63 protein-coding genes and 1 pseudogene (1 of these 64 only partly in view) are annotated in these 57,671 nt (G+C 40.3%); 12 read left to right on the forward strand and 52 right to left on the reverse strand.

The features are described 5' to 3' along the window. Positions 1 to 23: 23 nt before the first annotated feature. The 7 genes from CS562_RS08925 to CS562_RS33895 are packed head-to-tail and all read right to left on the reverse strand — an operon-like array spanning position 24 to position 2,685. Complete coding sequence (locus CS562_RS08925; RefSeq protein ID WP_099855087.1) at positions 24 to 311, reverse strand: SHOCT domain-containing protein; 288 nt, start codon at positions 309 to 311, stop codon at positions 24 to 26. Between the two features lie 12 nt (positions 312 to 323). Next, positions 324 to 701 carry a hypothetical protein gene (locus CS562_RS08930; protein WP_099855089.1) on the reverse strand — a complete coding sequence of 126 codons (378 nt, stop codon included), beginning with the start codon at positions 699 to 701 and terminating at the stop codon, positions 324 to 326. Positions 702 to 741: 40 nt separating this feature from the next. Continuing rightward, entirely contained in the window at positions 742 to 1,605 is an 864-nt protein-coding gene (locus CS562_RS08935; RefSeq protein ID WP_099855090.1) for an imm11 family protein, read from the reverse strand. 35 nt (positions 1,606 to 1,640) lie between these two features. Further along, positions 1,641 to 2,021 carry a hypothetical protein gene (locus tag CS562_RS08940; RefSeq protein ID WP_180287079.1) on the reverse strand — a complete coding sequence of 127 codons (381 nt, stop codon included), beginning with the start codon at positions 2,019 to 2,021 and terminating at the stop codon, positions 1,641 to 1,643. Continuing rightward, a complete protein-coding gene (locus tag CS562_RS08945; protein WP_099855092.1) occupies positions 1,957 to 2,286 on the reverse strand; it encodes an NUDIX domain-containing protein in 330 nt (109 codons plus the stop codon). The genes CS562_RS08940 and CS562_RS08945 overlap by 65 nt, the downstream gene beginning before the upstream one ends. Further along, the gene (locus tag CS562_RS33890) at positions 2,258 to 2,515 is read right to left on the reverse strand and encodes an HAD-IIIA family hydrolase (RefSeq protein ID WP_306553922.1); all 258 of its coding nucleotides are present in this window, start codon (positions 2,513 to 2,515) and stop codon (positions 2,258 to 2,260) included. Before CS562_RS33890 ends, CS562_RS08945 begins: the two co-directional genes overlap by 29 nt. Beyond that, positions 2,416 to 2,685, reverse strand: coding sequence for a hypothetical protein (locus tag CS562_RS33895; protein ID WP_306553880.1), 270 nt, complete (start codon positions 2,683 to 2,685; stop codon positions 2,416 to 2,418). The genes CS562_RS33890 and CS562_RS33895 overlap by 100 nt, the downstream gene beginning before the upstream one ends. Positions 2,686 to 2,921: 236 nt before the next feature. Between CS562_RS33895 and CS562_RS08955 the strand changes: the two genes are divergently transcribed. Continuing rightward, entirely contained in the window at positions 2,922 to 3,431 is a 510-nt protein-coding gene (locus CS562_RS08955) for an RNA polymerase sigma factor (RefSeq protein WP_099855094.1), read from the forward strand. A 2-nt stretch (positions 3,432 to 3,433) separates the two neighbouring features. Continuing rightward, positions 3,434 to 4,489: an anti sigma factor C-terminal domain-containing protein gene (locus CS562_RS08960; RefSeq protein WP_246318278.1), complete on the forward strand. Its 1,056-nt coding sequence runs from the start codon at positions 3,434 to 3,436 to the stop codon at positions 4,487 to 4,489. Between the two features lie 161 nt (positions 4,490 to 4,650). On the opposite strand, the gene CS562_RS08965 is transcribed toward CS562_RS08960, so the two are convergent. The 3 genes from CS562_RS08965 to CS562_RS08980 all read right to left on the reverse strand — a co-directional run bounded on the left by CS562_RS08965 (position 4,651) and on the right by CS562_RS08980 (position 7,648). Further along, on the reverse strand, positions 4,651 to 5,514 hold the full coding sequence (locus CS562_RS08965) for a DUF4085 family protein (RefSeq protein WP_099855096.1): 864 nt from the start codon (positions 5,512 to 5,514) through the stop codon (positions 4,651 to 4,653). A 526-nt stretch (positions 5,515 to 6,040) separates the two neighbouring features. Next, positions 6,041 to 7,162, reverse strand: coding sequence for a hypothetical protein (locus CS562_RS08975; RefSeq protein ID WP_099855100.1), 1,122 nt, complete (start codon positions 7,160 to 7,162; stop codon positions 6,041 to 6,043). A gap of 168 nt (positions 7,163 to 7,330) precedes the next feature. Further along, on the reverse strand, positions 7,331 to 7,648 hold the full coding sequence (locus CS562_RS08980; protein ID WP_180287085.1) for a winged helix-turn-helix transcriptional regulator: 318 nt from the start codon (positions 7,646 to 7,648) through the stop codon (positions 7,331 to 7,333). A gap of 274 nt (positions 7,649 to 7,922) precedes the next feature. Here CS562_RS08980 and CS562_RS08985 point away from each other — a divergent pair, with 274 nt between their 5' ends. Next, positions 7,923 to 8,570: an NAD(P)H oxidoreductase gene (locus CS562_RS08985; RefSeq protein ID WP_099855104.1), complete on the forward strand. Its 648-nt coding sequence runs from the start codon at positions 7,923 to 7,925 to the stop codon at positions 8,568 to 8,570. Positions 8,571 to 9,390: 820 nt separating this feature from the next. Here the strand turns inward: CS562_RS08985 and CS562_RS08995 are convergent. Both CS562_RS08995 and CS562_RS09000 read right to left on the reverse strand, forming a co-directional pair. Then, positions 9,391 to 10,263: a carbohydrate ABC transporter permease gene (locus CS562_RS08995; protein WP_099855107.1), complete on the reverse strand. Its 873-nt coding sequence runs from the start codon at positions 10,261 to 10,263 to the stop codon at positions 9,391 to 9,393. A 16-nt stretch (positions 10,264 to 10,279) separates the two neighbouring features. Then, positions 10,280 to 11,230: an ABC transporter permease gene (locus CS562_RS09000; protein WP_064639787.1), complete on the reverse strand. Its 951-nt coding sequence runs from the start codon at positions 11,228 to 11,230 to the stop codon at positions 10,280 to 10,282. Positions 11,231 to 11,411: 181 nt separating this feature from the next. On the opposite strand from CS562_RS09000, the gene CS562_RS09005 reads away from it, so the two are divergent. The 3 genes from CS562_RS09005 (at position 11,412) to CS562_RS09015 (ending at position 16,812) form a co-directional block, all read left to right on the forward strand. Beyond that, positions 11,412 to 13,226 carry a sensor histidine kinase gene (locus CS562_RS09005; RefSeq protein ID WP_099855109.1) on the forward strand — a complete coding sequence of 605 codons (1,815 nt, stop codon included), beginning with the start codon at positions 11,412 to 11,414 and terminating at the stop codon, positions 13,224 to 13,226. A gap of 187 nt (positions 13,227 to 13,413) precedes the next feature. Continuing rightward, positions 13,414 to 15,021, forward strand: a complete 1,608-nt coding sequence (locus CS562_RS09010) for a response regulator transcription factor (RefSeq protein ID WP_099855111.1) — start codon at positions 13,414 to 13,416, stop codon at positions 15,019 to 15,021. Between the two features lie 108 nt (positions 15,022 to 15,129). Beyond that, complete coding sequence (locus CS562_RS09015; protein WP_099855114.1) at positions 15,130 to 16,812, forward strand: type 2 periplasmic-binding domain-containing protein; 1,683 nt, start codon at positions 15,130 to 15,132, stop codon at positions 16,810 to 16,812. Between the two features lie 200 nt (positions 16,813 to 17,012). Here CS562_RS09015 and CS562_RS09020 read toward each other — a convergent pair whose 3' ends face one another. Together CS562_RS09020 and CS562_RS09025 are read right to left on the reverse strand one after the other, a co-directional pair. After that, positions 17,013 to 17,237, reverse strand: coding sequence for a hypothetical protein (locus CS562_RS09020; protein ID WP_099855116.1), 225 nt, complete (start codon positions 17,235 to 17,237; stop codon positions 17,013 to 17,015). Positions 17,238 to 17,273: 36 nt separating this feature from the next. Further along, complete coding sequence (locus tag CS562_RS09025; protein WP_099855119.1) at positions 17,274 to 17,459, reverse strand: hypothetical protein; 186 nt, start codon at positions 17,457 to 17,459, stop codon at positions 17,274 to 17,276. Positions 17,460 to 17,622: 163 nt separating this feature from the next. On the opposite strand from CS562_RS09025, the gene CS562_RS09030 reads away from it, so the two are divergent. Further along, a complete protein-coding gene (locus tag CS562_RS09030; protein ID WP_099855121.1) occupies positions 17,623 to 17,871 on the forward strand; it encodes a helix-turn-helix domain-containing protein in 249 nt (82 codons plus the stop codon). Between the two features lie 108 nt (positions 17,872 to 17,979). Here CS562_RS09030 and CS562_RS09035 read toward each other — a convergent pair whose 3' ends face one another. The 10 genes from CS562_RS09035 to CS562_RS09080 form a co-directional block, all read right to left on the reverse strand. Next, positions 17,980 to 18,921, reverse strand: a complete 942-nt coding sequence (locus CS562_RS09035) for a hypothetical protein (RefSeq protein WP_099855123.1) — start codon at positions 18,919 to 18,921, stop codon at positions 17,980 to 17,982. A 118-nt stretch (positions 18,922 to 19,039) separates the two neighbouring features. Continuing rightward, positions 19,040 to 19,660 (reverse strand): hypothetical protein, encoded by a 621-nt coding sequence (locus CS562_RS09040; protein WP_099855125.1) that lies wholly within the window; start codon positions 19,658 to 19,660, stop codon positions 19,040 to 19,042. Between the two features lie 95 nt (positions 19,661 to 19,755). After that, a complete protein-coding gene (locus tag CS562_RS09045; RefSeq protein WP_125477251.1) occupies positions 19,756 to 20,799 on the reverse strand; it encodes a hypothetical protein in 1,044 nt (347 codons plus the stop codon). A gap of 136 nt (positions 20,800 to 20,935) precedes the next feature. Then, positions 20,936 to 21,586, reverse strand: a complete 651-nt coding sequence (locus tag CS562_RS09050; protein WP_099855129.1) for a hypothetical protein — start codon at positions 21,584 to 21,586, stop codon at positions 20,936 to 20,938. 170 nt (positions 21,587 to 21,756) lie between these two features. Then, positions 21,757 to 22,728, reverse strand: coding sequence for a restriction endonuclease (locus CS562_RS09055; protein ID WP_218966729.1), 972 nt, complete (start codon positions 22,726 to 22,728; stop codon positions 21,757 to 21,759). A 289-nt stretch (positions 22,729 to 23,017) separates the two neighbouring features. Beyond that, positions 23,018 to 23,773, reverse strand: coding sequence for a class I SAM-dependent methyltransferase (locus CS562_RS09060; RefSeq protein WP_180287080.1), 756 nt, complete (start codon positions 23,771 to 23,773; stop codon positions 23,018 to 23,020). Then, positions 23,700 to 24,383, reverse strand: coding sequence for a hypothetical protein (locus CS562_RS09065; RefSeq protein WP_125477252.1), 684 nt, complete (start codon positions 24,381 to 24,383; stop codon positions 23,700 to 23,702). The genes CS562_RS09060 and CS562_RS09065 overlap by 74 nt, the downstream gene beginning before the upstream one ends. Before the next feature lie 385 nt (positions 24,384 to 24,768). Continuing rightward, a complete protein-coding gene (locus tag CS562_RS09070; protein WP_099855134.1) occupies positions 24,769 to 25,101 on the reverse strand; it encodes a hypothetical protein in 333 nt (110 codons plus the stop codon). Positions 25,102 to 25,267: 166 nt separating this feature from the next. Next, positions 25,268 to 25,681 carry a hypothetical protein gene (locus CS562_RS09075; protein WP_099855135.1) on the reverse strand — a complete coding sequence of 138 codons (414 nt, stop codon included), beginning with the start codon at positions 25,679 to 25,681 and terminating at the stop codon, positions 25,268 to 25,270. Positions 25,682 to 25,718: 37 nt separating this feature from the next. After that, on the reverse strand, positions 25,719 to 25,964 hold the full coding sequence (locus tag CS562_RS09080) for a hypothetical protein (protein WP_099855136.1): 246 nt from the start codon (positions 25,962 to 25,964) through the stop codon (positions 25,719 to 25,721). A gap of 288 nt (positions 25,965 to 26,252) precedes the next feature. Here CS562_RS09080 and CS562_RS09085 point away from each other — a divergent pair, with 288 nt between their 5' ends. Both CS562_RS09085 and CS562_RS09090 read left to right on the forward strand, forming a co-directional pair. Beyond that, entirely contained in the window at positions 26,253 to 27,086 is an 834-nt protein-coding gene (locus CS562_RS09085; protein ID WP_099855138.1) for a hypothetical protein, read from the forward strand. An 88-nt stretch (positions 27,087 to 27,174) separates the two neighbouring features. Then, positions 27,175 to 27,615, forward strand: coding sequence for a hypothetical protein (locus tag CS562_RS09090; RefSeq protein WP_090808343.1), 441 nt, complete (start codon positions 27,175 to 27,177; stop codon positions 27,613 to 27,615). Positions 27,616 to 27,961: 346 nt separating this feature from the next. Here CS562_RS09090 and CS562_RS33380 read toward each other — a convergent pair whose 3' ends face one another. The 10 genes from CS562_RS33380 to CS562_RS09140 all read right to left on the reverse strand — a co-directional run bounded on the left by CS562_RS33380 (position 27,962) and on the right by CS562_RS09140 (position 36,189). After that, positions 27,962 to 28,078 (reverse strand): tyrosine-type recombinase/integrase, encoded by a 117-nt coding sequence (locus CS562_RS33380; protein WP_257219429.1) that lies wholly within the window; start codon positions 28,076 to 28,078, stop codon positions 27,962 to 27,964. Next, positions 28,033 to 28,671 carry a hypothetical protein gene (locus tag CS562_RS09100; protein ID WP_090808341.1) on the reverse strand — a complete coding sequence of 213 codons (639 nt, stop codon included), beginning with the start codon at positions 28,669 to 28,671 and terminating at the stop codon, positions 28,033 to 28,035. The genes CS562_RS33380 and CS562_RS09100 overlap by 46 nt, the downstream gene beginning before the upstream one ends. Positions 28,672 to 28,708: 37 nt before the next feature. Further along, positions 28,709 to 29,122 carry a hypothetical protein gene (locus CS562_RS09105; RefSeq protein WP_090808340.1) on the reverse strand — a complete coding sequence of 138 codons (414 nt, stop codon included), beginning with the start codon at positions 29,120 to 29,122 and terminating at the stop codon, positions 28,709 to 28,711. 220 nt (positions 29,123 to 29,342) lie between these two features. Further along, positions 29,343 to 29,948 (reverse strand): oxidoreductase, encoded by a 606-nt coding sequence (locus CS562_RS09110; RefSeq protein WP_099855140.1) that lies wholly within the window; start codon positions 29,946 to 29,948, stop codon positions 29,343 to 29,345. A 440-nt stretch (positions 29,949 to 30,388) separates the two neighbouring features. Further along, positions 30,389 to 30,988, reverse strand: a complete 600-nt coding sequence (locus tag CS562_RS09120) for a hypothetical protein (RefSeq protein ID WP_099855142.1) — start codon at positions 30,986 to 30,988, stop codon at positions 30,389 to 30,391. Positions 30,989 to 31,573: 585 nt separating this feature from the next. Then, the gene (gene pyrH / locus CS562_RS09125) at positions 31,574 to 32,311 is read right to left on the reverse strand and encodes a UMP kinase (RefSeq protein ID WP_099855144.1); all 738 of its coding nucleotides are present in this window, start codon (positions 32,309 to 32,311) and stop codon (positions 31,574 to 31,576) included. A gap of 293 nt (positions 32,312 to 32,604) precedes the next feature. After that, on the reverse strand, positions 32,605 to 33,972 hold the full coding sequence (locus CS562_RS09130) for a helix-turn-helix domain-containing protein (protein ID WP_257219430.1): 1,368 nt from the start codon (positions 33,970 to 33,972) through the stop codon (positions 32,605 to 32,607). Continuing rightward, a complete protein-coding gene (locus CS562_RS33385) occupies positions 33,969 to 34,325 on the reverse strand; it encodes a cupin domain-containing protein (protein ID WP_257219431.1) in 357 nt (118 codons plus the stop codon). Before CS562_RS33385 ends, CS562_RS09130 begins: the two co-directional genes overlap by 4 nt. A gap of 45 nt (positions 34,326 to 34,370) precedes the next feature. Continuing rightward, positions 34,371 to 35,147 (reverse strand): (2Fe-2S)-binding protein, encoded by a 777-nt coding sequence (locus CS562_RS09135; protein ID WP_099855146.1) that lies wholly within the window; start codon positions 35,145 to 35,147, stop codon positions 34,371 to 34,373. 1 nt (position 35,148) lies between these two features. Then, entirely contained in the window at positions 35,149 to 36,189 is a 1,041-nt protein-coding gene (locus CS562_RS09140) for an ABC transporter substrate-binding protein (RefSeq protein WP_099855148.1), read from the reverse strand. A 592-nt stretch (positions 36,190 to 36,781) separates the two neighbouring features. Between CS562_RS09140 and CS562_RS09145 the strand changes: the two genes are divergently transcribed. Beyond that, entirely contained in the window at positions 36,782 to 37,153 is a 372-nt protein-coding gene (locus CS562_RS09145; RefSeq protein WP_099855150.1) for a hypothetical protein, read from the forward strand. A gap of 37 nt (positions 37,154 to 37,190) precedes the next feature. On the opposite strand, the gene CS562_RS09150 is transcribed toward CS562_RS09145, so the two are convergent. Next, positions 37,191 to 37,775, reverse strand: a complete 585-nt coding sequence (locus tag CS562_RS09150; protein ID WP_099855152.1) for a chloramphenicol phosphotransferase CPT family protein — start codon at positions 37,773 to 37,775, stop codon at positions 37,191 to 37,193. A 460-nt stretch (positions 37,776 to 38,235) separates the two neighbouring features. Between CS562_RS09150 and CS562_RS09160 the strand changes: the two genes are divergently transcribed. Next, the gene (locus CS562_RS09160; protein ID WP_099855154.1) at positions 38,236 to 38,850 is read left to right on the forward strand and encodes a hypothetical protein; all 615 of its coding nucleotides are present in this window, start codon (positions 38,236 to 38,238) and stop codon (positions 38,848 to 38,850) included. Positions 38,851 to 39,125: 275 nt separating this feature from the next. Here the strand turns inward: CS562_RS09160 and CS562_RS09165 are convergent, their stop codons facing one another. The 4 genes from CS562_RS09165 to CS562_RS09180 all read right to left on the reverse strand — a co-directional run bounded on the left by CS562_RS09165 (position 39,126) and on the right by CS562_RS09180 (position 43,828). Then, positions 39,126 to 39,962, reverse strand: a complete 837-nt coding sequence (locus CS562_RS09165) for a carbohydrate ABC transporter permease (protein ID WP_072734216.1) — start codon at positions 39,960 to 39,962, stop codon at positions 39,126 to 39,128. A 17-nt stretch (positions 39,963 to 39,979) separates the two neighbouring features. After that, positions 39,980 to 40,915 carry a carbohydrate ABC transporter permease gene (locus CS562_RS09170; protein WP_099855156.1) on the reverse strand — a complete coding sequence of 312 codons (936 nt, stop codon included), beginning with the start codon at positions 40,913 to 40,915 and terminating at the stop codon, positions 39,980 to 39,982. A 74-nt stretch (positions 40,916 to 40,989) separates the two neighbouring features. Further along, positions 40,990 to 42,291, reverse strand: a complete 1,302-nt coding sequence (locus CS562_RS09175; protein ID WP_076290109.1) for an ABC transporter substrate-binding protein — start codon at positions 42,289 to 42,291, stop codon at positions 40,990 to 40,992. Positions 42,292 to 42,703: 412 nt separating this feature from the next. Next, positions 42,704 to 43,828, reverse strand: a complete 1,125-nt coding sequence (locus tag CS562_RS09180; RefSeq protein ID WP_099855158.1) for a GntR family transcriptional regulator — start codon at positions 43,826 to 43,828, stop codon at positions 42,704 to 42,706. A 57-nt stretch (positions 43,829 to 43,885) separates the two neighbouring features. Here CS562_RS09180 and CS562_RS09185 point away from each other — a divergent pair. Then, positions 43,886 to 44,063 (forward strand): annotated as a pseudogene (locus tag CS562_RS09185) (transposase); the annotation flags it as partial. Positions 44,064 to 44,148: 85 nt separating this feature from the next. On the opposite strand, the gene CS562_RS09190 reads toward CS562_RS09185, so the two are convergent. The 13 genes from CS562_RS09190 to CS562_RS09255 form a co-directional block, all read right to left on the reverse strand. Beyond that, entirely contained in the window at positions 44,149 to 45,420 is a 1,272-nt protein-coding gene (locus CS562_RS09190; RefSeq protein ID WP_099855160.1) for a Gfo/Idh/MocA family protein, read from the reverse strand. Between the two features lie 43 nt (positions 45,421 to 45,463). Beyond that, positions 45,464 to 47,089, reverse strand: coding sequence for a type 2 periplasmic-binding domain-containing protein (locus CS562_RS09195; protein WP_099855162.1), 1,626 nt, complete (start codon positions 47,087 to 47,089; stop codon positions 45,464 to 45,466). Positions 47,090 to 47,130: 41 nt separating this feature from the next. Continuing rightward, entirely contained in the window at positions 47,131 to 48,015 is an 885-nt protein-coding gene (locus tag CS562_RS09200; RefSeq protein WP_099855164.1) for a carbohydrate ABC transporter permease, read from the reverse strand. 15 nt (positions 48,016 to 48,030) lie between these two features. After that, entirely contained in the window at positions 48,031 to 48,993 is a 963-nt protein-coding gene (locus tag CS562_RS09205; RefSeq protein ID WP_099855166.1) for an ABC transporter permease, read from the reverse strand. A 607-nt stretch (positions 48,994 to 49,600) separates the two neighbouring features. Continuing rightward, entirely contained in the window at positions 49,601 to 50,653 is a 1,053-nt protein-coding gene (locus CS562_RS09210; protein ID WP_099855167.1) for a LacI family DNA-binding transcriptional regulator, read from the reverse strand. Positions 50,654 to 50,912: 259 nt separating this feature from the next. Further along, positions 50,913 to 51,296 carry a RidA family protein gene (locus tag CS562_RS09215; RefSeq protein WP_099855169.1) on the reverse strand — a complete coding sequence of 128 codons (384 nt, stop codon included), beginning with the start codon at positions 51,294 to 51,296 and terminating at the stop codon, positions 50,913 to 50,915. Positions 51,297 to 51,375: 79 nt separating this feature from the next. Further along, on the reverse strand, positions 51,376 to 52,863 hold the full coding sequence (gene nhaC / locus CS562_RS33175; protein ID WP_099855171.1) for a Na+/H+ antiporter NhaC: 1,488 nt from the start codon (positions 52,861 to 52,863) through the stop codon (positions 51,376 to 51,378). 39 nt (positions 52,864 to 52,902) lie between these two features. Beyond that, positions 52,903 to 54,072, reverse strand: coding sequence for a MalY/PatB family protein (locus tag CS562_RS33180; RefSeq protein ID WP_099855173.1), 1,170 nt, complete (start codon positions 54,070 to 54,072; stop codon positions 52,903 to 52,905). Between the two features lie 36 nt (positions 54,073 to 54,108). Further along, positions 54,109 to 54,789: a helix-turn-helix transcriptional regulator gene (locus CS562_RS09230; RefSeq protein ID WP_076290118.1), complete on the reverse strand. Its 681-nt coding sequence runs from the start codon at positions 54,787 to 54,789 to the stop codon at positions 54,109 to 54,111. 224 nt (positions 54,790 to 55,013) lie between these two features. Continuing rightward, positions 55,014 to 55,361, reverse strand: coding sequence for a VOC family protein (locus CS562_RS09235; protein WP_099855174.1), 348 nt, complete (start codon positions 55,359 to 55,361; stop codon positions 55,014 to 55,016). A gap of 403 nt (positions 55,362 to 55,764) precedes the next feature. Further along, complete coding sequence (locus tag CS562_RS09245) at positions 55,765 to 56,274, reverse strand: tetratricopeptide repeat protein (protein WP_076290120.1); 510 nt, start codon at positions 56,272 to 56,274, stop codon at positions 55,765 to 55,767. 57 nt (positions 56,275 to 56,331) lie between these two features. Further along, positions 56,332 to 57,051, reverse strand: a complete 720-nt coding sequence (locus CS562_RS09250; protein WP_099855176.1) for a ferritin-like domain-containing protein — start codon at positions 57,049 to 57,051, stop codon at positions 56,332 to 56,334. 186 nt (positions 57,052 to 57,237) lie between these two features. Then, on the reverse strand, positions 57,238 to 57,671 hold the 3' portion of the coding sequence (locus tag CS562_RS09255; protein ID WP_099855178.1) for a nucleotidyltransferase domain-containing protein. Its footprint extends 334 nt past the window's final position; only the last 434 of its 768 coding nucleotides appear in the window; its start codon lies beyond the right edge, outside the window; it ends in the stop codon at positions 57,238 to 57,240.

Genomic DNA, 57,671 nt, shown 5'->3' on the forward strand with positions numbered 1-57,671 from the left:
ATTTGTATGTAGTTGTCTCTGAACTATTTGATCTTAAAAAGCAGCTTCTCTTTCTTTTGATCAAATTCATATTCCGAGATGATATTCTTTTCTTTTAACTCACCTAGCTGCAAAAGTTGTTCATGGACATTTACAGGTTGTTTTTTCCTCCGAGAAGATACAACCAAAGCAATAATTGAGAAGGGTATGGCGTACAGCATGCTTAAAAGTCCCAAGATTGCTGCGCTATCGGAATCTTCTGGCACTAGCCCGAATATCATTAAAAACGTTAATGTGAATAACACGATACCGATAATTGACAATACTTTCAATTATAATTCCCCCTATATATTAACTTCATCCCAATTCATAATGACATATGCAAGTTGAAATAAAAACATAACTAGATAACTTATATTTACAACGAAACTGAATTTATGATTTTTGGCTAATTTCATATACTCTTCTTTACCTATCCTCCCAGTGTCCAATCTGGATTTAAGTTTCTTGTTCGATATCAATAATAAATACAACTCAATAATCCCAAATAATCCCCATACTAAAGTGAAAACTAATGAGACGGCATTGGCAACCGATAATAGCATAAGGGAACCTTCATCCAATCCCCTTCCATATTTAAAAATAAGATTTATGACCAATGTCATGATAATTAACCCAAAACCAATAAAACTTAAATATGGTGTAAACCTGGAGCTTCTCACGCCACTCCTCCTTCCAGGTAATTCTTAGCTAAATATTTTGTTATTTAAAGCCAACACTCTCTTTCAAACGGCTAAACATCGTTTTACTTCTTTCTGGAATTCCCCACTGAAGTTCCAACAAAATGGGAGGATAATAGATGGGGTTGATCCATGAGTAGCTCCCATCCAATTGAAGGTTCCCTAACCAAATTCGCTTTTCCTTATCTGACTTGATCGCCCACTTACCGGAGTACACCATATGGCCTTTATTTTTACGAGCGAACTTCTTGGCTTTATCAAAATTAAACACTTCTAGCAGGGAGCTATCAATTTCCTGACCCATCCGCTCATGCTTTTCTTCTTTGGCTTTCCAGGAAAATTCCGAATCCCAGATCTCCACCAATTGATAACCCACGATGAATTGACTTAATATTTCTTGCAAAAAATCTGAAACATATATGTACGATAACTCTCTATCCTCGCTTGGTAGTTTAATTCTGAATATGTGTTGTCCTTGTAAAGCTTTTTGATCTAAAACGAGTGAATACTCATCAAATTGAGGAACGTCGTCATAATAAGTCCTTACTTTAGAGTTTTCCGGGTCTATGCAATCGATAACACTCAGCACGTGTAAAATATAGTATTCCTCTTCAGTAGCCGTTGAGAGTGGCAAAAACTCGATATGTTCAATGTGGTTCTGTTCCAATAGTTCTTTCACTTTCCTACTAATGACAAGCGCTCCTGTGTATCTGTTTAAAATATCGGCTGGTTTGCCCACATCATTAAATTCTACGTTAGGTGCAGACCATTCCTGAATAATCGGCTTATTACTGCCTAATGCCTTATAAACTTGATCCAATTCCTCCGAATCGCTAAATTCAATCGTATTATTCGGTGGATAGTAATCTAACAACCATGCTTTCATTCATTTCACTCCTGCTTATAAGATGCGTACTATTGCTAAACAAACCAAAAATGATAAAACTCTTCCGAAAACCAAAACCATATGATTCCTAATATCATCATGATGCAGCCTAATGCTTTTAATATCACTTCTATCAATTTTGGAATATCTCTGTTTGGAGGGTTGTCCTCAAATTCCCAATTTGGTTTGATTCCCCTATATCTCATCAGAACAAAGCATTTATATAAAATATCAGGAAAGAAATAAAATACAATCCCCAAGACAAACACCGGAATGGATAAATAACCAAATGTGCTGGTCGTCCACTCAATATCAATACCATTTGGTTTCTTCCCATATAGATTCATAGAATTATTTAAAATGCGCCCTTTCCTCTTGGTTAGAACTAAAAATATAGTCTGGATACTTGTTTGCAATAGGTGGAAGCTCATGCACGGGGAAAAATTGCAGATCCTTCATCTCTTCATTATCGGATGTCAGTTGTCCAGATTTGATACTGCATTCAAATACGATCGTTAAATATTCAACCTGGTGACAATTACTGTATATAAACCTCTGCTCTTCACCACCATAAATCCCTATCACTTTCTCCGGTTCTATGATAAGTCCTGTCTCTTCCCATGCTTCTCTTATCCTCGCTTGAGCAGGTGTCTCACCGAGCTCGATTGCCGATATAATCAGGTTCGGTCTCTGTCCATTTGTCTCTGAATTTGGTTAATGAGGATTCTCCCCAACCTGTCTTCACCATGATCTTTGTCGCTCCTACTGCATGGGCAGCAAGCATGTCGGTATCCCCCACGTCACCAATAACTACGCATTTTGATAAATCCAGATCGTGTTGCTCTGAAGCATGTAACAACATACCAGGTTTCGGCTTTCTGCAGCTGCATTCTTGTTCATGTGGACATATATAGGACTGATCAAATCCACCTTAATTCCGCTTGTTTTTAAAAGCATGATTGCTTCCTTCGCATTCGGATATAATTCAAAATCTCTAGGATGGATAAAGTGACCTGTCCCACCGATTGTTCCATCTCTATCCATAAAAACAGCTTGTACTTCCAAATTTGATTTGGTCATGGTCTGTTCCTTTCCAAGAGAATTTCACATTGTTAAGCTACACTATGTTTTTCGAGCCCAATTTAAAAGTTTTTTTATATACTTTCTCATTAACGATATGTTTTTCGTTCTCTTACTTATGGTTACTCCTTTTTCTTATTTTAGTTTCCTAAAGAAACCTCCTAAAATTTTTCATTTTTACTGTAACATTATTTGACTTGACCCGTTGTCTAAAGAGAAGGAGGAGGAAACTTGAAATGAGGAGTGATTTATATGCCGAACTATTCAAGCAGTACCAATCCTCCCTGCATCTCTATCTATACCGTATGTGTGGATCTCAGGAGACAGCTGAGGAGTTAGTTCAAGAAACCTTTTACAGAGCCATGGTATCCATGAAAGCAGAGCATGCAAGTTACGCCAGAGCCTGGCTATACAAAGTAGCTCGGCATTTATTTATTGATTGGTATCGTAAATATCGTGGAGAAATTCAAATGAATCGAGAGATGGAGCAGCAAGCGACAGAAAATACATATCGTTCCCCTGAGGAAGTGCTCACAGCTCGTGAACGTACCCTTCGTATTCAACAAGTGATGAAGAAACTTCCCGAACAATATAGAACCATTTTGTTGCTACGAGAAATGAACGAGTTATCTTATAACGAACTTTGCGAGATTCTGGATATGAACATGAACAAGGTCAAGGTCACTCTTTTTCGCGCCAGAGAACGATTCAAAGCAGAGATGCTTCAAATGAAAGGAGACGTTTGAGAATGTCTAAAACACCACATGATGAGGAACGTGTATTTCGGGAAGAAGATTTTGAGTACCAGCGTCCTGAATGGGGCCATAAGCAGTTTAAACGAATGGTTTGGAAAACGAGATGGAAGTTTTTCCTAAATGCAGGAGGAGCTCTTTTTCTAGTATTTATGGTGTATCACATCTATGTATCGTCACTCCATATCTATTTTGATCAGTCAAAGGTGCGTAATGACTTCATTCGTTCGATTGTATCTGTGGTTGAGATGCATGGTGACGGACTTCGGGTAGAGAAGACGAATTATGAACTCTTTGAAGTAACCCCACTCCTAACCCAGAAAGCTAATCTGAAAATATATCGACACGTGGGCTCATGGGAAGTAATCACAGGTGAAATTCAAGCTGCACTCAGTATAACCGGTAAATTCACCTATACGATTACAAATACAGGAGCGTATATGAATGGCAATAACCCAGGCCCTTTCTATCTCCCTTACTCCCTAGTAGATGGTATACCTACTAAAGATAAAGATACCTCTGATGAAAGCAGTAGCTTGAATCGGCTTCGTAAAATTGATGACGGACATGTCGCTGAGATGTCATTATCCTTGAAAAACCTAGCGCCTCCCGATCAACTGATGCAGCTTCTTACAGATTATGATGTTGCAGTAACCGCCATGCCGATCTATTCTGGCGAATTAATAGATCAAGATATCTCTTACTCTCGGTCAGGCATGTTTAACTATAATATTCCTCATTTGAGTCTTAAACCTCTTTCTGAATTTAAAGAGGATGGGGCAAATTGGTATAACTATTTTGTCCCAGACGATATAGGACAGATGCAGGAACAAGTTCAAGCGATGATGTCTGATCTAGAGTGGATGTCAAACCATATTGAGTACAGTGGTGCTGAACTGGATATACAACGTCTTGCCTATTTAAAAAAGAATGGCGTTCAAGTATATGGCGCGGTTGTTACTGGTCCCGTACGAGAGTTAGAGAAACTTACAAAGGTCCCGGAATTCCAACATTTCCATTTGAATCGAGTAGAGATATGGAATTGGGATTAAAATGACTTATCCAGTATCGACATTACGTTTCATATAAGAAAAGAGATGATACCTGTTTAATCAGTGGTATTATCTCTTTTTTTGATTTCTTTTTTTCATAAAATCACCTTGTGTAATATTATTGTTGCGGGAAGCTCAGTTTCTCTACCGCCGCCTCTGCCTCACTCTTCTTCTGCGAGAATATCTTCACAGCGAACGATCAGTTCAGGCATATCTTCTCCATAAAATAAAACATGAAGCTCATATCCGTTATCAATCTGGTACAGCTCTTGATACAGCCAGTAACTGCCTACAATCTCTCCTTCTTGCTTGATGATTTCGGATGCAATCAGCGTAAGTTTATTCATATTAGTGAAGCCTCCACTGGTATCAAAACGAATGACAACTTCCTCTCCCGCCAGCAGTTCCGTCACTGTACAATCATGAAATTGAACCCGGCTACGAATTTCATCCGAAATATCCTGCGCTAAAATGGCCTCCCTGTATTCTTTCGATACGCGGTCCATCTCTATCGTATTTTCCGCACTCTGTTTCTTCAACTGAAGCAATATTTCTCTTGTGCAATAACCGAGCGTAAACACACGGATATCTGCAATTTGCTCAACGATGTTTTGGGGTAAACGCTCTTTCTGGCTTTGGACACTCCCTTCCATCATTTCTTTATACTCTTTTTTGCATTTTCCCTCGTCAAAAGGAGGGCGGACATCATACTCCGCAATAAGCTTCTCAATATGCGCTCTTTGTTCTGGCGGCATATGATAAATCATCTTATCCTCTTCAGCTACCACTTCCTCACTAAAAAACTGGTCAGCACGCACAAGAACCGTACCATCATGCTTCAGCATAGAACGAGGATCGATGTTATATATCTCACGTTCCACATTTACATGCGCTTTTTCTTTTCTTTTGTACAACCTCAGAAAAAGTGCTTCGTCCAATTCGTTAGTTCCGCTATGTACCCTCAATCCAAAATGAAGACCAGTCCGCTGGCAGGTTTCATACCATTCTTTTGTTCGATATTTCATGAGTGATCTCTCCTATCTCGACGAATCCTTCTAGATGCTCTAACCAACGTAGAAGACTACATTAATGTTTGAAAGAATTTCTGTTTCACTTGTTTTTTATGGCGCGCTGCCCATTCATTTAATCCCCTTAAACCTTTGGTCTCCTGGCTTTGTTCAAAATAAAAACATAAATCCGTAGGAACTAGCCGTCTTCCATGGAGTTTAATTCCAATGCGGTCGTAATTCATATAGATGCACTCAATTTGAGTTGCTTCATATTTCTGATTTTTCGTAGATATCACATAATCGCTTCCCAGAGTAATAGTCGAATTGGTGAAAAATAAACGTTTGATAAGGATGACAATATAAACGAAAATAAAGATCATCATAGCCATTGTAAAATAACTTAATATACCTACACGGCTAACGGAATAATTCATGAACAAAAAAATTTCAAGGATCAGCATAACTCCTAAATTCAACTTGGCCCGTGGATATGTAGTCAAATATTTGATAATTTGTCCCTCCCAAATCACTTGTTGATATCTTAAATGCGTGGCGCTATGCCTTCTGATTGTAAAACTTCTAACTTGGCTGAAGGGATGCTTTCTTGCAAATCTCCATTCATCACATCCATTGCCTCCCATTCGACGAACACAACAAAGTTTTTCGTAAGTCCTGAGTAAGCAGACCAATTCGTCGTTTCATTGAGGTCATACGCGACTTCCTTCCACAAGCTCATGCCTTCCTCCCACCAATCACCGATGCTACGCCAATACATAATAAGAGTTCTAAGCTTCTGAATTAAATCATGATCCATAAGTTCTTGTTGATCGTTCACAGGATGCTCACCTGAACTCCAGATCATGTAATAATAATCTTCGCCCTCATCTTTTTCTTCTATTTGCTCTTCCCTTACCTCTTGCCAGCCTGGGTGAAAAATAGGTGAATAAACCGTATGAACTTCATCATGTAAGTAAATTGAGAGAAAACAATATGTTTTGTTTGATTGTTTCTCACAAAGAGCACCAACAATTTCTTTCAAGGCCAGAATGAGTCCTTTTTTCACAGATTCCCGGAGCACGAAGACTTCTTCGGATGACATCAGCACGTAGATCACACCTTGGGTCCCATCTAACACACGCAGGAGAACACCTTGCTCATCATATTCGAAATACGTTCGAAGAAGGTGAACAAAATAATCATTATTTTCGTATTGAGGTTGGTATACTTCCACAAGTCTGTTGCCTTCATAGATATAGTCTTCATACTCTAATTTATTGAATCGAGTAAAATACTCCACTGACCGACAGACTAACCCGTCTTGTGTCAGATATTCCTTGACTGAGTCTAATTCGCCATCGACATACGTTCTTGTCGTTATTACACCATCTGCATATGTAACGTAGGTGTAGCCATCAATTAAATCGTCGCAGGCCAAAATTCGTATTCTGCCTTCTTCATCAAACTCATAATATGTATCCGTCTCTTCATCTGAGATATCTCCAGGAATTTCACCTTGGCGCGCATACCAATACGGCGAAATGTCATAACGTTTACTGGTCGTATATTCTCTTCTATCTACCAGTGCTTCTGCTTGTTGCTTGTAGAACTGATAATGTTCTTGTGCATCTTGATTAATCTTTACATAATATTCATTGTTAATCATACTACTCACACCTCTCCATTAAAGAATCTACGAATTTCTAATTTTTTATATTACTTTTAATACATTCAACTTCTCACCCCCTTTTTTCTCCGGCTCATTTCAATCACAAATCACCAACATTTGCGATTACGCGATGATCCTTTATTTAACTGGACCAGGTTCGCCTCTTCAATACTCTGGAGAGTCAAACTCCTCCAACACCTTGAACTTATCCCCGTAAACCTTTTCGAGGTGCTCCTCTCCCCAATAGCACAAGAAGTCCAAAGCAGGTTTGAGTCCCCAACCGTAACTCGTTAACTCATATTCCACTTTTGGAGGAACCTCCGAATACACCTTTCGCTGTACGATCTCGTCCTTTTCCAAACCTCTGAGCTGCGTTGTCAGCACTTTCTGCGTGATGTCCGGTATCAACCGACGCAGCTCCGATGTACGTTTTCGCCCTGTCATTAAATGATAAATAATCAAAGGCTTCCACTTCCCGCCCATCACTTCCAAGGCCGCCTCCACGCCGACTTTATATTTCTTTGGAGTGCTCGTTTTTCCATGTTCCGTCAACTTTTATCCCTCCTTCATCAAGCTGTTGCCGAGCTAAAATCATAACCTTCTTATTTCTCTTCGTTTCGTTATTTGAACTCCATTTCGAGGTAGTGATTCAGGGTACTTTGATGTTCCTATGGCACTTCATTCTTCCTATAGAACATCAAAGTGCGTACTTCCAGATGTTTTCATACCTGTTTATAATAGCATCAGCCAGCGATTCATGGCTACAAGACAGCAATGCAGAAAGGTAGTGAAAGATAAGAAGAATGTATTAGTCGTTGTGTCGCATTCGAGAAAAGATTCCCTGACCTTCCAGGTTACTGATCGTTTCGTGCAGGGCCTTGCCGAGGCTGGTCACGATTTTGAGATATTGGATTTGCATGGCATTGGCTTCAACCCTGTTCTCCAAGGTATAGATGAACCTGACTTTACCAAGGAACATCAGGTTTTCTCCCCTGAGATAGAAGCGGAGATAGAGCGATTGAAGAAGCATGATGCTGTCGCTTTTGTGTTTCCTCTCTGGTGGTGGCATCTGCCAGCCATGCTGAAAGGGTATGTGGATCGTGTCATGAACAACGGGTTTGCCTACGGCTCGAACAAGCTTCATCATCAGCAGATGTTATGGATTGCTCTTGCGGGCGTAACGGAAGAACAGATGCAGAAGCGAAACTATGATGAATCAATCACGAATCTGCTCAATGTGGGTATTGCCAATTACTGCGGCGTGCCCCAGTCGAGCGTTGAATTTTTATATGAAACGTTGGATGCGCAGCCTGAGCATTATGAGGCACTTCTGAAACAGGCGTATCAGTTGGGACTAAATTACGGCAAGGACAGCACAACTCAACATGAAGTAAGAACGATATGATTTAAGTTCTATTGATGGGCACTTTTTTGCGAAAATGAATCAACCCTACTATCACTTTATTATTAGTCAGATGATAACAACAAAAGGGTCGCTCCTAAGAGCGACCTTTTTGCTTAATGCATTATTTTGCCGCGAGAGAAGATGCTTTTCCAGCATGGTGACATCGGTAATCCTATCATTTTAGGAAAGAGAAAAAGAGAGAATCTCTTCTCTCCATTCTTTTTAGTAGGACAACCAACCATACGTCCGATAATCATGCGGCACTGGGTGGAAATATTCTTCGCAAATAAATATTGTGTTTAAATTTCATTTTGAATCTTCTTTGAGTAAGTTTACGAATACACTTAACCTCATTATTGTAATAATACTTGGTTTTTCTGTGATTTCGATACTCATTTAATTTCTTTATTCTGGGGTCAAAATTTCTTTTGTTTTTTTCCTGTGTTTTCAGATACTTCTGTAGCTGTTGCAATTCCCACGCTTGTATTTCATCGTTATTATTAAACAATAAGATCCCCGGCACTTACTTTAGATTTACCAAAGAATAAGGTATGAGTAGAGTACCTAAAGGTCTACAACATAAGGAGGTATCAAGTATAAAACCTCACTTCCATGATGGATTGGTACTATTTTACATCAAATTAATTTGTTTGAAAATATTTGTAATGAATCTTCCAGATGAAGTTCTCACTCCGTTCATTTATTTTAACATCTGCATCCATTGTATTTTTTAGTTAATTTCTACAAAAAAAGCCACCTCCCTGGCCTTCCACCAGTTCAGCAACTCCTTTTTCACACCTATTCGTACTGCTACTCGACTCTACTCCTTCACAGCCCCAACCACAATCCCGGTTACAAAGTACCGTTGCAAGAACGGATACACGAGCAGGATCGGCAGCGCACTGATAAAGATCTGTGAAGCCCGAATCGTCCGTTGGGACAGGTTTGCTACCGCTTCTGGATCAAGCTTCGACATATCCGCCTGCACGATGATCGTCTGCATGAATGTCGCGAGTGGCAGCTTTTCTGCATCACGGATGTAGATGATCCCGTCAAAGTACGAGTTCCAATGTCCGACCATCATGAAGAGGGAAACCGTTGCAATGACAGGTACAGAGACGGGCAGATAGATTTTGATAAACGTCTGCAAATGCCCTGCCCCATCAATAAATGCAGCTTCCTCCAGATCCTTGGGAACGGTACGGAAGAAATTCAGCAGCAGGATAATGTTGAACACCGCGACCACTCCCGGCAGGATCAAGGCCAGCAATGTATTCATCAGTCCCAGCTTCAGAATCAGGATGTACCCCGGAATGAGACCACCGCTGAACAGCATCGTGATGACAAAATACCACAGATAGATGTTGCGTGCACGGAACACCCGCGTCTCTTTGGAGAGCGCGTAGGCTGCAATCGTATTGACGATTAACGCAAGCCCTGTTCCCAGTACCGTCCGCTCCACAGACACCCACAGGGAGGAGAGGAAATTGCTATTGGCGAACGTCTTAGCATACGCCTCCAGTGTAAAACCAATCGGCCAGAACGTCACCAGTCCAGCATTGGCAGGAGCAGATGCGCTCAGTGATACCATGAGTAAGTGATACAAAGGCAGCAAGCAGAGCAGCGAAAGGATGGTCAGTAACACATTGTTGATTATGCTGAATATGCGGTAAGGCATCGTTTTATGATACATGAGTTCGTCATCCTTTCTAGAAAATTCGGTATCCGGCGAATCGGTAAGCCAGTCGATAGGAGATCACAATCAGGATCAAACTAATGACCGATTTGAATAGATTCACGGCGGTAGCGAAACTGAACTGCCCACTGAGCAGACCTTCTCTATACACAAACGTATCGATAATATCTCCTTGTTGGTAAATCAATGGACTATATAAGTTAAAGATCTGGTCAAAGTTGGCGTTAAGCACATTGCCCAGTGCCAGGGTTGCGATTACGATCCCAATGGGAATAAGTGCCGGGATGGTAATATACATCGTTTGCTTCCAGCGTCCTGCCCCATCCACTTCAGCCGCTTCATACAGTGCCGGGTTAATGCCAGACAGTGCCGCGAGGAAGATGATCGTGTTGAATCCAAACTCTTTCCAGACATCACTCGCAATAATCGTGAATCGGAACCAGCTGCCATCCCCCAGGAAGAAGATTGGCTTAATGCCGAATACGGAGACCAGGAACTGATTGACAATACCCGTCTGCGCCAGAATATCGATCAGAATGCCTGACAGCGTAACCCAAGACAAAAAGTGCGGAAGATATACGAGCGTTTGAATGGTTCTTTTCAGCGCCATCTTCCGAACCTCATTAAGTAATAAGGCGAAGACAAACGGAATAATTAGGTTCATAATGATCTTGGAACAGGCAAAAAACAGCGTATTCCACGTGATTTGCAGGAAATAATCATTTTCCCACATGTATCTGAAATGCTTCAGTCCGACCCATTCGGAATCGAAAAAACCCAGTGCAGGTTTATAGTCTTGAAATGCCATCAAAATCCCGGACATCGGAATGTATGAAAAAATAAAGACCATAATGGCCGCCGGCAACACCATCAAGTGCAGAATCCATGGTTGTTTGTAGCGTTTTTTTGTTTTTTTGTTCGGCTTGCTCCCAATGTCCGCCTGAGGTACCCGGTTAGCTTCCATATTAGCCTCCATAGCGCGCTCCTGTTCCCAAAAAAAGTTTTTGTGTGTAATGGGGATCTCTGCTATAAATAGTATCAGGCATTTCTCAGGTCTGACTATATAACATTGTTAGGCTTGATAGTGTTTTGTTAGGAACATCATCTGAAGAGGTTGTTTACACAGAATTTGAAGGAGACTTTTTATGAATACATGGAAGCGCTTTATAACTTTGGGAAGAACGTCCAGATCCCGGTTTAGTCTGTTTGCCAAAATAAACTGTTTAATTGTGGTCCTGTTTATCCCCATTATTATCATGTATACCTACTCGAACAACGTCACTTATGATGTTGTAAGCAAAGAGCTACAGGTCTCCAATACGAAGCAGCTCACGTTTTTATCCAGTCAGATCGATTCCCGAATCAATCAGATGATGGATTTCAGTCTTATTCTCTCCAGAGATCCCAATGTCAGAGCATTTAATGGCTTGAACATATGGAATGATCGTTATGACAAGATGCAGACCCGATATGTTATTCAGGAAAAGCTGATGCTGCAATCCGGTGTTACCGATATATGGCCCACTCGATATGCTGTGCATTCACAGCAGAATCAGGATGTCATTGCCAACTATAATAGAACAACCGGGTATGATGAGGATTACCTGAAAAGAAATATGAGCGGACAATGGACATACGGTGATGGCGCTGAGTCCAAAGAGGATATGAAATCCTTTTACTGGTTCTTTACGGATTCCTTGGCCCAGCCGGGTATGTTGACGGGAAGCAATCTGGTGATTGAAGCCAGCTTCAGTTATGAAAACATTCAGAACATGCTGGATACGTATAAGGAAGGTGGACAAGGTGATCCCTTCTTTTATCACAAAGGAAATTCACCCATTCTGAACCGCAGTGCAGACAAGCAGCTATCCGAGGAACTTATTCGTTATCTGGATGAACACTCGACCGAGGATACCACACAGGATGTCGTCAAGCTGAACGGGAAAAAGTATCTGGTTAGCTCGGTGAAATCCTCTTATCTGGATTGGCATTTGGTCGATGTCGTACCACTCTATCAGATTCTACAGCCGATCTCGCTCAGTCGGAACTTGTTCTATCTTTTTATGATTCTGCTGTTTGTGGTGGGCATTTCCGCTTCGATCCTGTTATATCGAAACATTCAATATCCGATCAAAAAGCTGATCCAGGGCTTACGCCGCGTGCAGCGCGGAGATTATTCCGTCCGTCTGCATAGCAAGGATCAGAATGAATTCTCGTTTTTGTTCCATCGATTCAATGATATGTCCCATCAGATTCAAGACCTGATCGAGAACGTGTTCCAGGAAAAAATCAGGGCCAAGGAAGCTACGTTGAAACAGTTACAGGCGCAGATCAATCCTCATTTTCTATATAACTGTCTTGGCTATATCATCAACATGGCGCAGATGAAGGACGAGCAAGCCGTCGTCTCCATGGCACATAACCTAAGTGCCTACTATCGTTATACGACACGAGTGGAGCGAGAGACATCTTCTCTAAAAGAAGAAATCAATCTGCTCGTTAACTATTTGGATATCCAGAAGCTGCGTAATGGCCGAATTGAATATCACATTGACATCCCTGAGGATATGCTTGCCCAGTCTGTACCACGATTAATGCTGCAACCCATTGTGGAGAATTCGGTCATTCACGGTGTGGCGAAGTCTTATTCATCCGGTGAAATTCGAATTACTGGCGAGAGCTCGAACGGGTTCTGCAAAATTTACATCGATGACGACGGACCTGGCTTGAGCCCGGAACAGTTGGAGGCGTTGAATCTTAAAATGCAGCAGCCGCTGCAGGAGGAAATGGGCTGTGGCCTCTGGAACACGAATCAGCGAATCATGCACCTATTCGGCAATCAATCCTACCTTCTATTCGGCCCATCCCCTCTCGGCGGATTCCGAACCGAGATGATCTGGGAGATCCCCAAAGAGGATACTGATTCGGATAAAGGAAATACCGATACGAATTTAAGTTAAGCTACATTACACGCTAAACGGAACGGGCAGAACAAATCTCGAAAAGCGAAGCGCTCGCCTTTATCCCCGGATTTCCCCATTGATTAGAGATTCAAAAAAATCTGGGGATAACAGCGATTGAGAGATGGTTCTGACCGTGTAGTGACCACGTGAAATAAAGAGATTCTACTTTTAAGGAGTAAACACCATGCAAATGATCATCGTAGACGATGAAGCACACTGGGTAGATAACCTGTCCATGACCAAACCGTGGCATACGCTGGGGATCGAACAGGTGCACAAAGCATACTCGGCGCACGAAGCACTTCAGCTGATTGATACGCACCCTATAGATATTGTAATCTCGGATATTCAAATGCCCGAAATGACAGGTATTGAACTGATCGAACGGATCAGAGTCCGTGACAAAAAAATAAAGTGTATTCTTTTATCCGGACATTCCGAATTCGATTACGCCAAAAAAGCCATCCAGTTCGAGGCCGTCGATTACTTGCTTAAACCACCGACAGATGATGAATTAATGGGCGCCGTTCAAAAGGCCATCGATCAATTAAATACCGAATGGGAACTCGTAAGCTCATTGAAACGAACCCAGTTTACCCTGCGGGAGAACCTGCCGCATTTGCGGGGTCGACTGCTGCTTGAAGCTTTGCAGGGACATAGAATTGCCTCCAGTGAATGGGCACGGAAACTTGCCAATTACGATCTGCCCTTCCACGCCGGGGATTGTGCGTTAATGCTTGTACGTATGGAAGAAGAATTCGGGCAATATGACAACAACGATCAAACCTTGCTCGAATATGCGGTCATCAATATGGCGGAAGAGATTATGGGCGAGTTTATGGAAGTGTGGGGCGTAAAGGAGGAGCATGGATATCTGGTGTTTCTGCTTCAACTGAAAGCGAACGATACCGACATTGGCAAAGAAACCATACTGGAAAAGCTGTCCGTACAGCTTCAGTCCAAGGTGAAGCAATTTCTGAAGGGGTCCCTCTCCATCGTCATCACCGAGTGGTTCGCGTTTCCCGATCAGCTATATGATCGTTTTCGGCAGGCCTCTGCTTATTTTCGGCAAATTGTCGGAGACGAGCGTGAATTCGTCATGCGGGTCAGCGACGTGGAGACTCCGTCGGCACAAGGTCCGCTGGATGTTCTGTATACCCCACCCACGTTCATTCATCTGTTAGAGAGTGGTCAATGGGATACGGCAGAAGAAAAAATACTAGCCGTCTGTGCGGAGCTGGATGAGAAATGGTCGGAATCGTGGGAGCATTGTATGGAGGCTGGATTTCTAATTACGGCTTCGTTCACCAATCTCGCACACCGTAACAAGCTGACTTTGGCTAATTTAATGGGTGAAGATATCGAGTGGTTACAGAGCGGAGAAGCTTTCACCACCATCAGTAAACTGCGGAAATGGTCGCTTAGTGTGCTTGGCAAACTCAAGGAAGGCACGTCCAACGAGATCAAGGACATCCGTTCAGAGTATGTGAAGAAGATTCAGGATTTTACAGATAAAAACCTGCATCTGGATGTCTCCTTGCGTGTACTGGCCGACCATGTCAATCTGCATCCGACCCATTTGTCCAAGATTTATAAGATCGAAACGGGTGAAGGCATCAGTGATTATATCTCGCGCCTGCGCATGGATCGGGCCTGTCACAAGCTGGTTACGACCACCAAAAAAGTATATGAAATCAGCATGGAGATTGGATATATGGACCCTGCTTATTTTATCAAAGTGTTCAAGCGTCAATTCGGCGTCACGCCGCAGGAGTACCGAGACCAACATTAATTTGCATAAGAGAGTCCTATCGAAACTAACAAACTCATATAGATGCCCTCCCACCCAAATTGGTACAGTTACACTTGTAAAGATCATACATCGTAGGGGGATTGAACAATGATCAAATTTAAAACATGGTGGTCACTGCTCATGGTTATCGCGCTCATCACGATCACTGCGTGCGGCAGTGGCGATACAGCCAGTGACAATGGTACCAAAGATGATACACCGGCGACCGTCGGTTCAGCTGAAGCAGAAGCTGCTTTTGCCAAAGGTAAATACGACCCACCCATCGAATTCAGTTCGGTATTGATGCCGAAGAAATACGTGCAAGGGGACACCAAAGAAAATAACGTTCACGATCGCTGGATGTTGGAAACACTGGGTATGAAGCATAAAGATACCTGGTATCCGGCCAATGACGATCAATACAGACAAAAGCTGCAACTGGCTATCGCCTCTGGCGAGAAGCTGCCTGATTTCGTATCCGTACCGACCAATGCGGTATTGACCAATCAGTTGATCGACTCCGGTCAATTCATCGCCATTGATGAGTTGTTCGACAAGTACGCGAGTCAGACCCTGAAAGATCACGCAGCTGCACATCCTGAACTGTGGTATCCGTTCACCAAGGACGGCAAGAAATACAACATGCCGATCATGGAGTATACGGATAACGACGATACGCTGCTCTGGCTCCGCGAGGACTGGATGGAGAAGCTGAACCTGGAAGCTCCGAAAACCATTGCAGACCTTGAGAACATCATGGACAAATTCAAGAACGAGAACCCGGACGGTCTGTCTCCAGACAAAGTATTCCCGCTGGCGATCTCGCTGAAAAATAACACCAACACCTGGATGGGGCAGCTCGACTGGTTGTTCGGTGCATATGGCACAATCGAGGAGCAATGGAACAAAGACGCAAACGGCAATCTGGAGTACGGCTCCGTTAACCCGGGTGCGAAACAAGCCCTTGCCAAGCTGGCTGAATGGATGGATAAAGGTTATATCCATACCGATTCCGCCCTGTGGGACGAAGGCAAATCCGCTGAAAGCTGGACGGCTGGCAAAGCGGGCATTCTGCCTGGCGCAAACTGGGTACCCGACTGGCCGGCACCTGACCTGCTGAAGAACGTACCTGGATCAAAATATAAAGCTTACCCTGTTCCGGCTGGCCCAGACGGCAAGATCGGTACGAAGTGGCAGAACTCTGGTGTCAACGCAAGTATCATGATTAACAAGGATGCGAAGCATCCAGAAGCCATCTTCCTGTACTACAACTACCTGCTCGATAACCTGGCTAACCCGACTGCGGGCAGTGAGTATGAATACGGCTTCGCCAAAGGTTATGACTGGGATATCATTGACGGACAACCGACCAGTGACAAAGAGAAGATCAAAGACTTCTCCAACGAATTCCCTTTCCTGACTGGCCCAGCACGTATACCGGATCTGTACATGAAAACACTCGTGAAGCTGGCGAACGGCGAGAAGCCTGAAACGCCTTACGAGAAACAAATGGCCGAATTCCGTAAACCGGAAAACTGGTATGCAGGTAAAGTCGTTATGTCCCAGATCGACATCCGTAAACAAAACTACTTTACCGGTGCTGCAACACCAACCATGGTATCCAAATGGAACCTGCTCCGCCAGTCCGAGATGGAAACCTTCAACAAAATCATCTACGGCCAACTGCCGGTTGATGCCTTTGACCAATTTGTCGCCAACTGGAAATCCAATGGCGGAGATCAGATCACCCAAGAAGTGAATGATTGGTTTAAATCGGTAAGTGCGAAGTAAGATTTGGAAAAGTAGAGCATTAAAACCCGAGCTGAAGCGTGTAACTTACCGCTTCAGCTCGGGTTGTTTAATTCGAGATTAGGGTCGCTTCCCCTGAGTTATGGGTTAGCGTTAGTGGTTTGATGTGCCTTTGTATTGCTATCCTCCAACATCGACTGGCCCAGTAAGGAAACTGTGAGCTGAATACCATCCTTCAGCCCTTACATGTACAACCGTTCATTCTCTATTCCTTTGCTGATAATGTAACGATTCTCCCACTCGGTATATTCAGGTGTCTGCTCCACATGCTTGCCTGCAAACAAAGATTCAAAAGCTTCGTCTTCTTCCCCACGTACACGGCTCAGTTCAGGATCTTGCTCGATCCGAGAAGACACCTCATCCAGCCTTGCCTGAATCGCTCGTTGCAACCACGGTGGAAAATTCATAGCTTCTCCTCCCCTACGCATTATGTACCTCACTCATCAACGTAAAACTTGGTTATGTCTCGCCTTCATTTCACCCACTCGGGCCACCAGTTCATCTACCCTTCGACTCTGTTCCTGAACTGCAGGATTGTCCCACAACGGTATCGCTTGCTTCAAGGATGCCTCTCCAAGCTGATTAAGCTTGCGCCGTTCCTCTTCCAATAAGTCAAGCAACCAGCTCATACATCCACCTCTCTGATGGGTCTGAATTGCATCATGTCTTGTTAAGACTAGACGTGAGCAATCATTTTAATGCGATTATCGGTTTATTTTATTTTAATTCGATATATGCATTAAAACAACCATTATTTCTCATACAATTTGGTTGAAATGAGGGGTGTACATAATGAAACATAGACAAGAACCACCTGGAGACAAAAACATAATTGGTTCCCGAGTCGTAGCTATCCGTAAAAGTAAAGGGATTAAACAACGTGAATTTCTTGCGAAATTACAAACATTAGGTTTGGATATCAGTCAGACCAGTCTTTCACGTTTGGAGGGTCAGTATCGACTTGTTCAGGATTATGAAGTGGTGGTCATCGCAAAGGCTTTGGAGGTTTCTGTGGGATATTTGCTTGGGGAAGTACAATGAATCTCACAAATTCACGAAGCGCCCCAGCCTTAGATAGATCGATTTTAGGCTGGAGCGTTTGTTGTCTGATCATTCTCAGAAGTGTAAATACATAGTTACATAGAGTTGTTAAAAGATACTTTCCGATTCTCTTTCATTAAGAGAATTCAGATAAATCTCTTTAAAGCTTTCAAACAATATCAAAGTCATTCTTGATATTCCGTTTGAAGGAGATAACTTTGTCTTGTGATCGCTAATCAAAAGCTTAAACATTGAAAGATTGAAATAAAAAAGTGTAGAATTAACATTATTTAATGTGGAGATTGAATTCCTTGATTCTTTGCCAAACAAGCTATTATACACAGCATCATCATCACTAAATGATCTTACAAATGTTCCAGAAGCAATAACACCATAAGAATTGTGAATATATTGAGAATAAAATTCAAACCCTTCCGACCTGTGTTCCTTGAATTGTTGTATAAGTTTATCGGGTAAACCTAATCGAGTTTCTATTTTTACAATCTCCTTATTTATCTTTTCCAATCTGAAATTTTTATACCATGTTTCTTTTGGGTTATTTATATCTGAATATACTTTGATTTTGGAAATATCTGAGGCAAGATAAATTGTAAGATAAACTAACTCTTCTATGGTCCTGAGAATTGTTCTTGCTGAATTATCTAAACCGCTCTTTACTAAATTTATTACAGATAGAGTATGGTTTGTAATTTGAGTCGTAAGGCAACTTAATACAATGTGAGGTTTTGGAAGATCGAAATGTCCATCAAACAGTTCCCCTTTATTCTCTTCCTGTTGCAAAGTCAAAGAGAGATAACCTGTTAATAACATAGCTAAATTGCTCAATTCAAGTTGATCTTTTAAATGTTTATTTACATTGCGATTAGAATCCTTATTAAACTCTCTTAAACCTGAAAAAAGATCATCAATATCCGTTAGAGTAAACGCTAATTCTTGATTATTCTGCTTGTCATATTCTTTAAATAATGATTTTTGATCCCTTAATTTTTTTGATATTATTCTTCTAATTTCTTTATTTTTAAATGACATTAATTCACCTTTTTCTTTCCAATTTCACGAAAATCCTCTCTAGTCACACCCTGACACAAGTCGGGTGGTCCCTTGAAAGCCGGACCTAGGACGAATGTCCTCAGCGTAAATATAGTTACTACTTTGATTTCTTTAATTCGATTTTTTGTTTTAGGTTTTTTGAGAACTCTCGTGTCGAACTTTCAACATTTCCTATATATTCTATTTCTGTTGCCATTTCAAAAATCTCTTCTTCTAAAATCTCTTGTAAATCCTCTATACTGCAAAGCATTTCTTCTCCTAAAAATTCTTTTATAACCGCTTTTTGTTGGCTTTCAAAAACCAAAATCCATATCTTTCTACACTTCGCTTCTGCTCGATCCATTAATACTCGTAAAGAATCTTCCGCTTTATTTACTGATTTGATTGCATTGTTTAATTTCATATCTTTTATTTTGCCTTCTTGGGATATTTCCACCCAACTAGCTGGATAAAAACATTCAAGACTTTCATCTAAATTTGAATTCAAATTTGACAATCTCCCCCAAAACTCACAAAAGTCTACGTACTCGGCAGTAATCATCTCAATAGCTTCTATCCAATCTTCTTTTTTATTCAAATCAAATGGTGTGCTCCGATGTTTCATCCCAAGTATTTGATTTAGTTGTTTAATTTTTGTTTGTTGGTCTTTTGAAATAAATATATGTATCGCCTCCGTAGATAAGACTTTAGTAATCTCACTTAACATTCTTTTGTTCATGGAAATCGATTACCCTTGAATAACTCATATATTAGGAGAATTAAGGTTTCTGTCTTTATCCGATTCATTGAATTACACACAAGAGCACTATATTCTTATAATTTATCAAATAAAGCCATAGCTCTTAGTTTAGAGTCCAGTTGTCTATTAATTTCATGTTGATCATTTATATCACACTCTTCTTCTACTAATTCGGCACAATGTAGAATTGTCTCATAAGAAAATCCAGTCAATTTTTTAATTGACCCTAGTGGTATTCCAACCTTGATTTGCTGCATTATTACGTACTTAGCAACACTCTCTGCTTCCTTACTTCCAATAACAGGCTCGAGCACTTCAAACATAGATGCGTTAGAAATAAGAGACTTACCCTGAATATTTATAAAAAGTGATTCCGTATCTTGATTAACAACGGAATTCCTAATTTCTAAGTATTTTCTAATCTGTTTAGCATAATTATTAGGTAAGTGAATCCAGAAGTTATTCAACTTTATCATATTTAATTGAAAATCGTAGTCTTTAAGTGTTATTGCTTTAATACATTTGATCTTCAACCCCGTAAGCAGTACAAGCTTGGTAATTATTGCTGAGACAAAATCAGTAAACGCTTTGTTATATCCTATTAACTTTATTAGGTCATTTTTCGGATTATTGATACACTCATCACAATAATCAATCCATTCTTTATAAACATCCTTATTTATTGGTGATTTCTGTTTTCGAGTAATGAGACTATATTCTTTTGTTTTTGAAGTGATATAACCTTTTAACTTTTTCAGTTTTTCTTCACTGTCAATAATATTATTCACAATTCTAAATGAATCTCTAATATATCGAAAATATGAATATATTACAGAGAGATAATTATCTACAGTAGATGAAAATTGTATATTGTACTGTTCAACATAATAAATTACACTTGCAGTAAACTTCTTCTCATCCATTCCACGTAATATGTCTTCCCCATTGTTATCTGTTAGATTACATTCGTTTATTAGATACTCGAAAAACACATTAAGTTTCCTTCGATAAGTAATTGATGAACTTTCAAAGTATTTCCCTTCATTATTCTTAACAAGGAATGTATAAACCGTTCCAAGAATATCCATGCTTCCCTCCCAATTTTCAAGATATTTCACCTAACGTTCCAAGCCCTCCGATCTGAGCGTGTCTGCGATAGCAAATTGGAGCGATCCCTTTCAAATTTTCGTAAGGGACATTATAGAACAGCTCATTTTTTGGGAGTGCTGTGTTAGGTGTAGTGCTAGAAAACTCTTATTTTATTTGTGGAACGCCCTTAATATTTTTCAGCCAGTTATTCACTGCATCTCTTTGTTTAGCGCTTATCTTGAAGTTTTTTATAATATACGTTCTTATGCTTTTCAAAAAATTGTTGTCTTCAAGCTTATCAAGCGCAACATCTATCCAAAATAAGTAATTGTAACATCTTTGCAGATTCGCAAGTTTATATCTTTCATCAGTCTTGTTTTCTATGTTCAAAATGTGTCGTATTTCACTTTCATTAAGTTCTTCATTTTGGCTTTTATTATAATAGTTTTTTAAAACGTTATATGAAACAGAAGGATACTTCTCAAATTTCTTTTCTCTAAGTTCAAGATACTCCATCGCTTTTCTTTTATCTTCCTCAGCTCTAATAATTGGCTTTTCTGAATTACCACTGCCGCCTCCCCCACCATTTCCGCCCATTGGTTGTGTGTATTTTGTCAAATCAGGAATTGCTGAAAGCTTAATTCCTTGATCAATGTTATTTTTTGTACAAGATGGACCTGCATGTACAATTTCACCAGTTTCCTTATGTTTCAATATATATGCTTTGAGAGACTTCATATTCTTTGCGCAAAAGTGGCACTTTTTTTCATGCTCAATGAGGTCTTTGCATATTGGTTTATAAAGTCTTTCAGACATTTTGTCCCTCCATACAAACTTGTGCTAACATTACGCCTAACGTTTCTGTATTCACGAACCTCGAAGTGGTTGTCTGCCGAAATTCCTCTCCAAAATCCTTCCGACAGACCAAGGCTCCGAAGGAGACGAAGCGTGAATATTTTGTTAGCCGTTGTTAGTGTGTCTTTCGATTATAGGCCTAATCTAAAATCTTCAATTTTCTGTTTAATAACCTCTTCTGGATTAATCCCATTCTTTTTTAGCATTAGCATCTGTTCAAAATCTGTATCATTTATAAAAATAATTAATTTATTGTGTGCCATCCAAATCTCTCTTTGAGTATGAAATGCAGATTCTTTTGGTTCAGTCCGTAAAGCAATTATTCCAAACATTCCAGGGCCATAATCTTTTAAATAATTCGCTATCTGTAATACACAATTTTTGTCTACCTTGGTCGAATAATTCTTCGAGTCAACAATGATATAATCAGCTCTATATCTACCTCTCAAGTATTTCCAATATCCTTCATCACAATAGTTAGCCATAATAATGTCTCTTCTATTCGCCCTTACGTGATCCGAAAGCTCAATAATCGGTTTACCTAGATTTGGGCAAAAAAGGTGTTCCAGTATGTTGGCACAAATCTTTTGATAGGCCATCCAGTGCCTATTCCCCTTTGAACATTTGTTTAATTGTGTTAATAGCTCATCTTCTTCTGTAGTGCTAAATAACTCATTTTTTTCGAATAGTCTTTTTAATTCTTCTGATTGTAACCTTCTTATCTGCGAATAAAATATCTTTGAAATTTCATCAATATCCCATATTGTCAGCCAATCATGTTTTCTTAATTCGCTTTTTTGCTTTGATGATAATTCTCCCGGAAATGCTAAAACTACTTTATCTTTAGAAGATTTATATACAGATAACTGTTTTAAGATTTGTTCTAATCTACTCATTGAGAAAATGGGACTTACTTTACACTGGATCAAAACTGTTTCTCCTCGATAATCTGCAATAATATCTATTCCGGAATCGCCATGTACAAGACTTTCCATTACAACGTTACTAAAGTCTTGATGTTGTTTCATCATACCTGCCAATTCATATTCAAATATGTAGCCGGTTAAAGCATTTGTAGCACTATACATTTGTTTTGATTGCATCATTAATTGACTCCTATACTTTCATATGAATTGCAAACTATTTCGGCTAACGTTATTCACGAAACGCCCCAGCCTTAGATAGCTCTTATCTTAGGATGGGGCGTTTGTTGTCTAAGATTCTTTCAGGATTATACAACTGACAACCAAGGAGCGATAGCTCTACAGCGTGAATACTTTGTTATAGGATGACATACCTTCTTGGAGCTATTAAAACAATTTATTTAACTATAGCTTTTATAGTGAATCTTACTGATTATTTGAACGCAACTAATTATGCCCGAATAGTTCATTAAAAAGTAGAACAATGAGCTAAAAGAAAACGAGGGAATTTCCATTTCACTGGATATAAAGATTCAACATCTGGAGTAGGTAGTGGTTCTACAACTGTGTTTATTTGAAAGTTGAATTTTTTTAAAGTTCTAATATAGTACTCCAGCGGTCTGTGTATATGAGTTGTCCTAATATTTTCATTCGAACTCAAAGATATCTTAAAGGAGGATTCAATAAAAATTTCACTACTATAATCAAACCATTCTTCATCCCAATAATTCCAATAGAATGGCCAAAAACAGGGATGCGTTATAGAAAAGACGAACTCACCTTTCTTGCATAATATTTTTGATACTGCTTCTAACGTATTTTCTAATGAATGTACATCCATCAACGTCATATTAGCAACAGCTAAATCATAAGATCCATTAAGAGCCATTCTTGAAAAATTTTCAATTGAGGCATTGGTAAAATTAATATTACTCTCAGAATAATTAGTTTGAGCAATACTAATATTTTCTTCACTTAAATCAACACCAGTAACTATTTTTCCTTTGTTTTTTAGTTTTTGTGTAAGATGTCCACTTCCACATCCTATGTCAATTATATTATTAAAGCTTTTATTGGAAATTAACGATAGAATTCCCGGTACAAGTATATATTTATAACTTAAGTCTTGTTCTCTTTCTATCTGTTCTGCTCTAATGTGAGCTATACTGTCCCATTCTAGAGCTAACTGCTCGTTTGATTTCTGAATTACCCGTTTTGCTTTCACCCTTATCTTCTCCTTTAAATAAACGATTACTTCTTGACAACACTTCCATTAGATCACTTGCTATAGAAAACACTGGCTCATCTGTTGCTTTAAACTCTTCAATATAATGATTTCCATTAACATCTCTCCCAATCGCTACCTTACTATCAAGTCTGCCAACTCTCACAAAGGTAAACCGAGTTTTCAAAGTGTAATCCAATTGTTTGTACGTATGTATCTCGGCTCCAAGTTCGGCTAATTCTGAAACGAAGGGTATCGATTCAGAAACACACAGCTTTAGTTCGCGGCTTCTTGCTTTGTTTCTAAATAAATTCTTCATTTCCTCATCAGAAACCCAGCTTAAATCTCTACTAAATATGAATGTGACACCTTCTTGAGATATCCACTTATACATGTAGTTACGAACACTTTCTTTACTACTGTACACTTTCCCTTTCTTGCTTTTATACAACTTTATCTCCTCATAAATAGCTAATACTAATGATAGAAAACATAAGCACATTAACACTACTATACCTGGAGTAGTAAGCTTACCTTCTGGCTTTATAGTGAACACTAAACCAATAAGAGAAGCAAATGTACCAAAATGCCCGAAATATCTAAGAAACATATTATTCCCCCATATGATAGCCATATTTTGATATACAATAATACTAACAATTAATAGTATCATTAATCAATGTAATTCTTCTTTGACTTAGTTTTACTCTTAAGTAAATTATCTTCGCGTTGATTTCCTATAACATCTAATCTATGTACTTCGTAAATATAATAAATCCAATCTGATATCTGAATTACGTCTATGATAACCTATGCAGTGATTTTTGCGAAGAAAAATTTGGTGAAAAAGGGAGATGTTTTCGGTAAATATTCCTTTATGTCCCTACGATCCAATGGATTTTGAATAGGTCGAGTATTTGTACTGTCTAATGTCAAAAAAAAAAGAAAGGCTCTTCTTCATCCCATAAGGAATCAAGCGACCTTCCAATGTCTTTTTAATTCTTTACCCAAGCTGCACTATTAATCAATGGTTCTGATGAATAATAGTAAACAATTGAACCAACTTCTATTTCATCTAGTGATACCTCTTTCCCCAAACATATCCCAACATTCTTCTTACCCGCAATTGAGTGGTTGATCTGAGAAGAAACAACATCATATACCCGCTCTTCCCCATCCACTGTTTTAATTAAAATCTGATCACCGATCATCTCTTGAATGGTCGAAGGAAGAAGATCGTCCAGCTCTTCGTTCGCCCCCATCATGATAGTTCCGTATTCAGGTGTATCGAAGACCAAACCTACGCCAAACAGCATTTTTGTTTCCATTCCCTGACTTCCTTATCTCTGATGTATGAATAGCTCGGCTTTCACATCTTGTACTCTAAGATTGGCGTTATGTAGTCTAGCGATGGCATCTCTCAATAAAGCATAACGTTCAGTAGAATTAAAATTAATACCGTTAACGATATGTAAAAAAACTGCCACTCTTTCATCAATTGTTCAAAGTTGCAGCTCCTGGCACTTTTTTCGTTATCATGTTTGTATATTTTAATCTCGTGATTTCGATTAGTTCATCTGGCTGCATCATATTCAGGATATGACTATCTTTTATTAATATTTTTTGATGACCTCTCCCCAGCCCTTTAACGATAATAATATTTTTATCCTTCTTCACATCTACGATTTGCCCAATCGTTACGAATTGTTCTTGGTTCTTGAGATCAAGGTAGCTTAGCAGCCCAAGTATACAAAATATAATAAAACCAGAAATGGATAATCCAGTTGTCCATGCAGGGGGATGATTCACGAAGTAGTTTTTAACAATTAATTGCACGCCAATGATACAAATAAATAGTATGATGAAGCCAAATTGCATTTTCAATTTCTTTTTAGCTCTTTCGCTCATAGGCTCTCCCCTTCTAAATCTTTTGCTCCATATCCGTTCAATATCCCGCTCTCATTAATGGATCTTTGCGGAGATGAATCACAAAGTCTGGATTTGAAGTATGATATACAACGTTACCAGGCTCTACACGAAAAAACTCTTTATTTGCATCTTGTTCGGATACAGTCCGAATTGGTGCAGCAACCTCCTCCACGACTTTTTTGTTATCTTCCTCATGATATTGAAGAATAGAAACCAGAACAAATTGGTCAGGGAACATTTCTCTCACTTCCTGCCATTTCATGTGTTTTACCCCCTGTTATTCGTATTTTTAAAACTTTCTATCATTTTATCATATACACCTGAATTCAAATATCGTTTCTGAATCATAACATTTCCTTCGAGACAAAGATGGAGGCAATCCATCTTCACCAATTTATACACCAAATTCGCTTGGAAGTAGGTCAGACTTTCTTTAAAAACAACTCATGGTGAAAAGATAATCATTTGCCTTAAATGATATTATGTATTATATTAGGAAATGATTGGGTATAAAACGTTTTAAAAGTATATTAATTAAAGGAGTGTTCGTATGAAAAAATTATTTACGTCATTGTTGTCTTGCCTGCTAATTGTTGGTATTTTAAGTGTTCAATTAGCAGGGGCTAGTGGATTTAGCTCCACTACTAGTACCACTAATGAATCGGGTACATACGTTATCCCTACTGAGGATGGCAGTACATTGGAAGTTTCAATTGAAGAAACAGACAAAGAATATATTGTAACTTCTTATGTAAATGGCGAAAAAGAATCTCAAACAATTAAAAACAAAGAAACAAGAGATATGATGACAATTGATAATGATGGGAAAGTAGAATATTCTAATGAGAGTGACTATATTGAAAAAGTTGCTCCAGATCCGATGATTAGCAACAATGAATCTTTTGCTACTAGTGCTGCTAGTAATTGGACGTTTGTAGATTCAGCATACAATTCTAATCCAAATGTGAAGCAATGGGGTTATTTATATAAACAAGAAAAAATCACTTTTGGACAAACTTATAATCTTAATTATGATAAAGGAACTAAAGTTTCAATCATAGTAGGCGTGATTATCGGCCTTATCACAGTCGGCACAGGTGGTATAATTGTAGCTATTCTCGCAGCGCTGGGCTCAACTATTGTTGCTGATAAGATCACCAAAGCTATTACTGGTCAAGTTTATGGAAGATTTGCTGCACAAGACTTGGAAGTAAGATCTAACGGGAAGATTGGACTGCGCAGTAAGCGAACGATCGTAGATGCTAAAGTGATTAATACAAAGAACGGAAAAGTTGAATGGGTACCAATTAGAGTTGAAGGCGAAGGAAGAAGTAATACTGATCTTTGCATAATCGGAGCCTATAATGCTTGGCTTCTTAACTAAGGCTATTTCGAAACAGTCCACTCAATATATATTTAAGATAAGTTGATGTCATTGATTTGGCTTCAACTACTTATTCAAAGGAGATATGATGTATAGAAAACTAATAATTATTGCTTCTCTGATAGAAATATCTTTTTTAATTTTTTTACAATATCGTTACAATAATATTTTAGATCTGTTTCCTTTTATTGGAGCGTTAGTCTTTTTCATAGTGTTGAGTTATTTCTTAAAAGTTCAACTAAGTAAAAAGCGTAGAGAAATAGCATTTTTTTTACAAACACTCTTTTTGATATTTATTCCAATTTATGCAATAACTACACTTCCTCAATACACGTATGAAAGTGCGGTAGATAAGGTCACTCAGAATTTAGAAGAACCTTATGTGGTTAATAAGCAGAAGAATACTTTAATAGAAGATGAATCTAATGAAATTAAAAAAGGTTATATGTTTTCTGTAGAAAAAAATTCAGAAGTAAATTCATACGTTTTTGATCCATGGACTGGTAATTATCATAAAGTGCAAGATTGAGATAAGCTTAGCTACTCAGTTAAATTGACGTAGATTTTGCTATCATGTGAAAATTGTTTTTTTACGCCTTAATAATGAAACTTACTTTGAGAATCGGTTCGCCGATTCTTTTTTCTTTTACGTTCTTACGCTTCATATCATGCATACCGGCGAATACAAGACCTAGAACGAATTTCCGCGTAGCGTGAATATGATGTTAAGTGATGTTCCTCTGAATAATCAGGAAACTTAATCTCCCATGTCCATACATCCAGTGGGCTTTGAATACCTGAATATTTTTCGTACTAACATGCATATATCTCTAAGTTGTTCATGCACTCGTATGACCGAGTAACTCCTGAATCTATCATAGATCTGTCCCGTTTTCCAGCAAATGAGTGGCGGAGGAGTGTCTCAGAGCGTGAATACTCACCTTTTTCACAATTCCTGCACGTCGTCCTGCTTCTTCAAATACTTTCTGCAAGCTCCGCTCAGTAAGATGTCGATCAGAAAGCAATCCATCTCTGTCATAGATACTTCAATACCTTGATCAGAATGTAAGACAAAACTATACTTCTCAAAATCAGAGTTTAAAGCAAGAGATTTAGGAATCATATCACCTTGGATTCGTTTTCGCATTATCAGTGGTTTTTCTTGAGTTCCTATGTGTAGACGGTATTGTTCATTCTCATATTCGACAGCTTCAAGATTTTCTCCAGTGTCATCTCCGTAATCTTCCCAGCTATATCCCTCTTTCCACAAAGCAGAAAAGCTACACGTGCTTATCTGATTATACGCATTGGGTTTGAGTCTAAATACGGCTCCCCAGCATTCGTCTACTTCCTGAGGTAAAGAAAGATTATGGTCCAGATTACAGAGCAATAACTCGTAATCAAACGAGTCGTAGTAATACTGGTATAGTGAGCCGCCATGTTTGAGCTGGGCACAGTGAGTAGGAAGATAACATTCGCTGGAGAGAGCAAGAGAAAGTTCAATTGTTCCAAAAGGCGTATATATTGAAGGTTTTATAAGATCAGTACCTTGAATTAAGTCTTCTTTTCCACGAAAAAGCTTCATGATGTCCCTCCTTACTCATCTACTTAAGAGTTACTTTCTATTCTTGATAATTAAAAAAATATTTATTATATAAGTTTGGCTCCATTTCTTTTATTCTAATTCCGTTCTCTCCTGCGTCCTCTATCCCTCTTATGTAGAAAAGACTCTTTAAATTTTTATCAAAGACAATACAAGAAAAGTCCCAGTCTTGATACCTATATTGATTAAAATCTTTCTTAGATTTGATATATGGTATAAAACTCATCTTATTTGAGTTATCGATTATTTGTATCACATTATCTAACTTTAATACTTTATTTTTAGATAAGTAGGTATCGAGATCTTCTTCATGGTAAATGTCTAAAAATAAAATAGAATTGTCTTCTATTAATAATCCATCTAGAACCTCGGTGATATTACAATTAAGAATCTTAAAATATGGAGGCATTTTGATAATTTGTAATGGTTTCATCAGTTCTCCCCAAAAAAGTTTTATCGAGAATTTCATAAAGTGTTCTTACATCTACGAACCCTCACTACCTTAAAGAGTGCAGCGACTTGTCGCAAATCAGTAAGGTAGTACAGGGTACCTGCTGACTCCACTTCTTCAAATACCCTCGGCAGACCAAGAAGCGAAAGCAACGCGGCGTAGATTTGTTGATATTTAGATTTCATTACTTTCCACAAAATGCTTATAGATTGTACTTCATTTTCATTCTTTCATATAACTTATAATCCGTATTTCTATTTACAATCTCTCCAATTAACTCTTTCCATTTATTTTCAATCCACTGAGGATTTTGTTCTTTCAGAATATCCTCGTTAAATTGACTATCAATATACTCCAAATCTTGTTTGAGCAGTTCTATATCCTGAATAAGTTGATTTCTCGATTCTTTTTCTAGCGAAACCTTATTCGATAATATTTCGCCTATGATTTCTACTCTTATATGCGTATACATATCTCTAAACACATTATAGATTAAATAGGTTGAAGATAATTGATCTTCCCGGAAGTCGGATTTCAGAAAGACGAATGATTCTTCACCCACTTTCAAAGATACTGCCACATTTCCTAATGCGTGTATGACTGTTTCCTTCGAAGAATTGTCCTCTAAGCTTTTTATCACATTATCTAAATTGTAGATAGATTCTTTTATACCAATTTGAGTTCCATGATTCAGTTTAACCGTGTAATCAACCTTTTGATTGTCTTTGTACCCTTTGAATTGATAGTTGAAAAACATGCTTATTATCAATCCAACCATTAGTATGATTATTGCTATGTTTTTTCTCATTGAATCACCTCGTAATTGTCAATTGAATTCATATAATATCTAATTTTTGTATTTCACAAATACAACATATCCCATCTACTAGTGCCTGAACTACGTATATGATAACCCATATTGTTACATTTAAGAAGGTGAATTGGCGAATAAGGGATAATCATTAGTTTTCTCAAACCCTTATCCATACGGATCAAAAGAAGAAAACGATAATTGTTCAAAATTAGTAAGCAAAGCATTTTCATATGATAGAAACTTAACGAGACGAAGAAATGAAGAAGCAACTTTATTTTGTAAAGGCATGGGTTATACTCACAAATATCCAGTTAATACACTGCAGTTTACTCGTTTACGACATAAACAAGAAAAGGTCAGTCCAAAAGAGGCTGACCTTTCTTGTTTATAAATTAGCACAGAACTTATTACATAACCTTAATTCATTTAATAAGTTAATCAATAATTTTTTTAAGCTCAAAAATAGTTGCCTCTGATAACAAGATAAGCCTATCGTTATTAACAGCCAAAAAGCTTAAACTTACAGGTATGCTCATTTTTGTAGAAGAGTCACTTATATCTATTGCCTTTATTTCATCATTTATATGTAAGTCTGGGATATCTATTTTATAATATCTATAAAAAGAGTCAGAGTTATAGCATGTCGCCGTAATCTGATATAATGGATTTTTTAGTTCATATTGATATTTCTTATACTTTTTAAGTCCTTTTGATGAAAAAAAGTCTTTTTCGATTACAATTTTATCTCCAATAAATTTTTGCCCTGTTGGATATTCAGAAGCATCATTATATGAATTTGCAAATCCTAAAAGCTTCTCAACTTTCCAAGTTCCATAGAAATATTTATCAGTTTCACTATCCAAGCTTATACGGTCTACCGTACAATAATCGGATGTGTTTTTTTGAATAATAGCCTCCTGAGTTTCAGGTTTAAGCTCACTAGAAGTATTGGGATTGGATGTCTTTTCAACATTTTCACAAGCCGATACTAGCATCAACATTATCATCATACAAGCCAATATTGTTTTTTTCATATCTCACACTCCTACTATGAAGTTATGATTTCTCATGTTTACTCGATTGCTAACTGAATTAATCCCCGTATGGATTGAAATCTTCTGTTCCTTCTTTTTATATCACCATGTGCTATTAGCTACTTCCATACAGCGAATAATTCTTCATTGCTATATAACAAATGGGGCGATACTTTTTCTTTACTTTCCGATGACTTTATCAGTTTTCCCTCAGTGTTTTGTTCTGGTTGAGTTGTTACTTGTTTACTGGGAGGTTCGCTCTAGCAGAAATTATATCAGAGCAATTGAAGCAAGGAATGACATGAAATTTACATTATTTATGAATAAGGTTAACTTTATGTTATCTAAATCACAAGCAACAATTTCCAATCTAACCCATACGCTTGCACTTGGTGACAGTGACGCTGGTATTACCCCAACTTAAAAGATTATGAATATCTAACTTGCTTTAAGCTTGGGAAGTCTGACTTTGTTGATCCATAAACAAAATCCCACTCCATGGCCGAGTGGGATTTTGAATAGAACTTCTCTTTTGTGGAACTATCGTTTCGCTAAATCAAGGGAGAGTAGTATTGCTAACATATTTCATTCCAACTCTGAAACTGATTCGCCACTAATTATCGTACCATTATTCTTACCCTCACAGATTTCTTTCATCGAGCCTGGTTTATCGAAGTTAAACACATGCATTGGCAGATTGTAGTCTCTTGCTAAAATGAAAGCTGATTGGTCCATTACCTTTAAGTTGTGTTTTAAAACGTCGTTGTAATGAAGCGAACGAAATTTCCTTGCATCTTTATCAAACTTAGGGTCTGCATTAAGAACACCATCAACACTTTGCTTTGCAACTAATAAAGCGTCACAATTAACCTCGATAGCTCTTTGTACTGAAGGATAGTCTGTTGTAACGTAAGGTTGACCGTTCCCCCCTGCAAAAATTACAATATAGCCTTTTTCTAGATGGTGGATTGCTCTTAGACGAATGTATGGTTCTGCAACTGAAGTAATAGGTATTGCGGTCATTACTCGTACTTCCTTTTTGGTCTTGGCTTTAAGAACTCCACGAAGCATTAAACTATTTACTACAGTCGCAAGCGTCCCAATGTTATCAGCTTCTGCCCTTTCTATCCCCCAGCTTTCCGCCATATTACCTCTGAAAATGTTACCCCCACCTATAACTAACGATACTTCAACGCCTAAATTTACTACTGACATAATTTCATCCGCAATATGGTCTAACCTTTCTGGCTCAAAACCAAATTCAGAGTTTCCTGCTACTGCTCCACCACTTAGCTTAACGAGAACCCTTTTGTACCTTGACAATTATTACACCCCCATAAAATAAAAACACTAAAGCAATAAATGCTTTAGTGTCCTAATGGAATGGAAATATGAAATTACGCAAGTCGACTGAATGTAAGTCTTCCGTTTCCACCTCATACCCCCACCCCTTCCATGTTTTTCCGTTAAGTAATTTTACATTACGTGAGACTAAATTGCAATTACCGTCAATATTAAATCTGTAAGCAATTTCAATAAGTTATAATATGATTTACGATGAGCCGTATCAAAGAGCTACCTTGCCGTTTTACGAACAACAAAAAAATCATAACTCCTCAAGCCAACAACGCCTGTTCAATCTGATCCACAATGCCATTAATGCCTGTCGGTCCATAACAGCCGATCCATGTCGCAGCATCTACAGAATGTATTTGCTGTCGCTCACCCGTATCCAGCATCCCCCACACACGCTGTTCTGTCGCGGATATCCCATCCTGCATAAGCTCATTACTGAGCAAAAAGTAGTGACTGGCTTGTACAGCCGTTAATCTATCAACCGAGATATGATAGGCTGTGTCAGCGGTATCGGATACAAATAACGGAACAGGCAGACCCAGATCACGGTACAACACAGCACCTGTACGATGAGCGGCAGAGTGAACCCGAACGAGAGAGTCCAGCGGACGAATCAATGCCACACTTTTACCTGCCAGTACTGGAGCCAGTTCTTCGGACAGCAATGCGGTTCGTCGATGATAATCCGCAAGTATACGCTTGGCTTCTGCCCGCTTGCCTGTCAGTTCACCGAACAGACTCAGGATGTTCTGCCAGCTCTCATTACGCTTGAACATAATCACTGGAGCGATCCGGCTTAACCGTTCAACGTGCTGATCATGCACCTCGGTGCAAATAATCAGATCTGGAGACAGTCGTTCCACAGCAAGCAGATCAGGGTACTCATACGTTCCGAGCAATTCGGTAGTTTGAAGTCCTGCCCTGATATATTGCGGGAAATGGAACGTTGCACTTCCTACTCCTACACTTCCCGCTGGAGACAACCCAAGCGCAATCAAATGATCGGCATACTGGACATCAAGTACAGCGATACGTTGCGGTAGCTCGGTGACAGTATACTCTCCTCGCATATGGCAGATCACCGGGCCTTGGGCTGACTCATACGAAGAAGCCAATCGATTCCGCAGCAAGGAATGAGCATAGTTTGCATCTGTTTCCGAAGCGGCAGCAAGCCGATAACGCAGCGGAGGAACGCCATAATATTTCTTAAACGCCCTACTGAAATAATACATGTCACGGTAGCCCATTTTGTCAGCAATTTCCCCAATGGGAGCATCCGTATGATGCAACATCCGCGATGCATTCTCCATCCGCAGCTGGATGACGTACTCCATCGGTCCGAGCTGCTTCTCTTGTTTGAATCGTCGCTGCAACTGTCTTACACTGCACCCAGCGAGGGCTGCCAGCTCTTTAAGCTCCAGATTCTGACGATAATGCGATGATATATATGACACGACAACATCCACCATGTCGGACTCTGCTCCGCCTTGACCACATTCATAGTCCATGATCAGTTCGTAGATCATCACCTGGAGCAACGCATTGGCATGAAAACGTTCCAGCCCTTCGCCACGACGCCATTTGGCAACGATTTTTTCCGCATTCTCGATCCATTCCGCTTGGGTCACCGAATTCTGAATAAACGAAGTTTGCAGTGGTGTTTGCGATACGAGGGTATAACATGAGAGGCTCCTTCCATGGAAGAAGCCTTGTACATGATCACGATATAATAAAGTTCGTCTGATCTGGCGGTCAGCGTGAAGGATGTGCCCTCCACCACATGACAGGCAAAAGAAGCTCCAATGTGGCAAACCTCACCATTCATTGCAAGCTCCCCTTCCCCTCCGCATGCCAGCAGCAACACATTTGAAGTTAATTCTGTTTCGCTAAGAACACTGCCTGTCTGCAAAGTACCGCTATACCCATCAAGCATCTTGATCGTCGTATCACTCCATAGACTTGTCTGTTCTTGCAGCGGCATTTCTCTCATCTCCTGACAATAGCAAAGGTAAAATGGTTGCTGTTGTCATTTTAATTGAGATTTATTCTCATTGTCAATTTTCGGACATTTTCTGCAATATTCCCCTGACATCTGATAATAAAAACAACAGGTGATCCGCTCGCTTTTGGCAACGTAGCCATTGTCTTTGCATTCGGTGAAGCGAGTTAACGGATTCTTTCTCACGCCGAAAATCTGCCCGGATGCCACCTGCGTCAGATAGGCAAAGTCTGCCTGAATTTGCTCTCTTTCCTGCTCCGTCTCGTTTTCATCCGTTGTGTATAGGCGGCCAATGCGTACCATGATATTCTCCCAAAGGATACTCATGGAAAGAGGCGCAATCACAGCAAGCGTCTTTAACAGCGGTGTAAGCTGTACTGCAAACATCTCCTCTACCACCTTTTCCCGCGAGGATTTCCTGTCTTCCGATAGTGGTTCTGCCCGAAGTCCATTCACCGCTAGAAAAGGAAATCGTGTGCCGCCTTCATGATCTGAGAGCGCCGGATGATAGAGAAAGCTGTTCTCCAGCTGAAACGAAACATGCTGATGATGAAAAGTCATCGCGGTCACCAGCGGAGCCGTCCACAGATAGCCAATTCGCTTGGCTAACATGGAAGCGGCAACCTTCATGTTAGGTGCATCGATATACTCCTGAAACCAGCTGATATACTCCCGACATGCTGCTTCGTCATGCAACTCACTCAAAGCAATGGTACGGACACTATGTTCAGGCGGCTCACCAAGCAAAATCGAATGATCCTTCACTGTCTCTTTCCATAAGTCTGTCGAGAGATAATGGGTCATATTAATTCGATCCGAGCAGAGCTTCCGATGCCTGATCTACAATTAGATTAATCGCAAGAGGTCCGTAATATGCGATCCAAAGTGTTGAGTTTACGTCATACGTGCGGTTATTTTTCACTGCATCAAGGGACTTCCACACCGGATTACTTACCATAGCCTCAGCTTCTGCCGCAAACAGTTCATCTGACAGTACAAAATAACGATCTGCGCCAATCTCAGGCACCTTCTCCATTGAGATTTCAACAGAAGTATCATCCTTGATTCCCTCAACCAATGTAGGCATATTCAAGCCCAGATCCTGATACAGAATAACACCTGTACGATGCTCAATCCCATGAACACGAATGCCTTCTTTACGCGGACGAATCAGCGCTACCGTCTCATCACCCAGCTTCTCCGCCAGCTTTGTCTTCATTCCAGCAACTTTTTCCTCATACGCCGTGCGCACTTTCTCTGCCTCGTCCTGCTTGTCTGTAATCTTAGCAACTGTGGCTAAAGTATCCCGCCAGTCTTCGTAGAAATCGAGTACAAGGGTCGGTGCAATTTTACTTACACTCTCATACTGCTTCTCCTGGAAATCAGTCATGATAATCAGATCCGGGGCCAACGCTACAATCGCTTCCAGATTAGGCTCGTCCCGTGTACCCAGAACCTGTACTCCACTCGGTTGATCGCCTAAGTATTCTGGAAAATCGGAGTTTCCTCCAGCGATAACACTGCCAGCCGGCTTCTCGCCAACCGCTAACATTTGATCGAGAAACTTAACATCAAGCACCGCAATTTTCTTAGGTTTTTCGTTTAGCGTCAGCTCACCCTTCATATGCGTGATCGTTACGGGAAAAGCGCCGTCTGTTTTCGTCTCCGTACTCGCAGGTGTATCCGAAGGTGTTGCCGCGGATTGTTTACCGCTATCTGTACCCGTTCCGGCGCCGCACGCCGTCAGGATTAGAATCAGGGCTAACATCAAGCCCATGAATAATCGTGATTTGCGAGCAGCATATGCCTTGCTTCCGGCAGCCTGCCCCTTTGTTCCTTGATTCATGATGAATCCCCCTTATGTATAATATTGATAATGATTTTCATTATCGGAACATAAAGAGAGTATAAACGATCTCCGCATCGCGTTACCATGTACTTTTGCGACATTTGAGTCGGACTAATGCGACATCATCAGCCGCTTATCCGCCCTTTAATTTCTCAGCGATATACGCTTGCAGTCGGTAAATGTCTGAAAGAAGCTCTTCTTCCTCCGGCGTATTTCCATACTCCCCTAGCCAGCGCGGTGTGCGGATATGCCACTCATCTGTCAGGTATTGCTTTACATCACGATAGTCTACAATATGTCCCAGGAAATATTCCAGTGAGCCGAGGGATTGTTTACTGCTATCCTTAATGATGGATTGTGTTTTTTTCGATGATCGCCTGCAACATATGTTGAATATGGTCTTCTGGATTCATAGCTTTAGTTTCCATCCGTAACCTCCCCTTATCTCTATACCAAAAAATGAATTAGTATATTATTCAAATGAGCCTCTTAATGCTAAACCTAGAATTCTGTTTTTATGAAACACAAGGAATCGATGCCAATGAGTATTGAGACATCGATTCCTATCATCTAATTATGGAGGTGAATCATGAGTATGCGACCAAGCATGAAGTATGGCATTATTGTTAGCGCAGTTTATATTATTGTTGTTCCTATTATCATTGGACTTTATATGTTAAACAACGTTGTTGATCCTGACGAGATTATGGTTACGAGAACTGAAGTTTCTCCTGAGCTCATTACTATAAAAGGTGGATTTGCAGACAGTATTAGCAGATATCAGGGCTACAACCTCTCACATCATAACAATTCATTATTCATTCAGATTAAAGGCAGTAAACTTCCTATCGGTGGTAGTAAAGACTTCACAATTTCATTTTCTAATACTTATGGGAATGTTGATGAAATCTACTTATTAGGTCCTGGCAACTCTAAGAAAAAGATTTGGCCGAATCCCTAACCTTCATTAGAACAAATATGATCTGACGCAATCAGCTTCATTCTCTTCTACCCAATTTCCTAAATGCCAAGTATTCCTGATCGGACTTTATATAACTTAATATCTTTTCTGCACATGCAGCTGAGCTAAGCTCTTCCGTATTCACTTCCAGATCATATTCATCATAGGAGTATATGTAGTCGAATTGGGAATGGGCCAGTCCAATCTCACGATCTCCCCTGGTCTGCTCTCTTCTGGTAAGTTCTTCTTTGGAGCACTGCACGCCTACAAACAATATTGGATAATCCGATAATAAATCATAAAAATCATTAAACCACTTGTCATTGCTGATGACCGTATCCACGATGACATTCAGACCCATCTCCGAAAACAGTTTAATGGTTGCACAGTACAACGAATTGATGGGGTCGAACAGGATATCTGTCATCACATGGTGTTCCACTTCTCTTGTTGGTTTCATATCTGGATATGTAGTGTCGATGAATTGATCATAATTATGAAGAAATTGATCTACAGATAGATGATGAAACGGAATGTCTCCCTGATTCTTCATTTCCATCGCGATGCTTGTTTTCCCCGAACTTGATGTTCCGTTCAAAAATATAATGAGTCCTTTTTCCATATCTATCACCCTTATCTATAAAATAAAAAAACGCTTCGGCTCGGCCGAATTACCACTCTCTCCATTCTTCCGTAATATCTTCATCCTCCTGGATCTCCAACCCTGTAAGCCTAGCCGCCTTGTCGATAAAATCAGCCAATTCTTAACATTCCATCATCTCAATAAAATAATCTTGGGCCTCATTCATTTTGTTAAACCTAATCTCTCTTCTGTGAAAATCTCATATCCGTATTTAACCATTCTCTCGTTCCATAGTTTCGTTGGTTTTTCATGAAACAAATTTTGTAATGTCATTGGAATCAATCCCTTCCACTGTTACCTTGAGTTATTGAATTTTGAATTCAATAATTACATTTTATAATATTTGTATAATTAATTTACAATAATTTTCAGTTATGTGTATAGTAGAAATGCAGCAAAATCCTTGCAAGGAACTCAAATTCACGGAGTGGGTGAGATCATGTCTCTTTTCAAAAATAAATTAATACTAACCTTTGTATTGTTATTCCTAGCTTTCTCCATAGGTACATTAGCATATATGAACGGTCAATCAAAACCGGAGAAGCCCATTCATAATGTCGTCAACCTTTCAGCAAACTCCCTAACATTTCATGAAATAGATAAGCTGGATGCATTCGCTGAATTGATCGTCATTGGCTATGCAACAGAAAATTTCAAAGATCGCGAGCATATCATAACTGCATTTGATGATGGGACCATGCAATCCTTTCACACCAATACAAACATCAAGATTGATAAGATATTGAAGAAACCCGACGATTTCCCTTCAGATCAGAACGAATTAACGATCATCGAACCCGTCAGTCTGGAAGGAGACGTCAAGTACACAGTTAATGACTATATGGAACTACAGAAGGGTGATAGAAGTGTACTTTTCTTGATGAAAAATACTTTTGGTGATTATGGATTAATCAATGATAACTTGGGAAAATTCAGCTTGGAAGGGATAACTCAATTTAGTGTACCTCAATCCTCCACTGCACAAGCGTTATCAGAATACGAAACATTTCGTAACTCTGTCATGGAGAAGTATAATATACAGCAACTTCAATAGCAGACCACAAGCTATAACATGATTAATTTGAGTCGAAACAACTCCAAACAGTTACTCTTCACCATCCATTTTTGGATAATAAAAAATACAATCGTATAATAGAAATACTTTCTTTTTTCATTGGTTGGCAAGTAAAGTTAATTCATAGTATGTTGAATGTATAAAGAAACCGTCTCTTTTGGTATATGGTTGCTCGCACACCCATTTACCAAGGAACGGTTTCTTTTGATTTTACAATTTATAATGGGGCTATCTATTCCGCCCTGTATGATTGTTCAACCTTTTATACCGCTAAATGTAATGCCGCTAATAAACGTCTTTTGAAGAAAAAAGAACAAAACAATAATAGGTAATGTCATCAAGGTCGATACGGCCATTAATAGACCCCATTCGGATCCCTTTTGACTCTGAAATTGCTGTAATCCGAGCGAAACCGTGTAAGATGGTTCATTGGTTAAATAGAGCAAGGGGCCCATGAAATCAGTCCAGCTTCCCATAAATTGAAACAATGCCACGGCTAAAACGGCGGATTTGGCTAGTGGAAACATGATCTGTAAATATATGCGGAATTCACTAGCGCCGTCTAAGCGGGCCGCTTCGCGCAGGGCATCAGGCAGTCCCATGAAAAACTGTCGCAATAGAAAAATGTAAATGGGCACTCCAAAAAACTGGGGTACTATCAGTGGAAGAGATGTTCCTACCCAACCCAATTTAGTAAACAACAGGAATAGAGGAATCATCGTCACCTGTCCGGGGATCATCATCACAGCGAGAGTCACAAAGAAAAGTATACCTCTCCCACGGTACTCTAACTTGGCAAAACTATAGGCAACCAAGGGACAGGATATGATCACACCAAGTGTACTAACGATTGTTATAATTGCCGTGTTTTTCAGATATGTCCAGAAAGGGATATACTCAACGGCACGGGAATAATTACTCCACAGAATTGGATGCGGAATCCACTCTGGTGGGAATGTAAAGATTTGTGTGAGTGGTTTAAGAGAAGTGGAGAGCAGCCAAATGAAAGGAATAATGAAAAATGCAGAAGCAACAATTAGACATACATAGGCTAACGCACGATTGATTCTTTTGATAGCGGTAGGATTCATCCCTTACTTCCCCCTCCTTATTTCCCTTGATAATGAACCCAGCGTTTAGACGTAATAAAAATAATTCCGGTTAATGCCATAACGATAATAAATAAGATCCAGGCCATTGCGGAGGCATAACCCATTTTAAAATACCTGAATCCGTTCTCATATAAATACATGACGTAAAAAGTCATGGAATTTGCAGGAGTTCCTTGCCCTTTGGTCAACGTATAGGGAAGAGTAAACTGTTGGAATGCACCGATCATTCCCATGACAAGGTTGTAGAAAATAACGGGAGTGAGCAAAGGCAGGGTTACCTTTCTCGTTTTCTGAAACCAGTTAGCTCCATCGATTTGTGCTGCTTCATAGTACTCATCAGGGATATCTCCTAATCCAGCAAGGTAGATGACAACAGCTTGCCCAATACCCCAAAGCGACATCAAGATGAGCGAAGGCTTAGACCACGACTCACCACCAAGCCAAGAAGGCCCATCGATACCGATATTCGCTAACATCCCGTTCACCAATCCAAAGTTTGGATGTAACAACCACATCCACAGAACAGCCAATGCCACTTGTGGAACAAGTGTAGGCAAGAAAAAGATCGTTCTGAATATAGCCATCCCCTTGACCTTCATATTCAACATCATAGCGAGTGCCACACCGAAAAATATACTTAATGGAACAAAAAATACGGTGAAATAAAGCGTGTTGTATATGGATTTCCAAAACAGAGGATCATGGAAAAGATCTTTATAATTACTCATTCCGACAAATTCACCAGGCTGCAGAATGCTGTAAGTAGTGAAGCTGAAGTAGATGGACATTAGCATCGGAATTGCATAAAAGCATAGCAGCCCTAAAGCCCAAGGTGAAGCAAACAGCCACCCAATCACGTTAGTTCTGTGGAGTGCTCGTTTCCTTGCCGATGGAACTGCGTTTACTTGAACTGAATCGGCCAGTTTCGCCATTTGCATTCTCCTTCCAATTGTCATTCATTAATAGGCAAGGAGAGAGAGAGTTCTCTCCCTGCCTACCAAGCACCCTATTTGTCGTATTTTTCTAAAGCCTTATTAATAGTCTCTGTTACTCTATCCAGGTTCTCTTTCGGAGTACCGTTACCGCGGGTAGCCTTTTCCGTAGCGGAAGCTAACTCATTCCACAACAGCTGTCCTTCAGGAATAACCGGACGGTTGTGTGAATTTGGCAAAATTTCAATAAATTCCTTCATAATCGGATCGTCCTTGTAACCGTACTTGTCGTTAACCGAATCGATAACAGAAATTTGAGAGTCAGCGTTTAATAACGTTTGCCCCTCTTCTTTCCCTAAGAATTCGAGGAATTTCCAAGCAGCAGCGACGTTCTTGGCGCCTTTAGGGATAATAGCGGACCCGCCTCCCGACCATGTCGTAAAATTAGTACCTGTAGGGGTCGGTATTGGTGTAACACCGTAATTTAAATCCGGCTTAAATTTTTCGATACCCTTCACCGTAAAGTTTCCACTTATCTTCATGCTGACTTGACCGGAAATGAACGGATCCATTTCCTCCGTGCCAGCTGCGCTTGTGAATCCGGCAATATCCTCAACATTGTATTTTTTGCCGAAGTCGGTCATCCATTGTAGCGCTTCAACGACTTTAGGATCATTTGCAGTAATTTTGCCGGTGGCAGCGTCCTGGAATTCTCCTCCAAATGCCCATCCCCAAGTATACAGCCAGCCTTGCGAATACCATGGGATGAACCCGATCCGTTTGAAACGTTTACCTTCCTTAATGGTTAACTTTTCGGCGGCCGCTTCAAGCTCGGCGATCGTTTGTGGTGGTTTGTTGGGATCGAGCCCTACTTCTGTGAAATGATCCTTATTGTAAAATAGCAGGCGAGAGTCCGTATCCATCGGCATTGCATAAAGCTTTCCTTGATAACTGGACTCCTCCCAAGCAAATGGATAATACATTTCCTTAAGAATTCCAGATTCTGCTGCCATCGAGGATAAGTCAGTCAAAGAACCTTGCGCAGCCCAAGTACCGACCTTAAACCGGTCGAAAAGTGCAACGTCAGGAGGATTGCCGCCTGCGACTGCAGTCAGCAGCTTCTGATCGGATCCCTCGCTGGATTCTGTATAAACCAATTTCATTTTGATGGTAGGGTTTTTCTCTTCAAATGCCTTCACGACTTTATTCAAATTATCTAAATCAATGGAGGTAAGACCATGCCACATCGTAACCGTTGTATTCCCCTCTCCGGCCTGATCACTTGAGTCTCCCTTCGTTGAGCAAGCGGTTACAAGTAGTGACATAGCCAGAAAGTAAACAAGAATTGGAAATGCGAATTTTTTGGATCTCCTCATTCAAAGTCCCCCTTAAGTTAAATTAATTAGTTTAACTTGAATTCCTATAGAATCCACTCCTTTTTCTGATCAATCCACATTTTATGTAAGCGCTAACAAGACTGGTGATATGAACTATTCAAATCAGAAAATGACGAACAAAGTGAATTGGTTATAAGAATCCTGCTGGCTATACTAATTATACTAAGTATATTAATATGACATTACGAAGCATGTCAATTGCAATATTACGACATACTTCACAGAAGACAGACCCCGTCTAGAAGAAGTTTTTTCTTGCGATATCAGGTCAGGAAAGTCCATGCTTCAAAGTTTTATTTCTGATATCAAAAAAAGTGCCGATAAGCCCCTGGGGACTTCTCGACACCTTGAACAATATGCTTGCTTTTGTTGAGCTGCGCTTGTATTAACCCTACCTGTTATTTTTCATGACCATACGATGTTCAATAATGTTCAGCTCGGGAACTGCTGTTCCATGCAACTGAGAGATTAGCATATCCACTGCCAATTCACCCATCTGCTTCTCATCCTGCTTAATATGTGTGAAGATGGGTTGACCTAAGTGATCGTTCAGGGAGTCGAAACAAACAATCTCAAATTCCTCCAGAGATTTCCCCATCGAGTGGATGACTTGAGCCAGCATGGTAGCTATTAGAAATTCCGACGCGACGAACGCCTTTACATCAGGGTTTTGTTTCAAAAAATGCTTTACTGTTTCTTTATCACTTTCAATCGCTGTTCCGTTTATGTTCATGGGAAGGGTGCCCTTCAAGTTCGTCAATACATAATCTTTGTTCAAGTTCATTCCTTCTTGGGTAAAGGCAAACGTATATCCGAGCAGCCTTTCCTCCAATGTTGACGTGTTCTCTTCCGGCGGAGATAAAAAGGCAATTTTTTTATGACCTTTGCTAATCAGATGACGCGTAAGATCCATGGCTGCTTTCTTATTGTCTGTGTATACCGAACAAACCGGAATTCCTTTTAGATATCTATCGACCAAAACAATTGGAAACCGATCTAATACAAGTCGAAGCAGCTCCGAATTATAGTGTTGACCATGAATGGGGGTCACGATTAATCCTTTGATGCCCAAACCAATAAATAAGTCGATCGCGCGTTTTTCCTCATCCCGATCCCCGCAAGTTCGCTTAATAATGAGTTGATAATTATGCTCAGCACTCCGCTTTTCCATCGATCTAAGAAGTTGTAGGCCAAACTCGTCAGAAAAATTCGGTATAATAAAACCGATCAACCGCTTATCATCCTCAGGCACCAAGGTCGTTTTTACCTCTGAATAGTGCTTCGGTTCTTGTCCTCCAATTATACCATCGGACACATATGAGCCTTTTCCTTGTATTCGTTTAATAACCCCAGAATCTGCCAATTTCTCCAAAGCCTTTTTAGATGTAATACGACTGACGCCAAATTTTTCAGCCAACTCTTTTTCAGAAGAGACTCGGTCTCCTTCTTTTAATCGACCTTCTTTAATCTCTTGTACAATAGAGACATATATCTGCTCGTATAAATGCAATTCCACAAAACCACCCTGACATCATAATATTAGTATACTAAGTATATTACACAAGAAGTAATTCGCAAAGTTACTCAGATTACCGGCGAACTTCTGTGGCATGGCGTTTTCCAAGTCTATTGTGTCAGACCTCTGCTTACTGTTAGACCCCATGGTAGGGGCATGGAATAACCGGCCCTTAGTCGACAGCCGATTCCCGTTTATCTTAGTGGATACGATGGTATTGAAGGTCCGTGAAGAAAACTCTCGAACCCCAAACGAACAAAAAAAGCCGTCCCTCAAAATATATTCATACCTTGAGGGGCAGCTTATCGATACACTGCTGATTATTTAGATAGCTCTTCCTTCACCATAAGCTGAAGGGCATATTCATTCAAATCGATAGACTCGCCCCCGTTCAGCCGCGACTTTTCAGCTGCGAATGCGATCAGATGGCTCCGGACGGAAGCTGCAGCCGATGTCAGGCTCTCCTGGCCGTTATAGTGACGCACCTCATTCAGAAAATTTCTCACAATGCCGCTGTCTCCCCCACCATGGCCACTGGTTTGAGAAGGGATTGTGATTTCTGTTTTTTGATGTGTCAAAAAGTCGTACACCGTAATTTGATCTTCCTCACCGCGAAGTTCTCCTTTCGTCCCCATGATCTGGATTCTACGTTCCTGCTCAAATGTAAAGCCGCACATACTGAACATGGCCGTAGCTCCACCTTCAAATTCCATATTCACAACCTGATGATCTACCACATTATTGTCACTCCGGTATACACACCGGCCGTAATCGGTATCACGCAAACCCTGTATGATATTCGGCTTCGTCAGCTCTTGTGTAAAATGTCCTGCCCAACCCCTGAACTGGTCACTCAAATAAAATCTTGGTGCAGAATACGCACAGGTTGGTTCTACAGCACAATCCAAGCATCGGTCAGCGGAACCTTCCGGTGCATTGCCTTCATGAAAATGTTTAAGAGATCCGAACGAACTGACCTTAAGGCAAGGCTGATCCACGAGCCAGGATAATACGTCCATATCATGGCATGACTTGGACAGGATCATCGGGCTGGATGTGTTGGAATTGTTCCAATTTCCCCGCACGAAGCTGTGGGCAATATGCCAGTAACCCACATTCTCATTCAACTGAATGGAGACAATTTCTCCGATACGTCCTTCTTGTATCACCTTCTTGATTGTATTCCAGAACGGTGTGTACCGCAGCACATGGCAGATCGTCAGCAGCCGATCATTATCTCTGGCCGCTTGTTCCATCTCAAGACATTCCTTTGGATCAGGTGACATTGGCTTCTCCAGCATAACATGATACTTCTTATCTAAAGCCTGCATCGTTGGACCATAATGCATTCTGTCCTGTGTACAAATAACCGCAATATCAGCCAGCTTAGGTTCAGCCAACAGGGGCTCCCAAGTCTCATAACAGTGTTCCGGCGGAATCCCGTGCTTCTCAGCAAATCTTGCTCTTCTCACTGGATCGGCTTCGGCAACCGCAATGAAGGTAAGCTCATGCGGATAATCAAGTGCATAGGGTGCATAGCCACCCGCTCCCCTCGCACCTGCTCCAATCAGGACTGCTTTCAGTTGACTCATATTTGTTCACTCCTTTATGATCTGAAATCTACGGATGAACCTTCTAATCCGCTTGGGTATAACGGTCTGCTGCTGATTGATAGATGGCCACATATCGTTCTACGCCCATCTTTTGGAGAGCTGCCACATACTGATCCCAATTGTCAAAGGATTCATTTCCAGTAATGAATTTGTCACGCATTTCATCTACATACGTTTCAATATCCGTCTGGAAAGTGGTCAGATCCCGCTGTTCTTCCTGTGTGAAATTAAACGGAGGCCAAATTTGATCTTGTGGTAAGATGTGAGACTCTGCTTTTTTTGCATTTTCAACCGAAGTTGGCAGACCTTCAGCTCCCTTGAAGTATTTCTGCTTCACAAAACCAGGGTAGTACCCACCCGGCCAAATCAGGTATTGACCTACTGCCTGGTCCAGATTAAGGCCATCCGGGTTGTTTTTGATATTGTCGACATAGTCTACGTTACCGTCTGCGTCTTCTTTATACGTCTCATCTTTCCAGCCCATGAAGAACGTCTTGATGCCCTCATCGCTGTAGAAATAATCCATCCAGCGGATCATGGCCTCTGGGTTTTGGGCTTTATCTGTCAGTACGAACATCCCAATATTACCGAGTGGAGAACCATAGGCGTTGTATGTCTGATCGCCATGAGGCCCCTTCAGTACTGGCATGCCAATATAACCTTGCTGATTGTATATCGCAACCGGATCGACATTATCAACGACTCCGATCAGGCCTTCCATACCTTTAGCATCCACTTCGGTACTCTTAACAGAAACAATGTCCTGCTCGAGCAATCCGTCCTTGTAGAGCTTATTCGCGAACTGCAGCAGCTCCTTGTATTGGGGGTCGGTTGGAATAAAGCGTACTTTATCCGTCTGAGGATCTGTATCAATGTTAATGTTGGAGGTTCCATGATTATTCAACCCAAATGAACCTCGCAGGTAGTTCACCACACCATTCGTTCCCACACCGCCCCAAGCAATCTCGTCCTTTTGCCCGTTGCCGTTCGGGTCCTTCTCTTTAAATGCTTTCAACATATTATAGAAGTCATCTAATGTCTGCGGTTCCTGCAAACCTAATTTATCAAGCCACTCTTTCTTCAACCAAGGTGTTCCGTACAGAACCGACTTGAATTCCGGATCATACAAGGTTGGCAGCCCATATATGTTACCATCCGGCATCGTAATCCCTTTGCCAATAACCGGATACTTCTTCATTAGAGCCTTAAAGTTAGGCGCGTATTGGTCGATCAGATCATTCAGAGGAATAAATGCGCCCTGCTTGCCGTATTTCAGCAGATCCGATCTGGAAAACGCCGAGGCATAGAACAGCTCCGGGTAAGCGCCGCCTGCCAGCAGGAGATTGCGTTTTTCCTTCAAATTATCCTTCTGCACCGTATCCCACTGGATATGAACATTGGACATCTTCTCATACTCTTTCCAGAGTCTGAGATCGTTCCAGTCTGCATTGGCAAAAAACTTTCCGGCAAATCCGCTCACTGTAATGGTGTCATTTACGATCGGAAATCCGCTCGCATTGACTTTGCCATTGGCAGCTCCTTTATCCTTGCTACTTCCCGAATCTGCATCCTTAGTACTGCACCCGGCCAGCATTGAAACGGACATCATACAAACCAGAGCGATACTCCCCCACTTTTTGAGCGTCATTCAAATTCCTCCCTTTGTCCCATCGTTATCCATACAAGGAATCATCCCTTAATGGCACCAATCATTACGCCTTTCACAAAATATCTTTGCAGGAAAGGATAAAGCAGGAGCACCGGTATATTGGCAACGACGAGTACAGCATATTTGATGCCTTCCACTTCCCTTTGCTGCTTAATCGCAGACTCGGTTGACATTTTGACCATATCGTTCGTCTGGCCTTGAATCAGAATTTCCCGCAAAATGAGTTGAAGTGGAAACTTGTCCTTGTCTGACAGATACAACATTGCGTTAAAGAAGGCGTTCCAGTGCCCAACAGCATAGAACAGAATCGTCACCGCTATAATGGGCATGGATAATGGCAGGATAATCCGGGTTAACGTTTGAATATTGGAGCAACCATCAATCGTCGCCGCCTCATGCAACTCATTTGGAATCGATTGCTGGAAGAATGTCCGCATAATGATGATGTTCCAGATCGAAACGGCATTTGGAATGATCATGACCCAAAATGTGTTTAACATGCCAAGGTTTTTGATTAGCAAATAGGTTGGAATTAGTCCGCCACTGAAGAACATCGTGAAAACAAACAGGGCCATGATGGCATTGCGGCCTATAAAATCCTTTCGAGATAGCGGATATGCCGCCAGAATCGTCATGACAAGATTAATCAGCGTCCCCACTGACGTATAAATCAGTGTATTGGTATAACCTCTGAGGATATCTTTGTTCTGAAAAATCTTCTCGTAAGAATGGAGATTGATCCCCTTAGGCCATAGGAACATTTCACCACGCAGGACAGCCTGCGGATCACTGAACGAAGCACTTAACACAAAAACAAGCGGGTAGATTACGATAAGCGTAATTATAATTAACAAAAAATGGTTAACTATATTAAAAATACGATCTCCTCTAGATTCAACAAGCATGCATCAGCAACTCCCTTACCATAGGCTCGTTTCACTCATACGTTTTGAGATCTGGTTAACCGTGACTAGTAAGATGAAATTGATTATGGAGTTAAACAGACCAATCGCCGCCGAGAAGCTGTATTCAGCATCTTGTATCCCGCTCCGGTAAACGTAGGTAGAGATAATGTCCGAGGTTTCTAAATTCAGTGTGTTCTGCATCAGCAGGACTTTCTCGAAACCAATACCCATGATGCTTCCGATATTTAAAATGAACAAAATGATAATTGTCGGCATAATACTTGGTATATTAATATGCCATATCCGCTGCAACCGGGTTGCCCCATCCACACGCGCTGCTTCATGAAGCTGAGAGTCCACGCCGGCTAATGCCGCCAAATAAATAATCGAGCTCCAGCCCATGGTCTGCCATACATCCGACATCACAAATAAGGTCTTGAACCAGGATGGCTCAGACAAGAAATTAATGGGATTACCGCCGAACATACCAATGAAGTGATTAATGATTCCGTATCGCGGCGATAAAAACATCATCATCATGCCTACGACCACGACAGTTGATAGAAAGTGCGGGGCATAGGTTATGGTCTGAACAAATTTTTTAAACTTTTCCGCCCTTACCTCATTCATCAGAAGTGCCAAAATGATAGGGACTGGAAAACCTACCGCCAAGCTGTATAACCCAAGTCCAAGCGTATTTTTAATTAATCTCCAGAAGAAATAACTGTGAAAAAAACGTTCAAAATGTTCAACTCCGATCCAGGGGCTTCCCCAGATTCCCTTCGTTGCAATGAAATCCTTAAATGCGATTTGAATGCCATACATCGGCAAGTACTGAAAGACAATGTAATACGCAACAACTGGCGAGATTAACAAATAAAGCTGCCAATTTCGTAAAATGGGGTTCCACTTTTGACGTCTTCTTCTCTTCTTTTCATGTACTGCATTCATTGCAGGTTGTACAGTTGTATTGGCCATGAACATCCCCCCTGGAATTGTCACTACAATTCTGCCTGGCAAAATGTCTTTGTGTTACCACCAGCGCTTACGCCGCTCGAAGCAGTTCCCACCTTTCTTTTTTGATTTCTAAGATTTGATTTAAAGTACTTATATGTTAGAAGTTGTTACACAAAGTGAGTGAATAGCGTTAATAGATGACTTCATCATCTAACGCAAAAGGATTTGTTTTTTTGGATATATATTTGGATATATATTTGGTTCTAGTTTGGAGTATATTTTATGTAAATTGAAAGGAATCAGTTTGGATAATAGGTTGTAAGAGTTTTAGAGGATTCTTGTTTATTTTATATAAACATTGATTTAAAGGGGTGTGGAAGCGCAATCAATAATTTGGTTTAGGATAAAATCTTAGCTGCTGGCTAAATCCAAAAACATAGAAAACAAATCCAAACGCTTGATTTAATACATCATAATATAGCCCACAGACAGTTGTCAAACATTTTTTTGGCTTAATTTGGATTAAATTTGGCTAAATAAAACAAGAAAAACCCACGCGGATGCATTCCTCGTAGGTTTTATATTAAAGTTATCTGGATTCATATGTAACAAAATATCACACAACTATCTAGTCATCCATACGATTTGTACGATCATAAACAGATGATTCCCTCACAATAAGGGTGCTGGGCAACAACACTTTATGGAGAGATGAATAACGTCCTTCCAGATAATCGTTAATTAATTGTGCTGCTACTTTGCCGATTTCATATTTTGGAACTTGCACGGACGTCAGAGGTGGGGTTGTATACTGCGCCATAGAAATATTATCCATGCCCACGAATGCGATATCTTGAGGAATACGGCCATTTTGTTCAACCACTGCCCGCATCGCAGGAATAGCGAGCATATCACTTGCACAAAAAATTGCCGTCGGCCAATCAGACTTGGGCGTCTCGGTCAGGAGATCCGTCAATCTGTTGTAGCTGAGATTCACATTCCAGTTGGTGTTGATAATCCAATGTTCATTCAGATTCAGGTTCGCTTCCAGCATGGCAAATTTATAACCGACGTACCTTTCTTCGCTCTCTATTTGTTCCGAATATGCGGGGCCACCGATAAACCCAATCCGGGTATGGCCTTGCTCGATCAAATGACGGACTGCTGTGCGGGCAGAAAATATTCGGTCACAGTCAACGACCGGTACAGTAAGCCTTTCGTCATTGAGACTTACACCCAATACAGTGATATTCTCTTGCTCAAGCAGCTCAAACAATTTTTCATCGTACCAGCTGATTGCGACTATACCTTGAGTACCCGTTTCCTGAAGCATCATCTTTATCCGTTCAGTGTCACTAAGTTCTTCGCAAGTGCGGACAATTGCTGGAGGCAGTCCCAGTTCCGTCATTTTAACGTGAAAACCTGTCAGTACCTGTGAAAAGTACGGATGATCATCCATCAAAACTTGTGGCACGATACAAGCTATCCGTTTGGCTGAGGTATTCTCTTTGCCAATAGATTTGGAGGGTTCATCCAAAATATATCCTAATTCAAGAGCAGCTTCCCTAATTTTTCGCTTTGTCCCTTCATTGACCGGTCGATTGGTATCATTACTGATCGCACGCGAAACCGTTGATATGGATACGCCTACACGTTCTGCGATATCTTTTAATTTTGGCATTACAGCACCTCCCCTTGCTCTCTTCATTTGGAGCCAAAATTTATGTTTAGCAATGATCATATCATAATATTGTAATATTTTGGCGTCAATTAAACAAGCAACGTGAAGAGTTCTGTTATATTATCAACACGCAATTTTGGCCACTTCTCATAAGGCTTGTACTATTTTTAAAATAACCGCTCAGAGGAGCTGTCGCAATTGATTTGACAATCTGTACGATAAAAAAGCCCCGGTTTCCCGGAGGCTCATCGAATACTAGTTATTTTACCGCGATTACTTCAATCTCCACAAGTCCGTCCTTCGGCAGCTTTGCAACCTCAACGGCGCTGCGTGCCGGATAAGGCTCCGCAAAGAAAGTCGCATATACTTCATTAACAGTTTGGAAATCGTTCATGTCTTTTAGAAATACCGTCGTTTTCACTACATGCTCCATGGCATAATCTGCAGCTTCCAAAATTGCCTTCACATTAGTTAGCGATTGCTTCGCCTGCTCCGATACAGAATCCGGAAACTCTCCTGCAGCATTCATTCCAAGCTGCCCGGAAGTAATCACCATATTCCCAAATTGTACAGCCTGTGAGTAAGGACCGATCGCACCTGGAGCGTTTGAAGTTGCGATTGATTTTCTCTCTTGTTTTGTCATAAAAATTCTCTCCCTTTATCCACGCATTAATACGCTTTGTTTTTTTCTGTTACACAAGCGAGGGGTGTGATCCCCCCTCTTATAATGATTTGGCTGCTTTTGCATCATCATATTCCTTGAGCATTTCCTGCTGCTGCTCTGGAGTCAGCTTGGTGATTCCAAAGCCTGTAAAACCCCATATGATCGCAAAGATAATACCCGTCCAGCAGAGGACTGCCCAAGGCAAATATGACAGAGTTGCGACGCCAAGCGTACCAGCCATATAAGCCCCTGCTGCTGTCCATGGCAAGATCGGTTCAATAATGGTAGCGGAATCCTCAATGGTTCGACCCAGGTTCTTCGGATGCAGTCCACGGCGAATGTAAGCCTCTCGCAGCATTTCACCAGGCATCAGGATCGATACCTGCCCATTACTCGTTACCCCGATCATCGTCAGACCAGTAGCAATTGTTGCCAAAATCAGCGATCCTGTCGAATGTACAAATTTAAGGATCTTACCTACAATCAATTCCAGCGACTTGGTCAACGAAATTGTACCGGCGAAGGTAATGGCACAGAAGCAAATCAACAATGTTCCCATCATGGAGTTCATCCCACCGCGGTTCAGCAACCTAGGAATATCTGAAATCACTGTAGCGGCATCGAAGCCTTGAACGTTAATCATAGCTACATCGAAGCCGTTAATGACGGAAGTAATTACATCATGCAGTGTAAACCCTTGAAAGATCATGCCGCATGCCATTGCTACAAAAGAGGAAATCAGCATCACCGGTATGGTAGGTTTTTTGCGAATTGAACCGTACAATACGATCAGTACCGGAAGCAGTAATAATAAATTCCAGTTGAACACTGTACTTAAAGTATCCATAATCGTAACAACCTTCTCAGGAATAGCCATATCCGAGCCACCACTATTAAAACCAGTGATCAAGAAGATCGCTCCAGCTACGATAAATGATGGGACCGTGGTATACAGCAAATGACCTATATGTTCATACAAGTTAACTCCTGTTGACAGCGCTGCCAAGTTTGTTGTATCTGATAAAGGAGATAGTTTGTCTCCAAAATATGCCCCTGCTACAACTGCACCTGCAACAGCAGCCAGATTCGCATCGAGGCCAGCTCCTACCCCCATAAATGCTACGCCGATCGTACCTGCTGATCCCCAAGAGGTTCCTGTACATAAGGAGACAATGGAAGTGACAATGAATGCCGTAATCAGCAAAAATTGCGGATTAATAATATTAAGTCCATAATAGATCATCATGGGTATCGTACCACCGATCATCCAGGCGCCAATCATAAAACCGACAGTAATCAGGATCAAGATAGCCGGCATGGTCTTTGCGATCTTTTGCGCGATGGAATTCATAATGTCGTCATAGTTGTGACCCAACTTAATGGCGATGATTCCGGCAACCACTGTGGATATAATGATTAGCGGCTCAGGTGGCAATTCGAATAGAACATATCCTATACATAACAGTAAAACCATAGTAACAATCGGTAATAAAGCTAAAAACAGAGTAGGTTGCTTAACCGTCTTTTCCTTATTTGGCATAGCCATTGTAAGGTTCCCCCTATCGATGATGTAAGAAGTTATCCGCTACTTTAAAGGGTAATTGCTGACCATTCGCTCAAAAGCCTCTTGCAATAGTGCCCTGGGAGCACCGAGATTCAGGCGAATAAATCCTTCGCCATCCACGCCAAAGGACGAACCAAAACTGACGCTAACCCGGCTCTTTTGTTGAATCCATTCCATTAAATCGCTTTCATTTCTGCTAAGGGCCGTACAATCTACCCACAGAAGGTAGGTTCCTTCTGCTCTCACTATTTTTAGTTCAGGCATATGCTCAGCAAAAAAATCTTCCGTAAATGAAATATTGTCCGTAATATAAGATCGAAGCTCGTTAAGCCAATCATCACACTCCGTATAAGCCACCTCCAAAGCAGGAATGGAAAAAAAGGTGGGATTATGAATACCAGCTTGTCGTAACCCAAGTTGGAATCGCTCTCTTAACTGCATATTTGGGATCACAATATTAGCGATTTCAAGACTTGCTAAGTTAAAGGTTTTACCTGGCGAAGTGCAAATAATGGAACGCTCCGCAATCTGCTCTGATAATTTCGCGATAATCGTATGCTCATGTCCTTCGTGAATAAAATCAGCATGAATATCATCCGATACGAGCAATGCATCATAACGAATGCAGAGCTCGGCTATTCGTTCCAATTCCGCCTTTGTCCATACACGCCCGGTCGGATTATGTGGAGAGATTAACAGAACAATCTTGACCCCTGCACTCATTTGGCGTTCCATATCATCAAAGTCGATCTCATATCGTCCATCTCTAAGCAGCAGCCGGCTTTCCACTAGTTTTCTATGATTAATTTCAACAGCAGTAGCGATAGGTTGATATGCCGGAGTATGCATCAAAATTCGGTCACCAGGTTCTGTGAATCTTTCGATTATAATCGATACAGCCTGTACAATTCGCGGGCAGAACACAATCCATTCTTGCGGTACATCCCATCTGTAAGCTTTATCAAGCCATTGTTGTACGACCTCATAATACGGAGGGAACGCATCGGTATATCCGTAGATTCCATGCCGCGCCACCTCGCTCACCTTATTCACGACTTGAGGAGGCGCTTGGATATCCATATCCGCAACAGAGAGAACGATCATATCGTCCCCCAAGCTGTTCACAACCCCGTCCCACTTCGCGCTATTGGTACCTACTCTGCTAATCACTTGATCAAAGTTATAGCTCATATATCTCACCTTCTTGTTTTCCATCTGGATTTCTGTTTATTTCAGCTTTTGTAAATAGCGATATACCGTAGGTTCAGATATTGATAAAGAAGTTGCTACCTGTGAAACGCCGCCTTTCAGTAAGAAAACTCCAAGCTCGTTTAATTCGCGCACAACTTCAATCTTCTCCTGCGATGACAAACGTTCCGGCGGAATTTTTAATTTGCCAATAACCGAAGTTATCATATGCTGCAGCAGATCATCTGCATTTCCCTGCAGGTACTCCGTTGTTTGCTTTTCTTCCTTCGACTTTTCAGCAGCAGCAGGCATTACATACGGGTTAGGTCCTCCTTGTAAAATATGTTGAACCCATTCAGCCGCTACTTCCATATGAGTAACGTCTATATTCAGGCAGAGCAGCCCAACCAGCTTATTCTCATCATTCTTTATATAGTAGGTAGACGATCGGAAACTCTGACCGAATTTGCCTGACGCTTTGTAGTTGGCTATATACTGTTCCTCATGATAAGCTTCCGATTTGAGGATTTTCAAAACAAGGTCAGTGGATGCATCGCCTACTTCACGTCCGCTAATATAACCGTTCTCAATAAAAACAATAGAGTGCTCCGGATCACTGATATCATGTACGACGACTTCACATTTAGGTCCTATAATTGCCGCAATAAATGAAGCGATCGGAAAAAATCTCTCCAGATACTGCCGATTCTCACTCCCCATCAATTTGAACTCCCTTCTCTTCATTCAACAATGTATTTTCATTGTACAAATAATAAATTATTATCTTGATAAAATAGTATCACACCTATAAAACGCTTTCAACTTTTTTTTTTTGTAAATGACCTTCGTTTTAATAAAAAAAGCCTGCACGATCACTAATGTGATCTGTGCAAGCTTCTCACTCATTTTCTCGAACATTGAGTCGATAGCAAACTGAATTCACGTTATTTTTCCCAAAGCTCAATCAGTCGACCTTCAGGATCTTCAATCCAGACAAATTTTCCATATTCACTAATCTCTTTTTTCTTAACAAGAGGTACCCCAATATGTTCAAGATGTTGAATAGTCTCGTTTAGATCATGCACTTGGAAATTTAACATCACTTGTTGTTCTGTCGGAAAATAACTATCATTCTCCGGAAAGAAAGAAAAGATAGTTTCATTACCTGGTTCGGGTTTGATCACAGTCCCATTCCAATTTTCTATTTCAATCTTCAGCACATCACTGTACCATTTTCTTATCACTTCAAGATTCTTGGTTCTCCAGAAAATCCCTCCGAAGCCTTTTATCATCGTTTCCAGCTCCTGTCTATCATTTAAATATCCATTAGATTAGATATATCCCGAATCCAACAACCTTAATCACCTAACAGGATGCCCTCAACGCGCTATGGCATTATGAGATGTCAGACCTTCATGCATCAGCTGCATTTTACTGCTCAGATTTGTTATCTTTCTCATTGCCGCGCTTAAAATTCCCAGTAATCTTTGCCATGACTAACTGTATTTCCTTATGATCTTTACCTTCAATTGAATTTAAAAATTTATTACTTGCCTTGCCGGATAATATTGAAACTTGCTTTCCATTCCAGTATATAAAGACTTTATTGTCCTTCGTTAATGTATAAGAGAAAACTTGTTCACTCAGTCTATTTCGCTTGTCTATATTACTAATATGAACAACTCCCTTCTTAACTCATCCCCAGGTTTCATCAAGATGTTGTGCATAGTATTGGATCGGTCTGCTAAAATACTGAAGTTTTTCATCTGAAGTTGTTTCTAGCAAATTAGCTAAAAGAAGTTCAGTCGACTCTTTGTATTTTCCCGTATTATAAAGAGAGATCGCCAGAAACACTTGAAGGCCTCTATGATCAGGAAACTCTTTTACACCTCGACGTAATGTCTCCTCTGCTTCTTGATAAAATCCTAAATATCGATATGTGCTTCCCAGACCAAGCAATGCTCTTTCAAGATCCGGCCCGGATAGTCCTTGTTCAATAGCTCGAACATAAAAAGGAATGGCTTCTTTTCCTAGTCCTGAATTGTCATGAGCAACAGCCGCCTGATAATTGATCTCCGCATCGTCCGGGTAAGTGAAAAGCAAATCCAAAAGCATTGTACGCGCTTCCACAAGTATCGCTTGATCCTGCTTAGCTCGTCCTTCTTCGCGAAGTTGTATGGCTTTATCCAAAAGTTCTCTTTTCATTTTTACATTTACCTCTCTTTTTGAAATCTTGGATATAATGTTATCTGTCGTAAATCTCTACTGTGAATTAGCTATAATCTTCTTCGTTAAGTTAAACTCATGACGGCATTCATAGTAATAACTTTTGAGTTTATATCCCCCAGCTTTAAACACAGGCTTATGTTGATACCATACTATAATTAGCGTTCCTTCAAAAAGGATTCTACGAAGGATATAAACTATTCTGTTAAAGAAAACGTTTCTATTTTGAGCAAGTTTATGAAGTGTTTCGGATTGAAACTGAACATGTTTCTCCTCATCACTTAAAATCTGATTACATAAATCGATTAATACTTCTGACTTTGTAGATTTTTGCATGGCTTTATAGTACAACTTAGCAATGATCTCAGCAGTTAATAGAACAATGACTGATTGTTCTAGACTCGCATATCGACGTAATCTTCTAAATACATTGTCCACCCAATGTCTACGAAGGAGTGGGATTCCCTGTACCTTCATAAATCTGCCCAGATCTCTAGCGTGCCGCTGTTCTTCTTTAATGAATTCTATAAGTGCTTCATAGTAATCCTGATCTTGTGTCTGATGTACATATTCTTGCGCACGTTTAATTAGATATTTACCTTCAGAGTTTTCTCCTAATTGAAACTGTTGAATTGACTTAATGATTATTTTTCTTTCATTAGTTGTTAATTTATAGTTGTCATTCCAATGAATATATTTGAGGTTTTGATTATTTCTTCGATAATATTGCACCCATTTCGAGAAAGTGATATTCATTATTTGCTCCTAAAATGTAATAGGTTTATGTCAGATAACCGTTTTGTATTGACGACGTCCTGGCCCCTTAGAGTCGCTGCTTATAGTTGTGAGGCTTGCCGAACACCTAATGCAGTGGGTCCCGACGGCTTAGGGGCTGAATCTGGTCATTCGCTTCTCAGAGTGACCCGGATCGTCAATATTTTGTTAGTCGAAGGAAGTTCTGGAAGCAGCTATTGCATTTAAGGCATTCTCAAAATAGCTATATACTTCATCTGCAGTTCCCAGAAACTCTTCAACAAGTACATCACTATCCAAGTAACAAGCATACAGATACTCAACTAAAGCGGAGTCAATCTCACAATAGTTTAATATGGCATTCTTCATCTCAATCATGTCATCTTGCCATACACCTGTATCTACTAAAACCAAAGAGTATAATGCACGAATTAATCTCTTCGAATACCCTTTAATATATCTAGTTTTCATTTTGTGATCACTAGCAGTAGAAAGTGAACGACGTACACGATCTACTTCCTCCTTGGTCTCTGTATTTAAGTCTAGAATGAACTCTGGAGAAATAATGATCGGTGGTACTTTTTCACCAATGTCATCACCATATAGGCAAACACAAATGATCT

Source organism: Paenibacillus sp. LK1, assembly GCF_002750415.1.
Lineage (GTDB): Bacteria > Bacillota > Bacilli > Paenibacillales > Paenibacillaceae > Paenibacillus > Paenibacillus taichungensis.

Bases quoted from the DNA above. Each gene is read 5' to 3' on its own strand.
- CS562_RS08935 (WP_099855090.1), bottom strand. From the start codon at position 1,605: ATGAAAGCATGGTTGTTAGATTACTATCCACCGAATAATACGATTGAA.
- CS562_RS33895 (WP_306553880.1), bottom strand. From the start codon at position 2,685: ATGACCAAATCAAATTTGGAAGTACAAGCTGTTTTTATGGATAGAGAT.
- CS562_RS08955 (WP_099855094.1), top strand. From the start codon at position 2,922: ATGAGGAGTGATTTATATGCCGAACTATTCAAGCAGTACCAATCCTCC.
- CS562_RS08960 (WP_246318278.1), top strand. From the start codon at position 3,434: ATGTCTAAAACACCACATGATGAGGAACGTGTATTTCGGGAAGAAGAT.
- CS562_RS08965 (WP_099855096.1), bottom strand. From the start codon at position 5,514: ATGAAATATCGAACAAAAGAATGGTATGAAACCTGCCAGCGGACTGGT.
- CS562_RS08975 (WP_099855100.1), bottom strand. From the start codon at position 7,162: ATGATTAACAATGAATATTATGTAAAGATTAATCAAGATGCACAAGAA.
- CS562_RS08980 (WP_180287085.1), bottom strand. From the start codon at position 7,648: ATGGGCGGGAAGTGGAAGCCTTTGATTATTTATCATTTAATGACAGGG.
- CS562_RS08985 (WP_099855104.1), top strand. From the start codon at position 7,923: ATGGCTACAAGACAGCAATGCAGAAAGGTAGTGAAAGATAAGAAGAAT.
- CS562_RS08995 (WP_099855107.1), bottom strand. From the start codon at position 10,263: ATGTATCATAAAACGATGCCTTACCGCATATTCAGCATAATCAACAAT.
- CS562_RS09000 (WP_064639787.1), bottom strand. From the start codon at position 11,230: ATGGAAGCTAACCGGGTACCTCAGGCGGACATTGGGAGCAAGCCGAAC.
- CS562_RS09005 (WP_099855109.1), top strand. From the start codon at position 11,412: ATGAATACATGGAAGCGCTTTATAACTTTGGGAAGAACGTCCAGATCC.
- CS562_RS09010 (WP_099855111.1), top strand. From the start codon at position 13,414: ATGCAAATGATCATCGTAGACGATGAAGCACACTGGGTAGATAACCTG.
- CS562_RS09015 (WP_099855114.1), top strand. From the start codon at position 15,130: ATGATCAAATTTAAAACATGGTGGTCACTGCTCATGGTTATCGCGCTC.
- CS562_RS09020 (WP_099855116.1), bottom strand. From the start codon at position 17,237: ATGAATTTTCCACCGTGGTTGCAACGAGCGATTCAGGCAAGGCTGGAT.
- CS562_RS09025 (WP_099855119.1), bottom strand. From the start codon at position 17,459: ATGAGCTGGTTGCTTGACTTATTGGAAGAGGAACGGCGCAAGCTTAAT.
- CS562_RS09030 (WP_099855121.1), top strand. From the start codon at position 17,623: ATGAAACATAGACAAGAACCACCTGGAGACAAAAACATAATTGGTTCC.
- CS562_RS09035 (WP_099855123.1), bottom strand. From the start codon at position 18,921: ATGTCATTTAAAAATAAAGAAATTAGAAGAATAATATCAAAAAAATTA.
- CS562_RS09040 (WP_099855125.1), bottom strand. From the start codon at position 19,660: ATGAACAAAAGAATGTTAAGTGAGATTACTAAAGTCTTATCTACGGAG.
- CS562_RS09050 (WP_099855129.1), bottom strand. From the start codon at position 21,586: ATGTCTGAAAGACTTTATAAACCAATATGCAAAGACCTCATTGAGCAT.
- CS562_RS09055 (WP_218966729.1), bottom strand. From the start codon at position 22,728: ATGCAATCAAAACAAATGTATAGTGCTACAAATGCTTTAACCGGCTAC.
- CS562_RS09065 (WP_125477252.1), bottom strand. From the start codon at position 24,383: ATGTTTCTTAGATATTTCGGGCATTTTGGTACATTTGCTTCTCTTATT.
- CS562_RS09070 (WP_099855134.1), bottom strand. From the start codon at position 25,101: ATGGAAACAAAAATGCTGTTTGGCGTAGGTTTGGTCTTCGATACACCT.
- CS562_RS09075 (WP_099855135.1), bottom strand. From the start codon at position 25,681: ATGAGCGAAAGAGCTAAAAAGAAATTGAAAATGCAATTTGGCTTCATC.
- CS562_RS09080 (WP_099855136.1), bottom strand. From the start codon at position 25,964: ATGAAATGGCAGGAAGTGAGAGAAATGTTCCCTGACCAATTTGTTCTG.
- CS562_RS09085 (WP_099855138.1), top strand. From the start codon at position 26,253: ATGAAAAAATTATTTACGTCATTGTTGTCTTGCCTGCTAATTGTTGGT.
- CS562_RS09090 (WP_090808343.1), top strand. From the start codon at position 27,175: ATGTATAGAAAACTAATAATTATTGCTTCTCTGATAGAAATATCTTTT.
- CS562_RS09100 (WP_090808341.1), bottom strand. From the start codon at position 28,671: ATGAAGCTTTTTCGTGGAAAAGAAGACTTAATTCAAGGTACTGATCTT.
- CS562_RS09105 (WP_090808340.1), bottom strand. From the start codon at position 29,122: ATGAAACCATTACAAATTATCAAAATGCCTCCATATTTTAAGATTCTT.
- CS562_RS09110 (WP_099855140.1), bottom strand. From the start codon at position 29,948: ATGAGAAAAAACATAGCAATAATCATACTAATGGTTGGATTGATAATA.
- CS562_RS09120 (WP_099855142.1), bottom strand. From the start codon at position 30,988: ATGAAAAAAACAATATTGGCTTGTATGATGATAATGTTGATGCTAGTA.
- CS562_RS33385 (WP_257219431.1), bottom strand. From the start codon at position 34,325: ATGCCGCTGCAAGAACAGACAAGTCTATGGAGTGATACGACGATCAAG.
- CS562_RS09135 (WP_099855146.1), bottom strand. From the start codon at position 35,147: ATGACCCATTATCTCTCGACAGACTTATGGAAAGAGACAGTGAAGGAT.
- CS562_RS09140 (WP_099855148.1), bottom strand. From the start codon at position 36,189: ATGAATCAAGGAACAAAGGGGCAGGCTGCCGGAAGCAAGGCATATGCT.
- CS562_RS09145 (WP_099855150.1), top strand. From the start codon at position 36,782: ATGAGTATGCGACCAAGCATGAAGTATGGCATTATTGTTAGCGCAGTT.
- CS562_RS09150 (WP_099855152.1), bottom strand. From the start codon at position 37,775: ATGGAAAAAGGACTCATTATATTTTTGAACGGAACATCAAGTTCGGGG.
- CS562_RS09160 (WP_099855154.1), top strand. From the start codon at position 38,236: ATGTCTCTTTTCAAAAATAAATTAATACTAACCTTTGTATTGTTATTC.
- CS562_RS09165 (WP_072734216.1), bottom strand. From the start codon at position 39,962: ATGAATCCTACCGCTATCAAAAGAATCAATCGTGCGTTAGCCTATGTA.
- CS562_RS09170 (WP_099855156.1), bottom strand. From the start codon at position 40,915: ATGGCGAAACTGGCCGATTCAGTTCAAGTAAACGCAGTTCCATCGGCA.
- CS562_RS09175 (WP_076290109.1), bottom strand. From the start codon at position 42,291: ATGAGGAGATCCAAAAAATTCGCATTTCCAATTCTTGTTTACTTTCTG.
- CS562_RS09190 (WP_099855160.1), bottom strand. From the start codon at position 45,420: ATGAGTCAACTGAAAGCAGTCCTGATTGGAGCAGGTGCGAGGGGAGCG.
- CS562_RS09195 (WP_099855162.1), bottom strand. From the start codon at position 47,089: ATGACGCTCAAAAAGTGGGGGAGTATCGCTCTGGTTTGTATGATGTCC.
- CS562_RS09200 (WP_099855164.1), bottom strand. From the start codon at position 48,015: ATGCTTGTTGAATCTAGAGGAGATCGTATTTTTAATATAGTTAACCAT.
- CS562_RS09205 (WP_099855166.1), bottom strand. From the start codon at position 48,993: ATGGCCAATACAACTGTACAACCTGCAATGAATGCAGTACATGAAAAG.
- CS562_RS09210 (WP_099855167.1), bottom strand. From the start codon at position 50,653: ATGCCAAAATTAAAAGATATCGCAGAACGTGTAGGCGTATCCATATCA.
- CS562_RS09215 (WP_099855169.1), bottom strand. From the start codon at position 51,296: ATGACAAAACAAGAGAGAAAATCAATCGCAACTTCAAACGCTCCAGGT.
- nhaC (WP_099855171.1), bottom strand. From the start codon at position 52,863: ATGGCTATGCCAAATAAGGAAAAGACGGTTAAGCAACCTACTCTGTTT.
- CS562_RS33180 (WP_099855173.1), bottom strand. From the start codon at position 54,072: ATGAGCTATAACTTTGATCAAGTGATTAGCAGAGTAGGTACCAATAGC.
- CS562_RS09230 (WP_076290118.1), bottom strand. From the start codon at position 54,789: ATGGGGAGTGAGAATCGGCAGTATCTGGAGAGATTTTTTCCGATCGCT.
- CS562_RS09235 (WP_099855174.1), bottom strand. From the start codon at position 55,361: ATGATAAAAGGCTTCGGAGGGATTTTCTGGAGAACCAAGAATCTTGAA.
- CS562_RS09245 (WP_076290120.1), bottom strand. From the start codon at position 56,274: ATGAAAAGAGAACTTTTGGATAAAGCCATACAACTTCGCGAAGAAGGA.
- CS562_RS09250 (WP_099855176.1), bottom strand. From the start codon at position 57,051: ATGAATATCACTTTCTCGAAATGGGTGCAATATTATCGAAGAAATAAT.